This window comes from Pseudomonas sp. YuFO20 (assembly GCF_035064975.1).
GTDB classification, from domain to species: domain Bacteria; phylum Pseudomonadota; class Gammaproteobacteria; order Pseudomonadales; family Pseudomonadaceae; genus Aquipseudomonas; species Aquipseudomonas putida_AE.
In genome coordinates this window covers 1-56,161 of the sequence record NZ_JAXDEO010000045.1, presented here as the reverse complement: position 1 = coordinate 56,161, position 56,161 = coordinate 1, and the positions used below count along the sequence as shown (strand labels likewise).

Here is a 56,161-nt window from a genome sequence, read left to right as displayed (position 1 = left end):
GAGCCGTCGAACACGCGATAGCTCGACGGTTGCACCAGGACGATGTTGTGATGCTGGCACAGTTCGGCCAGGCGCTCGATCGCCCGCTCCTGCCCGGCCAGGCGCTGTTCGCTGACCGTCTCCGCCTGGAACCAGTCGAAGTAGTAGGCGAGGTTGATCAACGCGTCCGGGCGGGTGTCGTCGAGCAGTTGCGTCAGGCTCGCGGCATCCCAGCCGTCCTGTGGTGGGCGGGGGGCGAGGAAACCGATGTCTTCCTCCGCACCGAGGCGAATCAGCGCCTGCCCAAGGGCATTTCCGCCGCCCAGTAACATAAGGCGCATTCGCATAGAGTCAGCAGGCCCAGTCTGATTGGAACGATGGCTGTATCGACACCGCCCGCGGGTGATGTCATCGATAGTTGCCGGAATCGTTGCATTTTGCGGGTTTAGTGCGCAACCGTCATCCGTAAAGTGTAGATGTGCGGGATTTGTGATGCTGCTGGCCCTGAAGGTTGGCGAAGATTTTGAGTGGTACTTGCATCTTCGCGCCCTCACCCGCATAAATCAGAATATGAACCTGCCCATCCCCGCCGACAGTGCCCTGGCCGGCTTCCACCCCGCCGTCAGCGCCTGGTTCAGCAACAAATTCGCGACGGTCACCGCCGCCCAGGCCCGGGCGTGGCCGCTGATCCGCCAGCGCCGCTCGACTCTGATCGCCGCCCCCACCGGTTCCGGCAAGACCCTCACCGCCTTCCTCGCCGTGATCGACGACCTGGTTCACCGTGGCCTGGAAAACTCCCAAGGCCTGCCAAACGAAACCCTGGTGGTCTACGTCTCGCCGCTCAAGGCGCTGTCCAACGACATCCAGATCAACCTGCAAGACCCATTGGCCGGCATCACCGAACAGTTGCGGCGGATGGGCCTGCCCGAGCTGCGGATCAGCACCGCCGTGCGCACCGGCGATACACCGCAAAAAGATCGCTCGGCGATGCGCAAGACCGCACCGCACATTCTGGTCACCACCCCGGAATCGCTTTACGTGCTGCTCGGTTCCGACTCCGGGCGGCAGATGCTCAGCACCACCGGCACGGTGATCGTTGATGAAATCCACGCCATCGCCGCCAGCAAGCGCGGCAGCCACCTGGCGCTGAGCCTCGAGCGTTTGCAGGCACTGTGCGCCGAACCGCTGGTGCGCATCGGCCTGTCGGCCACGCAAAAACCCATTGAGGCGGTGTCGCGCTTTCTGGTCGGTCGTGATCGACCCTGCGAGATCGTCGATATCGGCCACGCCCGCCCACGTGACCTGGACATCGAAGTGCCGCCCGTGCCGCTATCGGCAGTGATGGCCAACGATGTCTGGGAACTGGTCTATGACCGACTTGCCGCCCTCGCCCGCGCACACCGCACCACGCTGGTGTTCGTCAACACCCGACGTCTCGCCGAGCGCCTGAGCCGCCACCTGAGCGAACGCCTGGGCAAGGACGCGGTGGCCGCCCACCACGGCAGCCTGGCCAAGGAGTTTCGCCTGGACGCCGAACAGCGGCTCAAGCGTGGCGAATTGCAAGTGTTGATTGCCACCGCGTCGCTTGAGCTGGGCATCGACATTGGCGATGTCGACCTGGTGTGCCAGATCGCCTCGCCGCGTTCGATTGCCGGCTTTTTGCAAAGGGTTGGTCGCTCCGGGCACCAGGTCGGCGGCACCCCCAAGGGCCGCCTGTTTGCCACCACCCGCGACGACCTGATCGAATGCGTCGCGCTGCTCGACTGCGTGCGCCGGGGCGAGCTCGACACCCTGCTGATCCCCGAAGCGCCGCTGGACGTCCTGGCGCAACAGATCATCGCCGAAGTCAGTTGCCAGGAATGGCCGGAGCAGGCGCTGCTGGAATTGTTCCGCAACGCCTCGCCCTACAGCAGGCTCGACGAAAAACACTATCAGGCGCTACTGCAGATGCTCGCCGAGGGCTTCGACGGGCGCCAGGGCATCCGCAGTGCCTACCTGCATCGCGACGCCGTGAGCCGCACCCTGCGCGGTCGCAGGGGCGCCAAGCTGACGGCGGTGACCAGCGGCGGGACCATCCCCGACAATGCCGACTACAGCGTTCTGCTCGAGCCCCAAGGGCTGAACATCGGTAGCGTCAATGAAGACTTCGCGGTGGAGAGCATCGCCGGGGATGTGTTCCAGCTGGGCAATACGTCGTACCGGATACTGCGGGTCGACACCGGCAAGGTCCGGGTGGAGGATGCCCAGGGTCAGCCGCCGACCATCCCGTTCTGGCTCGGCGAGGCCCCGGGGCGTAGCGCCGAACTGTCGTTTGCCGTGGCGCGCTTGCAGGCCCAGCTCGATACTCTGCTGGGCGCGACGCCGGGCAACTTGCAGCCCGCCCTCGACTGGCTGACCCAAACCCTGGGCCTGAACCTGGCCAGCGCCGAACAACTGGTGGAATACCTGGCCCGCGCACGGCAGACACTGGGCGCGTTGCCGTCGCAGGACACCTTGCTGATGGAGCGCTTCTTCGACGAGTCCGGTGGCACCCAGCTGGTTATCCACAGCCCGTTCGGCAGTCGCATCAACCGCGCCTGGGGCCTGGCCTTGCGCAAACGCTTCTGTCGCACCTTCAACTTCGAGTTGCAGGCCGCCGCCAGCGAGGACGCCATCGTGTTGTCGCTGTCCTCCAGCCACAGCTTTGAGCTGGCTGATGTGTGGCGCTACCTGCACAGCAACACCGCTGAGCACATCCTGATCCAGGCCGTGCTCGATGCCCCGTTGTTTGGCGTGCGCTGGCGCTGGAATGCCGGCGTGGCGCTGGCGCTGCCGCGCTTTCGCGGTGGTCGCAAAGTGCCGCCGCAGATCCAGCGGATGAAAAGCGAAGACCTCACCGCCAGCGTGTTCCCCGACCAGATCGCCTGCGTGGAAAACCTCGTGGGCGAGCGCGACATTCCCGACCATCCGCTGGTGGAGCAGACCCTCGACGATTGCCTGCACGACGCCATGGACAGCAACGGCTGGTTGGCCCTGCTGCGGCGCATGGAACGCGGCGAGGTCCGCCTGATCAGCCGCGACCTGCCCGCGCCCTCGCCCCTGGCCGCGGAAATCCTCAGCGCCAGGCCCTACACCTTTCTCGACGATGCGCCCCTGGAGGAACGCCGCACGCAGGCGGTGCTCAATCGCCGCTGGAGCGAGCCGCAGTCCACTGACGACCTGGGCGCGCTGGACGCCGACGCCATTGACGCCGTGCGGGAAGAGGCCTGGCCCACGCCCGGCAATGTCGATGAGATGCACGAAACCTTGATGAGCCTGGCCTGCATCACCGACGCCGAGGCCAGCGCCAACCCGCATTGGCTGGAATGGTTGAATGCCCTGGCTGGCAGCGGCCGAGCCTGCCGCATCAACCATTCACTGTGGCTGGCGCTGGAACGGCTGACGTGCCTGCAGGCGATTTATCCACAAGCGGATCTGTCTCCACCCTTGCAGGCTCTGCCGGGTTTCGATCTGGCCTGGACGCCGGACGACGCCGTCGTAGAAGTGATTCGAGCGCGGCTCAGCGCCTTTGGTCCGCTGCCACTGCAGGCGATTGCCAACCCCCTCGAATTGCCCTCCTTGGAAGTCAGCCAGGCATTGGCGCACCTGGAACGCGAAGGCTATGTGCTGCGCGGGCGCTTCACCCCAGGCAATACCGAAGAAGAGTGGTGCGAGCGACATTTGCTGGCGCGGATTCATCGCTACACCGTCAAGCGCCTGCGCCGGGAAATCGAGCCCGTGGCCTTGCAGGATTTCATGCGCTTCCTGTTCGACTGGCAGCACCTGTCCAACGCCACCCGTGGCCAGGGCAGCACGGTGCTGCCGGCGATCGTCGCCCAGTTCGAAGGCTACCCCGCCGCCGCGTCGGCCTGGGACAGCGACCTTTTGCCCGCGCGGATCAAGGACTATTCGCCCACCTGGCTCGATGATGCGTGCCGTAGCGGCAAACTGGTCTGGAGCCGACTGACTGCGCGCAACCGCAGCACCGGCACCGCCCTGCGCAGTACACCGATCGTGCTGTTGCCGCGTAATCGGGTCGGACTCTGGAGCGACTTGACCGAGCAAACGCCAGTCAGCGAACTGTCGCCCAAGACACAGAAGGTTCACGCCGCCCTCAGCCAGCACGGCGCGCTGTTTTTCGATGAGCTGATTCACGAAGCCCACCTGTTGCGCACGGAACTGGAAATCTCCCTGCAGGAGCTGGTGGGTGCGGGGCTGGTGAACGCCGACAGTTTTGCCGGCCTGCGGGCGCTGATCACACCGGCCAGCAAGCGCCAGCAGCGTAGCAGCCGACGCGCACGCGGGGCCTTTGTCGGCGGCATGGACGATGCCGGGCGCTGGGCGCTGTTGCGACGCGCAGTGGCCGCGCCGGTTGTGGATAACCCGCGACCGACGCCAACGCCCGCCGACACCCTGGAACACATCGCCATGACCTTGTTGCGCCGCTACGGCGTGGTGTTCTGGCGCTTGCTGGAGCGTGAGGCCGATTGGCTGCCGAGCTGGCGGGAATTGCTGCGCACCTTCCATCGGCTGGAAGCGCGGGGTGAGATTCGGGGCGGACGTTTTGTCAGTGGCCTGGCGGGCGAGCAATTCGCGCTGCCGGAGGCGATTCCATTGCTGCGCGAAGTCCGCCGTCGACCCCATGACGGCAGCTTGGTCGCGGTGTGCGGGGTCGATCCGCTGAACCTTGCCGGCACCCTGTTGCCCGGTGCGAAAGTGCCGGCGCTGGCGAGCAATCGGCTGGTGTATCGCGATGGTTTACCGGCAGCGGCGGAGATTGCGGGCAAGAAGCATGTGTGGCTGGAGCTGGAGCAGCAGGCCATGGCTGAAGTGCAGAGCAAGCTGATCCGGCATTAGGGTTGCCTGCGCCGGCCCCATCGCCAGCAGGCTAGCTCCCACAATGAACCGGTGTTCACAGATCCATTGTGGGAGCCAGCCTGCTGGCGATGGGGCCATCAAAACCGGCAAATTTATTGAGGCCGGGGCCGATCCGGCATCAACACCGCCGCATGTTCCGGCTCAGCCGCTCCATCACGCACAGGCTCCGCCGCCGGCCTCTGCACTAAAACCTGCTGTGGATAAGTCTGCGCGAAATGCACCCACGGACTGTTATCCACAAGCTTTTTCAACCGCTGGTTGAACGCCCGGCTCACCGCATATTGCCCGCCCGACACGGTGCGAAATTGTGCCGTCAGCACCACGCCATTGAGGTCCATCCTGTCGACGCCGAACACATCCAGCGGCCCTTGCAGGTTGTACCGCAGGAACGGGTCTTCACTGATCGAATGCCCCGCCTCGCGAATCAGTTCGATGGCCTTGTCGACATCGGTGTCATAGGTGAACTGCACGGAGAAGAACGCATAGGCAAACTGCCGCGATTGGTTGGTCACGGCCTTGATCTGGCCAAAGGGAACAGAATGCACGAAGCCTTTGCCGTCGCGCAGGCGCAAGGTGCGGATGGTCAAGCCTTCGACCGTGCCGGCATGCCCGGAATCGAGCACCACCCAGTCGCCGATGGACAGGGTGTCTTCGATGATGATGAACAACCCGGTAATCACGTCCTGCACCAGTTGCTGGGAGCCGAAACCGATGGCCAGGCCAATGACCCCGGCACCGGCCAGGAAAGGCGCGACATTGATGCCAAGATTGGCCATGGTGGTGATGGCGCAGATCACCACCAGAATGATTTTGATCGCATTGCGCAGCAACGGCAGGATGGTCTTGATACGCGTACTCGGCTGGCGCGCCCCGCGTTTGCTGGCCGGTGGTTTCAGGGCCTCCTGGATCGCCGTGTCGAGCACCACCCAGACCATCCAGGTCACCAGGAAGATCAGGCCGATATGACTCAAGGAGTCACTGATCGCCCGTCCCACGGCATTGCTGACCGCAAAATCGAACAGTGACACGCCCCAGATTCGTCCGAGGATATCGATGAACACGATGGCCATGGCGATGCGCAACAACGCGTGGGAGAGGCTCAGGAAGCGTTCCTTGTAGGCGCCACTGCGGCGCACGTCGGACTCGCTGCGGGTCTTGAACAGGTGGTGCAGCGTCGTGCTGAGAAACACCGTCGCAATCAGCAACACCGTGGTGAACAGCGCGCTGCGCAGCACTTGCTGGTTGTCATCGCCAATGCCGATCAGGTTGATGACAGAGACCAGCACCATCAACAGGATCGGCCAGTACCAGAGCCCGGAAAAAATCCGCAGGGTTTCGCGCAAGGCTGGCTGCGCCCGCCGCTGGGCCAGCGGCAGGATACGGATCACCTGGGCGACCGGACGGCGCAGGCGGAACACCAGCAAACCAAAGGAAATCGAGGCCGCCAGCCCGGTAAATACAGCGATGCTGCTGGTGAGATTGTTCCCCAGTTGATGGGCGATCTGCGGGCTGGTCAAGGCGTCGCTCAGGGCGACCAGGAAACCAATCGCGAACAGCGGTCGTGGGCTGTCCTGGCGAATGATCTGCACCGCCCGGCGTTTGTGACCGACATTGAACAGCACCACCAGGGACATCACCAACGACGAAGCGAACACGCCACTGCTGGTGGCATAGGCAAAACACAACGCCAGCGCCCTGCCGGCCGACACCGGCAATAACTGGCTGGCATAAATCGTCAACGGCAGGCTGATCACCGCAGGGATGCTGTAGGGCAAGACATAACCCAGCAAGGCCTGCCCACGCTCTCGGCTGAGCAGCACACGATGGCGGCACAGGCGTTCGGTCAAGAACTTGCCGAACATCCAGAGCAGGCCGAAGACACCCGCCCACACCGCCGTCAGCAGCAGGAAATCCCCCGCCACGCTCCAACTCGAACGGGTCGATGGGCGATTGACCAGTTGGTCTACCTCATCGGCCGCACGATCAGCGCGCAAACGCCAGGCGTCGAGCAGGTCCTTGTCGAGGTTGAGCTTGCTCTGGACGTCGTCGATGCTCGAACTGATGGCGCCCAGCAACCCGCCCTGGACCAAGGGTTGCGGGTGTGCCGCCGGTGTGGCGGCGCCCGGCACGCCCGGTATGGCCGCTGCCTGCAGTTCCTCGCTGCCGAAAAACAACAGCGCCCCCAGTAATATCGCTGTCTTGAGCCTGATCAAGGCATCCGCTCCTTTGGATAGGACTGTAAGGAACTGATCGAGAATTGCCGGACTAGTTCGCTGCTGGCCGGCAAATCCCCAGCAATCTTTGCGCTCAAGACAAATATCAAATGCTCATCCCTGTATTTTTACCATCGCCAACCAGTCTAGTGCCCGAGGAAAAAGCCGCCAGCGCGATCATGTTCACCGGCCTGGTTGCAGGCCTCTGATCCCCCGTAGGAGCCGGCTTGCTGGCGATAGCGATATGTCGGTCACATCCATGTCGAATGGGCCGCCGCCATCGCCAGCAAGCCGGCTCCTACGAGTTTTGTGGTGACTTGTAAAACGTGACCGTCCGTAGCTCCATCGAAACTTTCGCCACTGCCCCACAGTCATCAAAAGATCAGGGGCCAGTCACACGGGAGGCGACATGGCGGCGATTCACATCGGTATTTCAGGTTGGCGCTACACGCCCTGGCGGGGGGATTTCTACCCGAAGGGCCTGGCCCAGAGGCGCGAATTGCAATTCGCCTCACGGGCGGTCAACAGCATCGAGATCAATGGATCGTTCTACGCCCTGCAACGGCCCGAACGCTATGCCCAGTGGTATGCCGAAACCCCGGCGCACTTTGTGTTCAGCGTCAAAGCCCCGCGTTTCATCACCCATATCAAGCGTCTGCGTGACATCCACAAACCCCTGGCGAATTTCTTCGCCTCCGGGGTGCTGGAACTCAAGGAAAAACTCGGCCCGATTCTTTGGCAGTTTCCGCCCAACTTCAAATTCGACGCCGAACTGTTCGAAACCTTCCTCGAACAATTGCCCCACGACACCCAACAGGCCGCCGCCCTCGCCCGCCAGCACGATTCCCATGTAAACGGCCACGCCAGCCTGAAGGCGAGCAGGAAACAGCCCTTGCGCCATGCCGTGGAAATCCGCAACGAGAGCTTCATCGACCCGCTATTTGTCCGCCTGCTCAAACGCCACAACACGGCCCTGGTCATCGCCGACACCGCTGGCAAATGGCCGTACCGCGAGGACCTCACCAGCGATTTCGTGTACCTGCGGCTGCACGGTGCAGAAGAGCTCTACGCCAGCGGCTACACCCCTCAGGCACTGAAGCGTTGGGGCGACCGGATCGAGGCCTGGCATCAGGGGCGGCAACCGGCCGATCCGCATTTGATCGCGCCGCGCCTGAAACCCAGGGCGCGCAAGTCTCGGGAAGTGTTCTGCTATTTCGATAACGACATCAAGGTTCGCGCGCCCTTCGATGCGCGTCGTTTGCTGGAGCGCTTCGACCTCGACAAAGAGCTGCTCACTGCCCCCGGCGAACCCGCTGCCGAAGGAGTGTTGCCATGAGCATTTCCGAACCGGTTGGTACCACCGACGAGCAGGCGACCATCGAGAGCACGGTGCACCGTTTCACCGTGCTGACGGTCAACACCCACAAGGGTTTCACGGCGTTGAACCGGCGCTTCATCCTGCCTGAACTGCGCGAAGCGGTGCGCAGCGTGTCTGCCGACGTGGTGTTTCTGCAGGAGGTACACGGCACCCACGAACATCATCCCAAGCGCTACGACAATTGGCCGGCGATACCCCAGTACGAATTCCTCGCCGATACCCTCTGGCCGCAGTTTGCCTACGGCCGCAACGCGGTCTATCCGGCAGGCGATCACGGTAATGCCTTGCTGTCGAAATTCCAGATCGTTCGCCACGACAACCTCGACGTGTCCATCAGCGGCCACGAGAACCGCGGCATTTTGCACTGCGTGCTGCGCCTCCCTGGCGAAGGCCCGGAGGTGCATGCCATATGCGTTCATCTCGGATTGCGCGAAAACCACCGCAATGAACAGCTCAAGTTGCTGGAGCGCCGTCTTGAGTCGTTGCCAGGCGACGCGCCGGTGATCGTGGCCGGTGATTTCAATGACTGGCGCCAACGCGCCGATGCCTTGCTCAAGCCCTGCGGTTTGCGCGAAGTGTTCGCCGAGCACCATGGCAAGCCGGCGCGCAGTTTTCCCGCGCGCTTGCCGACCCTGCGCCTGGACCGCATCTACGTGCGCAACCTCAAGGCCAGCCGTCCGCAGGTACTGGCCACCCGGCCCTGGTCACACCTTTCGGATCACGCACCGTTGTCGGTGGAGATTGAGCTATGAGTAGCCCGTCGATGGAAAAAACCGCGCTGGAAAAAACGATAGCCGCGCCGCCCATGAGCGAGCCGCAAAGGGTCGACGTCGAGTACGGCTGGCAGGGAAACAATCGGGTCGAACTGTTGGAAAATGGCGAAGCCTATTTCCCCAGGGTGTTCGAGGCCATGCGCCAGGCCAAAACCGAGATCCTCCTGGAAACCTTCATTGTGTTCGAGGACAAGGTGGGCGAAGAACTGAAGGACGTGCTCATCGAGGCGGCTCAACGGGGCGTACGCGTGACGGCCAGTTTTGACGGGTTTGGCTGCGGAGAGTTGTCTGCCGGGTATCTCACCGCCCTGAGCGGTGCCGGCGTGCATTTGCAGATGTTCGACCCGGCCCCCAAGCGCCTGGGCATCCGCACCAATTGGTTCCGCCGCCTGCATCGCAAGATCGTGGTGGTGGACGGAACGCTTGCGTTCATCGGCGGGATCAACTTCTCCGCCGATCATCTGGCCGACTTCGGCCCGGAAGCCAAACAGGATTATTCGGTTGAAGTGCAAGGCCCGGCGGTGGCCGACATCCATCACTTTGCCCTGCTGCAATGCGGTCGCCCGGCCCGCGCGAAATACTGGTGGCAACGCCGTCGGCAACGGCGCTCGGAACTGGTCGTGACCGATCACGATGGCCAGGTGCGGCTGGTGTACCGCGACAACGCCGAGCATTCGACCGATATCGAAGAGGTTTACCGCCTGGCGCTGCGCACGGCGCAGCGGCGCGTGGTCATCGCCAACGCCTACTTTTTTCCAGGCTATCGCTTGCTGCGCGAGATCCGTAACGCGGCGCGCCGCGGCGTTGAAGTGCGCCTGATCCTGCAGGGCCAGCCGGATATGCTGGTGGCCAAACTGGCAGCGCGCATGACTTACGATTACCTGCTCAAGTCCGGTGTGAAAATCTTCGAATACTGCGACCGCCCACTGCACGGCAAGGTCGCGTTGGTGGACGAAGACTGGAGCACCGTCGGCTCGAGCAACCTCGACCCGTTGAGCCTGTCGATGAACCTGGAGGCCAACGTGTTGATCCGTGACCGTGCGTTCAACCGTGACCTGTTCGAACGGCTCGAGGAACTCAGCGATAATCATTGCAAGGCCATGTCCGTGGATAAAGCCCCGCGCGGGCGAATCTGGCACATGACCGTGGGCTTCATGGTGTTTCACTTCCTGCGGCATTTTCCGGCATGGGCCGGCTGGTTGCCCGCGCACAAACCACGATTGAAAGCATTCACCCCACCGACCGGGAGCGATCAACATGAGCCGCACTGAAGCGCAGGCGGCGTCCCACGCCGAGCACCCGGCAAAATCGCGCTGGAGCCGTTGGAAAAGACCGTTGACGATGCTGTTTTTCCTGGCGCTGATCGTCCTCTTGACGATGTTCGCCCAGCGCATTGAATGGAACGAAGTGTTCGAGACCCTGACCGATTTCAAGGTACGCACCTTGATCATCGCGGCCGGCCTGACCCTGGTGAGTTTTCTGGTCTACGCCTGTTTCGACCTGATTGGCCGCACCTACATCCGCCAGGACCTGACGTGGAAACAGATCCTGCCGGTGGGCATCATCAGCTACGCCTTCAACCTCAATCTGAGCGCCTGGGTCGGCGGCATTGCCATGCGGTATCGCCTGTATTCACGGCTCGGGGTGAGTAAATCCAACATTGCGAAAATCCTCGGCCTGAGCCTGGCGACCAACTGGTTCGGCTACATGATGATCGCCGGCGCGGTGTTCAGCAGCGGACTGGTGCGCATGCCTCCAGGCTGGAAACTGAGCAGCGGCGCGTTACAGGCGGTGGGCGTGTTGCTGCTATTGGTGAGTGCGGGGTATCTGGCGGCGTGCCAGTTCTCCAAGCGTCGGGAATGGTCGATTCGCGGGGTGGAAATCAACTTGCCGTCGCTGCGCATGGCAATCCTGCAACTGGCCCTGGGGGCGCTGAACTGGTCGTTGATGGCCGCAGTGATTTTCACCCTGTTGCCGAGCAAATTGGACTATCCGCTGGTGCTGGGTGTGTTGCTGATCAGCGCCATCGCCGGGGTCATCACCCACATTCCGGCCGGGCTCGGTGTGCTGGAAGCGGTGTTCGTGGCACTGCTGCAACACGAGGCCTCGCGGGGCAGCCTGGTGGCGGGGTTGCTGGCTTATCGGGCGATCTATTTCCTGTTGCCGCTGTTGATCACGCTGGTGATGTACCTGCTGGTGGAGGCCAAGGCCAAGTCGTTGCGGATCTCGAAGAAGCCCAAGTGATTTGTGCTGTTTTCGAAGCCGCCATCGCGAGCAAGCTCGCTCCCACAATGACCGGTGTAAACAGAACATTTGTAAGCACCAGTGACCCTGTGGGAGCGAGCTTGGTCCGGGCGGCGTTACGACGATGGCGTCCGAAAGAACACCACAAAATCATGTGGACTGAATAATGCTCAACCGCTCACCCACCACCATTTCCGTGATCCAGTCCACCAGGATCGAGGTGTAGGCCTGCTGTGAAACGGGTTCACTCAGCGCATGATCGGCCCCATCGATGATGCGGTGAGTCAGCGAGTGGGTCTGCTGACACGCCGCGCGATAACTCATGATGGTCGCGTGGGGTACGTAGACATCGGTTTCCGACTCTACCAGCAACACATCCCCGGTAAATTGCGAACAGGCATGCAGCGCCCGGTTGCTATCGGCGCGCACCAGGGTGCTGCGGTAGTCGCGCAGGTCGAGCTTGTCCAGGTCGCGCTTGGGCGTGTGCCATTGATCGTCGCGGTACAGCGCCGGCACCCGCAACGCCAGCCAGCGCACCGGCCGCAGCGAAGTGAGGATCGAAGCCAGGTAACCGCCGTAGCTGGTGCCAACCACGGCAATCGCCGAGGTATCCAGCGCCGGGTGCGCGAGCAAACGGTCGTAGGCCGCCAGCAGGTCGCGCAGGTTGTCTTCGCGGGTTACGCGGGTCAGCGGAATACCCGTGCCGCCGGTGTGCCCGCGTAGATCGAAGGTCAAACAGACACAACCCAATCCGGCGATACCCTTCGCCCGTTCCAGGTCTCGCTCCTGACTGCCGCCCCAGCCGTGCACAAACAACACGCCGGGGACTTTCGATTTGGGGCTGAGAAAAGTCCCGCTCATCTGTTCGTCGTCGATGTCGATTTGAATGCTTTCGCTTCTAGCCGTCATAGGATTTGACCGTTACGTACTTGAGGAGGAAATCGCTGTTTTCCGCCGGCCCGCGGTACACCTCGATGGCGTCCGCCGGCAAGGGTTGATCGATGTAGGTCTCCACCGAAGACACGCGAATCGCGCGCATCCCCGGATCGTTGACGAAGCTCTGCAAGGCTGCGATTTCAGCGCTGCTAGCCCCACCCATGCGCCAGGATTGCTCGAGCACGCCGCTGCGTTGCTGGCCATCACTGGCGATACCCTGGGCGATGTCGTAATTGCGCCGTGAGGCGTAGAAACCGGGATAGGCTTCATCTGCGGCACCGTCAAATACCTGAGCCTGCCGGATCGCCAGTTGCACATCGTCGGGCAAATCCAGGGTCAGCAGATCGTCGTAGCCACCCTGCACCACCAGCAGGTTGGAACCACCATAGACCTCTTCGCCGTGGGCGTCTGTGGTCAAGTATTGATCACCGCAGTAACTGAGCACCTTTTCACCAATGAAACTCTGCCCGACGCTGTGGGTAATCACCTGGTCCAGGTCCTGCTCCAGCACCACGCCTTCACTGAACAGCGCTTTCGCATCAGGACGGGCGAGGATTTCGTCGAACTGGTCGAGGCTCTTGATGACTTCCTGACCACGCCCGGCACAGGCATGGATCGGCTTGATGCGGATCGCGCCGCTGTAGAGCAGATGCTCCGCCGCCGGACGCGCATCCTCGAACGAGAACACACTCAGACCATCAAGCACCACAGTGCGCACCCGTTCGGAAAACAACGGCGCCCAGCCTTGCGGAGCATGGGCATGTCGATTCAACAAACCATGGCTGATGGCTTTGGTGCAGATGAAATCATGCTCGACATAACCGCCCCACAAATCCTCCGGTCCCTTGACGCCCAAATGCCGGGCGGCTGCGGCCCCCACCAGGGTCTGGGTCGGTAACAGATAGATGTCTCGACCGCTGTGTACCTGCGGGTCGTAGCTGCCGCCGAATTTGAGCCCGAGGATTTGCGCCAGCCAACGGGCCAGGGCGCGATTGGTTTCGACTTCGTGCACTGGCGCATCGTCGCGCACCGAATGGGCGACGACCAGCTTCTTGCGGTTTGTTGGGGTCATGCGTCCCCCTTCAGTTGTCGCGATATGAATGTAGCTGATGGGGTGCAGGGTTCAGGCCAACCGCCTGCTGAGAAAAATGCTATGTAAATCAGCCTGTAGCAGAAACGATGGTGGCACCGCGCCCGCCTTATTCTGCACGACCGGATTTTTCATACCGGCATTTTGCACGATTCAAACCTGACATCGCCCCCCTGTGGGAGCGGGCTCGCTCGCGAAAGCAATCTTCCAGTCCCACCAGTTTTGACTGACATACCCCATTCGCGAGCAAGCCCGCTCCTACAGGGTCGTGTGATGCAGCCGCTAACGGGTTGCAACACTGGGCATCACCCCAAACCGCGCGCGATAATCACTCGGCGCCAGCCCGGTAATCTTCTTGAACGTCGAACGAAACGCTCCCGGATCCTGATACCCGACGGTCCAGGCAATGTGATCGATGGTGCCGTTGGTAAACTCGAGCATTTCCCGAGCCTTGCCGACCCGCAGATGCTGGCAATATTCCGTAGGCTTGAGCCCCGTCGCCGCGCGGAAACGGCGCAGGAACGTACGCTCTTCCAGCCCTGCCCGCTCAGCCATGGTCGCCAGCGAGACATCGGTGGCGCCCGTGCTTTGCAGCCAGTGTTGAACCTTGAGAATCGAGGCATCGCCATGGTTGAGAATCGGCGCGAAATTGCTGCCGCACTCACTGGCGCTGTCGCTGTGTTCCACCACCAGGAAACGCGCAGTGCCGGTGGCAATGCTCGGCCCCAACAGACGATCCACCAGGCGCAGTCCCAATTCAGACCAGGCCATCAGTCCGGCGGTGGTAATCAGGTCACCGTCATCGACGATGGGAGTATCGGCCTTGAGCTTGATCGCCGGGTAACGCTCGCTGAAGGACTTTGCCGAAGTCCAGTGAGTGGTGGCGCTGCGCCCGTCGAGCAATCCGCTTTCAGCCAACAGCAGCGAACCCACGCAGACGCCCCCGAGGGTCGCGCCGCTGGCGTGTTGTTGGCGCAGCCAGCGCAGCAACGGCTGCGGCGCCTGGCCTTCGGTGAACCCGGCAATCGACGGTGGAATCAATACCGCCACCAATGCGTCGTCTGTCGCGGGATGACTGTCATAGACGCGCGACGGTGCCTGCTGGCCATCGACCTGCCAATGGCTCACGCGCAGCAAGGGCAAGCGCGCCTCTTGATGCTCGGCGGCGATCCGGTTGGCCACCCCGAACAGGTCCGTCAAGCCATGCACCGCCGCCATCTGCGCGCCGGGATAGATCAACACGCCCAGCTCGGCGATCGCCCTTTGTGCATCCATTGTCAGTTTTCCCCCTTCTATTGTCGGTGCGGCCAATCCCCGGACGCTCGGCCAGGGCCAATACTCCATTCCACACCCAAACCGCACTTCGAGGAAACAGTCATGGCCAAGCAAGCACTCATCGTAGTCGATATCCAAAAAGACTACTTCCCAGAAGGCAAGTGGCCGCTGGCCGGCGCCGATGCCGCGGCAGACAACGCCGTCCGTCTGCTCAAGGCCTTTCGTGATGCCGGGGATTCGGTGGTGCACATCCGCCACGAATTCACTTCCGAAGACGCACCGTTTTTCACCCCAGGCTCCGACGGCGCCAAGCTGCACCCTAAAGTGCTCAACCAGGACAATGAGCCAGTGGTGCTCAAACACTTCGTCAACTCGTTCCGCGAAACCGAACTGCAGTCCATTCTCGACGAGCAAGGCATCAAGGAACTGGTGGTGGTCGGCAGCATGAGCCACATGTGTGTCGACGGCATCACCCGCGCCGCCAACGACCTCGGCTACAGCGTCACAGTGATCCACGATGCCTGTGCCTCCCGTGACCTGGAGTTCAACGGTGTGACCGTTCCGGCGGCTCATGTACATGCAGCCTTCATGTCGGCCCTGGGCTTTGCCTACGCCAACGTGGTGTCCACGGACGAATTCCTCGCGAACTGAAACTTCTTTTAAGGAATTTCACCGCAAAAAAAACCCGCACTTCAGATCGAAGTGCGGGTTTTGTTTTTCAGCTCGCCGCTTGTAGCTCGGGGCTTACCGCTGTTTTAGAATGGAATATCGTCATCGAAGCTGTCGAAGTCCGGAGCCGGCTGCGGAGCGGCCTGCTGAGGAGCCGGGCGCGACTGTTGCGGGGCCGACTGCTGTGGACGCGGAGCCTGCTGGCGTGGCGCGGATTGCTGGTAGTTGTTACCACCGCCCTGGCCTTGCTGGTCACCCTGCTGTGGACGACCGCCCAGCAATTGCATGGTGCCTTGCATGTCGACCACGATTTCAGTGGTGTAACGCTTGATACCGTCTTTTTCCCACTCGCGGGTTTGCAGCTTGCCTTCGATGTAGACCTGCGAACCTTTACGCAGGTATTCGCCGGCGATCTCTGCGACCTTGCCGAACATCGACACACGGTGCCATTCGGTTTTTTCGACTTTCTGACCGGTTTGCTTGTCGGTCCACTGTTCGCTGGTTGCCAGACTCAGGTTGGTCACGGCGTTGCCATTCGGCAGGTAACGAACTTCAGGATCCTGGCCGCAAGTGCCGACCAATATGACTTTGTTAACCCCACGGGCCATTACGTTCTCCTAGGCTACGCACGCTGCCCCGGCCGGGTTGTTCACCAGGCGCTCAAGGGTGGTGCGATCCAATAGTTCGGTGTCCAATTTGATGTAAATGGCCGCCTCATCAGCGACTATCACTGCATCTGTTACCCCTACGACGGCCTTCAGGCGCTCAACCAGCCCCGCTTCGCGGATCGCCTCGGGCGACAATGGCAAGCGCAGGCTTGTCACGTAGGGAGGTTCACGCATGGTAACAGCAAAGGCCAGCCAGAGGGCAGCCAGACCGGCGCATCCAAGGAACACAACCGACAGACCGCCATGCTGGAACAGCCAGCCGCCGAGTATGCCGCCCAGTGCCGAGCCGAGGAACTGACTGGTGGAATAGACCCCCATTGCCGTGCCCTTGCCACCCGCCGGTGAAACCTTGCTGATCAACGACGGCAACGAAGCTTCCAGCAGATTGAAGGCCGTGAAAAACACCACGGTTCCAATCACCAGAGCCCGCAAGCTATCGCCGAACTGCCAGAAGAATAGCTCAGTGAGCATCAGCGTCACGACGGCGCCGAGCAAAACTCGTTTCATTTTGCGTCGCTTCTCGCCGTAGATGATGAACGGGATCATGGCGAAGAAGGAAATCAGCAACGCGGTCAGGTACACCCACCAATGCTGTTCCTTGGGGAGCCCGGCTTTTTCGACCAGCGCCAGGGGCAAGGCAACGAAACTCGACATCAGCATCGCGTGCAACACGAAGATACCAAGATCCAGGCGCAGCAGGTCCGGGTGCTTGAGCGTCGGTATCAATGCCTGGCGGGCGACGCCGGATTCACGGTGCTGCAACGGCCCCGTGGAGCGCGGCACCATGAACATCACGATCACGATACCGACCAGTGCCATGCCACCGGTGGCCAGGAACAATCCGGAAAGGCCGAAAGCACGGGTCAGCAACGGCCCCACCACCATGGCAACCGCAAACGACAGGCCGATCGTCATGCCGATCATGGCCATGGCTTTAGTCCTATGCTGCTCGCGGGTCAGGTCGGACAGCAAGGCCATCACCGCCGCGGAAATCGCCCCGGCACCTTGCAGGATGCGCCCGGCGATGACGCCCCAGATCGAGTCGGCGTTGGCCGCCAGGACGCTGCCGAGGGCGAAGACGATCAGCCCCAGGTAAATCACCGGGCGGCGCCCGATGCGGTCGGAAATGAAACCGAAGGGAATCTGGAAAATCGCCTGGGTCAGGCCGTAAGCGCCAATCGCCAGCCCGATGAGGGCCGGGGTCGCTCCCGCCAGGTCCATGCCATAGGTCGCCAATACCGGCAACACCATGAACATGCCAAGCATACGGAAGGCGAACACCAGGGCCAGACCGCTTGCTGCGCGGGTCTCACTGCCACTCATGCGTTCGCTGTGGGGATCGTGCATGGAAAAACCTCATGTGAACCGGCGGCGATTCTACCAGTCCCATCGATTGACAGGGTATATCGCGACGCTTTGCCACGTGTAGATGAAAGAGCTTTCATGTAAGGCGACAAAACCAGTATTCGATAGTGTGCATCCATCCAGTATTTGGCCGTATACTCCTACGTTTTCGACGCCCGCCGAGCGAGGCCACTTTGGACAAGATCCTGATTCGTGGGGCCCGAACCCACAACCTGAAGAACATCGACCTGACCCTGCCAAGGGACAAGCTGATCGTCATCACCGGCCTGTCCGGCTCCGGCAAGTCCTCCCTGGCTTTCGACACGCTGTACGCCGAAGGCCAGCGTCGTTATGTCGAGTCGCTGTCGGCCTACGCCCGGCAGTTCCTGTCGATGATGGAAAAACCTGACGTCGACACCATCGAAGGCCTGTCGCCGGCGATCTCCATCGAACAGAAGTCGACCTCGCACAACCCGCGTTCGACCGTCGGCACCATCACCGAAATCTACGACTACCTGCGCCTGCTGTATGCACGCGTCGGCATTCCGCGCTGCCCGGACCACGACATTCCCCTGGAAGCGCAGACCGTCAGCCAGATGGTCGACCTGGTCCTCGCCGAACCGGAGGGCAGCAAGCTGATGCTGCTGGCCCCGGTCATTCGCGAGCGCAAGGGTGAACACCTTTCAGTCTTCGAAGAGCTGCGCGCCCAGGGTTTCGTCCGGGCCCGGATCAACGGCAAGCTGTATGAGCTGGATGAAGCGCCCAAGCTCGACAAGCAGAAAAAACATACCATCGATGTCGTGGTCGACCGTTTCAAGGTTCGCGCCGATCTGCAACAGCGCCTGGCCGAATCGTTCGAGACCGCGCTGAAACTGGCAGACGGCATCGCCCTGGTGGCGCCGATGGACGACGAGCCGGGCGAAGAGATGATCTTCTCCGCGCGTTTTGCCTGCCCGATCTGTGGCCATGCCATCAGCGAACTCGAGCCCAAGCTGTTTTCCTTCAACAACCCGGCCGGCGCCTGCCCGACCTGTGATGGCCTGGGGGTCAAGCAGTTCTTCGACATCAAGCGCCTGGTCAACGGTGAACTGACCCTGGCAGAAGGCGCGATTCGCGGCTGGGACCGGCGCAACGTCTATTATTTCCAGATGCTCGGCTCGCTGGCCTCCCACTACAAGTTCAGCCTGGAAGTGCCGTTCAACGAACTGCCGGCCGATCAGCAGAAGAGCATCCTGCACGGCAGCGGTTCGCAAAACGTCGATTTCAAATACCTGAATGACCGGGGCGATATCGTCAAGCGCTCGCACCCGTTCGAAGGCATCGTGCCCAACCTGGAGCGTCGTTATCGCGAAACCGAGTCGGCCTCGGTACGCGAAGAACTGGCCAAGTTCCTCAGCACCCAGTCCTGCCCTGATTGCCGCGGCACCCGCCTGCGTCGTGAGGCGCGGCATGTGTGGGTCGGCGAGAAAACCCTGCCGGCGGTGACCAACCTGCCCATCGGCGATGCCTGCGATTATTTCGGTGGGTTGAAGCTGACTGGCCGTCGTGGCGAGATTGCCGACAAGATCCTCAAGGAAATTCGCGAACGCCTGCAGTTCCTGGTCAACGTCGGCCTCGATTATCTGTCGCTGGATCGCAGCGCGGACACCCTGTCCGGTGGCGAGGCCCAGCGTATTCGCCTGGCCAGCCAGATCGGCGCCGGCCTGGTCGGCGTCCTGTACATCCTCGACGAACCTTCGATCGGCCTGCACCAACGCGATAACGACCGGTTGCTCGGCACCCTGAAACACCTGCGAGACATCGGCAACACGGTAATCGTGGTCGAGCACGATGAAGACGCGATTCGCTTGGCCGACTATGTCGTGGATATCGGCCCGGGCGCGGGGGTTCACGGTGGGCACATCGTCGCCGAAGGTACGCCGGCCGAGGTAATGGCGCATCCCGACTCCCTGACCGGCAAGTACCTGTCGGGCCGGGTGAAGATCGCGGTGCCGGCCAAACGTACGCCGCGCAACAAAAAGCTGTCGCTGACACTCAAGGGTGCCCGTGGCAACAACCTGCGCAATGTCGACCTGGAGATCCCGATCGGCCTGCTGACCTGCGTGACCGGCGTGTCCGGCTCAGGCAAGTCGACGCTGATCAACAACACGCTGTTTCCGCTGAGCGCCACGGCACTCAACGGTGCAACCACCCTCGAAGCGGCCGCTCACGACAGCATCAAGGGCCTGGAGCACCTGGACAAGGTCGTCGACATCGACCAGAGCCCCATCGGTCGTACGCCGCGTTCCAACCCGGCCACCTACACCGGCCTGTTCACGCCGATTCGCGAGCTGTTTGCCGGCGTGCCGGAATCTCGCTCCCGCGGTTATGGCCCCGGGCGTTTCTCCTTCAACGTCAAGGGCGGACGCTGCGAGGCCTGCCAGGGTGATGGCCTGATCAAGGTGGAAATGCACTTCCTGCCGGACATCTACGTGCCCTGCGATGTCTGCAAGAGCAAGCGCTACAACCGTGAAACCCTCGAGATCAAGTACAAGGGCAAGAGCATCCATGAAACCCTCGAGATGACCATCGAGGAAGCCCGGGAGTTCTTCGATGCGGTACCGGCCCTGGCGCGCAAGCTGCAAACGTTGATGGACGTCGGTCTGTCGTACATCAAGCTGGGGCAATCGGCGACCACGCTGTCCGGCGGTGAAGCCCAGCGGGTGAAACTGTCCCGCGAGCTGTCCAAGCGTGATACCGGCAAGACCCTGTACATCCTCGACGAACCCACCACCGGGCTGCACTTCGCGGACATCCAGCAACTGCTGGACGTGTTGCATCGCCTGCGTGACCACGGCAACACCGTGGTGGTGATCGAGCACAACCTGGACGTCATCAAGACCGCCGACTGGCTGGTGGACCTGGGGCCGGAAGGAGGTTCGAAGGGCGGGCAGATCATTGCCGTCGGCACGCCTGAGGAAGTATCCGAGATGAAGCAGTCCCATACCGGTTACTACCTCAAGCCTTTGCTGGAGCGCGACCGGGCCTGATCGACCCCCATGAAAAAGCCCCTGTCACTTCATCAGTGACAGGGGCTTTTTTGTATCCGCCGCAATCAGGTGTGGGATTGCAGGTAATTCTCGAGACCGATCAACTTGATCAGGCCCAACTGCTTCTCGAGCCAGTAGGTGTGATCTTCTTCGGTGTCATGCAACTGGACCCGCAGCATTTCGCGGCTGACATAGTCCTTGTGCTGCTCGCAGAGCTTGATGCCCTTGCACAGCGCAGCCCGTACCTTGTATTCCAGGCGCAGATCCGCTTCGAGCATCTCCGTCACTGTGGTGCCGACATCCAGATCGTCCGGACGCATGCGCGGCGTGCCTTCGAGCATCAGGATCCGGCGCATCAGTGCATCAGCGTGTCCTGCTTCCTCTTCCATCTCGTGGTTGATTCGTTCGTAGAGCTTGGTGAAACCCCAGTCCTCATACATCCGCGAGTGGACGAAATATTGATCACGCGCGGCCAGTTCGCCGGTCAGCAACGTGTTGAGGTAATCGATAACGTCTGGGTGGCCTTGCATCGCCCTACATCTCCCTGCTTGAAAGTCTGTAGTTTGAACCAACCTGGCGCTAACGTCACTCGGAAGACGCAATAAAAGCGAAGATATTCTGAGAAAAGCAGCTTAAATAACGCAAAAACCGCCCAATTAAGGGCGGTTCTGCTTCTCATTTAGACTTCGTTAAGCTGTACGTTGAGCAGCGTTGCGATTGCTTCTCCATACGCCGGATCGGCCTTGAAGAAGTGCTGTAACTGGCGATCGACGACGTCGCTCGAGACACCCGCCATGGCGCTGGCAATGTTATTGACCAGCAGCGCTTTCTGCTCGTCACTCATCAGGCGGAACAGCGCGCCGGCATGGCTGTAGTAATCGGTGTCTTCGCGATGATCATAGCGATCAGCCGCACCGCTCAAGGCCATCGCCGGTTCAGCATAACGAGGTGCCTGTTTTGGCGACTCGATGTAGCTGTTTGGCTCGTAGTTCGGCGCTGCACCGCCATTGCTGCCAAAAGCCATGGAGCCATCACGCTGGTAGGTGTTCACCGGACTGCGTGGCGCGTTCACTGGCAACTGCTGGTGATTGGTGCCGACACGGTAGCGGTGTGCATCAGCGTAAGCGAACACACGACCTTGCAGCATGCGGTCTGGCGAAAGACCGACGCCTGGCACCATGTTGCTGGGGCCGAACGCGGCTTGCTCGACTTCGGCGAAGTAGTTCAGCGGGTTTCGATTGAGCTCCAACTCACCGACTTCGATCAACGGGAACTCCTTCTGCGACCAGGTCTTGGTCACGTCGAACGGGTTCTCGTAGTGCACCGCGGCCTGAGCCTCGGTCATGATCTGGATGCACACACGCCATTTCGGGAATTCACCGCGTTCGATGGCTTGGAACAAGTCGCGCTGGGCGTAATCCGGATCGGTACCCGCCAGGCGCGCCGCCTCTGCGGGCGCGAGATTCTTGATCCCTTGTTGGGTCTTGTAGTGCCACTTGACCCAATGACGCTCGCCATTGGCGCTGATCAGGCTGTAAGTGTGGCTGCCGAAGCCGTGCATATGACGGTAGCCATCAGGAATGCCCCGGTCGGAGAACAGAATGGTGACCTGGTGCAGCGCTTCCGGAGAGTGCGACCAGAAGTCCCACATGGCCTGTGCGCTTTTCAGATTGCTTTGCGGCAGGCGTTTTTGGGTGTGGATAAAGTCCGGGAATTTCAGCGGATCACGGATGAAGAACACCGGCGTATTGTTGCCGACAATGTCCCAGTTGCCTTCCTCGGTGTAGAACTTCAGCGCGAAACCACGAGGATCGCGCTCGGTATCCGCTGAACCGCGTTCACCACCGACAGTGGAAAATCGCAGGAAGGTTGGCGTTTGCTTACCGACGGTCTCGAAGAGCTTGGCGCTGGTGTATTGGGTGATATCCCGCGTAACAGTAAAGGTACCGTAGGCGCCTGAGCCTTTGGCGTGCACACGGCGTTCCGGGATGTTTTCGCGGTTGAAGTGTGCCAGCTTTTCGATCAGGTGGAAGTCGTCGAGCAGCAGTGGGCCGCGAGGGCCGGCGGAACGGGAATTCTGGTTATCGGCAACAGGAGCGCCACTGGCGGTGGTAAGCGTTTTGTTTTGGCTCATGCGATCTTCCTTCATCTATCGGTCTTGAACTGCCGGCTATCGGCTGAGAAGGAGTATTGATCATCGCTATGACGGCTACAAATTCATTAACCTGTAGACATCGATAGAGAAATACTAATGATCATCCCCATCACATAATGACGACGTGACGAAGGAGAGACTTGTACAAAGGGCGCGTTTATTACAGGCACAAAAAACCGGGCACTAGGCCCGGTTTTTTGTTTCAGACTGACGTCTTACTCGGCAGATACAGCTTCGCCAGCAGTAGCACGATCAACCAACTCGACGTACGCCATAGGCGCGTTGTCGCCAGCGCGGAAACCGCACTTGAGGATGCGCAGGTAGCCACCCTCACGGGTAGCGTAACGCTTGCCCAGGTCGTTGAAGAGCTTACCAACGATAGCTTTCGAACGAGTACGGTCGAAAGCCAGACGACGGTTAGCAACGCTATCTGTCTTGGCCAAAGTGATCAGCGGCTCGGCAACGCGGCGCAGTTCTTTAGCTTTTGGCAGAGTCGTTTTGATCAGCTCGTGCTCGAACAGCGACACCGCCATGTTTTGGAACATGGCCTTGCGGTGCGAGCTGGTGCGGCTCAGGTGACGACCACTTTTACGATGACGCATGGTTCATTCCTTACCAAACACTACGTTCGGTGATTACGACGATCAGGCAGTCGCCTTGTCGTCCTTCTTAAGACTTGCAGGCGGCCAGTTGTCGAGGCGCATGCCGAGGGACAGACCGCGGGAGGCCAGAACGTCCTTGATTTCAGTCAAGGATTTCTTGCCCAGGTTCGGAGTCTTCAACAGCTCTACTTCGGTACGCTGAATCAGGTCGCCGATGTAGTAGATGTTTTCCGCCTTAAGGCAGTTAGCCGAACGTACAGTCAGTTCCAGATCGTCAACCGGGCGAAGCAGGATCGGATCGATCTCGTCTTCCTGCTCGACAACCACTGGCTCACTGTCACCTTTGAGGTCGACGAACGCAGCCAACTGCTGTTGCAGAATGGTTGCAGCACGGCGGATAGCCTCTTCAGGATCCAGAGTACCGTTGGTTTCCAGATCAATAACCAGCTTGTCCAGGTTAGTACGCTGTTCGACACGGGCGTTTTCCACCACGTATGCGATACGGCGAACCGGGCTGAACGAAGAGTCAAGCTGCAAGCGACCGATGCTGCGGCTTTCGTCTTCATCGCTCTGACGCGAGTCTGCCGGTTCATAACCACGACCACGAGCTACTACGAGCTTCATGTTCAGGGCGCCGTTAGACGCCAGGTTAGCGATTACGTGATCGGGATTAACGATCTCGACATCATGATCCAGCTGAATATCGGCAGCGGTAACCACCCCCGAACCCTTCTTCGACAAGGTCAGCGTAACTTCGTCACGGCCGTGCAGCTTGATAGCCAGACCTTTAAGGTTCAACAGGATTTCAATTACGTCTTCCTGTACACCTTCGATGGCGCTGTACTCGTGGAGCACACCGTCAATCTCGGCCTCGACTACTGCACAGCCGGGCATTGAGGACAACAGGATGCGGCGCAGCGCGTTGCCCAGGGTGTGGCCAAAGCCACGCTCGAGAGGCTCGAGCGTGATCTTGGCGCGGGTTGGACTGACAACTTGCACATCAATGTGGCGAGGTGTCAGGAACTCATTTACCGAAATCTGCATGGATGCACCTATTTTCTAGCCCTTACTTGGAGTAGAGCTCGACAATCAGGCTTTCGTTGATGTCGGCGGACAGATCACTGCGAGCTGGAACGTTCTTGAAAACGCCCGACTTCTTCTCAGTGTCTACTTCTACCCATTCTACGCGGCCACGTTGGGCACACAGATCGAGAGCTTGGACAATGCGAAGTTGGTTTTTTGCTTTCTCGCGAACAGCGACCACGTCACCAGCACGAACCTGGTAGGACGGAACGTTAACGGTCTGACCGTTTACGCTGATCGACTTGTGCGATACCAGCTGACGGGATTCGGCACGAGTAGAACCAAAGCCCATACGGTATACAACGTTGTCCAGACGGCATTCGAGCAGTTGCAGCAGGTTTTCACCGGTTGCACCTTTCTTGCCAGCAGCTTCTTTGTAGTAGCCGCTGAATTGACGCTCGAGAACGCCGTAGATACGACGGACCTTCTGCTTTTCACGCAGTTGGGTGCCGTAGTCGGACTGGCGACCGCGGCGTTGGCCGTGGATACCAGGTGCTGCTTCAATGTTGCACTTCGATTCGATCGCGCGCACGCCGCTCTTCAGAAAGAGATCGGTGCCTTCGCGACGAGCGAGTTTGCATTTTGGACCAATGTAACGAGCCATTCTTTACAATCTCCTGGATTACACGCGGCGCTTCTTCGGCGGACGGCACCCGTTGTGCGGGATTGGCGTCACGTCGGTGATGCTGGCGATCTTGTAGCCACAGCCGTTCAAAGCGCGGACTGCGGATTCACGACCTGGACCTGGACCTTTGACGTTTACGTCGAGGTTTTTCAGGCCGTATTCCAGCGCAGCTTGACCAGCACGTTCAGCAGCTACTTGAGCAGCAAACGGGGTGGACTTGCGGGAACCGCGGAAACCCGAACCACCGGAGGTAGCCCAGGAAAGAGCGTTACCTTGACGGTCGGTAATGGTCACGATGGTGTTGTTAAAAGATGCATGGATGTGGGCGATGCCATCAACCACTGTCTTTTTAACTTTTTTACGAGGACGAGCAGCAGGTTTTGCCATGATAATTTTCCTGTCGATTCGCTGGGGCGATTACTTGCGGATCGGCTTACGCGGACCTTTACGGGTACGCGCGTTGGTCTTGGTACGCTGACCGCGTACTGGCAGACCACGACGATGACGCAGACCGCGATAGCAACCGAGGTCCATCAAGCGCTTGATTTTCATGTTGATTTCGCGACGCAGGTCACCTTCAGTGGTGAACTTCGCCACTTCGCCACGCAGCTGTTCAATCTGCTCGTCGCTCAGATCTTTGATCTTTGCTGCTGGGTTTACCCCAGTCTCTGCACAAATTTTCTGTGCAGTAGTGCGACCAACACCATAGATGTAGGTCAGCGAGATAACAGTATGCTTGTTATCTGGAATGTTAACGCCTGCAATACGGGCCATTCAGTGGGACTCCAATTGACAGCTACCTACGCCCCGGAAGCCAAGAAATAGGGCGCGAGATAATATCGCTGTAATAACAAATAATCAACCCGGCAGCGCACTAGCTGCCGGGCTTGAAGCACAATCACACTCAGCCTTGGCGCTGTTTGTGACGCGGTTCCGCGCTGCAAATTACTCGAACAACACCTTCGCGGCGAATAATCTTGCAGTTACGGCACAGCTTTTTCACCGATGCACGAACTTTCATCACCAACTCCTCGAACCTTATGGGTCAGCGCAGCATGCCGCTGCCGTAACCCTTCAGGTTGGCTTTCTTCATCAGGGATTCGTACTGGTGCGAAACGAGGTGCGATTGTACTTGGGACATGAAGTCCATCACAACCACGACGACGATCAGCAACGAGGTCCCGCCAAGGTAGAACGGAACGTTGGCTGCAACCACCAGGAACTGGGGCAACAGGCACACGGCCGTCATGTAAAGAGCACCGAACAGGGTCAAACGAGTCAGAACGCCATCAATGTAGCGCGCAGACTGCTCACCTGGACGGATGCCCGGAATAAAGGCACCGGACTTCTTCAGGTTTTCCGCTACGTCTTTCGGATTGAACATCAACGCCGTATAGAAGAAGCAGAAGAAAATAATCCCTGCACTAAACAGCAGAATATTCAACGGCTGACCAGGAGCGATCGACTGCGAGATGTCCTGCAACCAGCCCATACCTTCAGACTGACCGAACCAGGCACCCAGCGAAGCCGGGAACAGCAAAATGCTGCTCGCGAAAATGGCCGGAATAACACCGGCCATGTTCACTTTCAACGGCAAGTGGCTAGTCTGCGCAGCGAAGACCTTGCGGCCCTGCTGACGCTTGGCGTAGTGAACAGCGATACGACGCTGACCACGCTCAATGAACACCACGAAACCGATGATCGCTACTGCCAGCAAACCGATGGCAACCAGGGCGAAGATGTTGATATCACCCTGACGTGCAGACTCGAAAGACTGCCCGATCGCTCTCGGAAGACCGGCGACGATACCCGAAAAAATCAACATCGAGATACCGTTGCCAACACCACGCTCAGTAATCTGCTCACCCAGCCACATCATGAACATCGCACCAGCCACAAAAGTGGTTACCGCGACGAAATGGAAGCTAAAGTCACCAGTGAACGAAACGCCCTGCCCCGCCAGACCAATGGACATGCCAATAGCCTGGACAAGAGCGAGGACGACAGTGAGGTAGCGGGTGTACTGGCTGATCTTGCGACGGCCAGCTTCACCTTCCTTCTTCAACTGCTCCAGCTGCGGGCTGACGGCTGACATCAGTTGCATGATGATCGATGCCGAAATGTACGGCATGATCCCCAGTGCAAAGATGCTCATCCGCTCCAGCGCGCCGCCGGAAAACATGTTGAACAAGCTAAGAATGGTCCCCTCATTCTGTCGAAACAGGTCCGCGAGTCGGTCCGGGTTGATACCTGGAACCGGGATGTGTGCGCCTATTCGGTAGACGATAATCGCCAGGAACAGAAAACGCAGACGAGCCCAGAGTTCAGACATACCGCCTTTGCCGAGCGCAGAGAGAGCACCTTGCTTAGCCATTTATTCCTCGAACTTGCCGCCAGCTGCTTCGATAGCCGCACGCGCACCTTTGGTGGCGCCGATTCCCTTGCCGATAGTGACAGCGCGAGTCACTTCACCGGACAGCATGATTTTCACACGCTGTACGTTGACGTTGATCACGTTGGCATCTTTCAGGGACTGCACGGTGACGATGTCGCCTTCCACTTTGGCCAGCTCGGACAGACGCACTTCTGCGCGGTCCATGGCTTTCAGGGAAACGAAACCGAACTTCGGCAGGCGACGATGCAGCGGCTGTTGACCGCCTTCAAAGCCTGGAGCAATGGTGCCACCGGAGCGGGAAGTCTGACCTTTGTGACCACGGCCACCAGTCTTACCCAAACCACTACCGATACCACGGCCCGGACGATGCTTTTCGCGACGGGAACCCGGCGCTGGACTCAGATCATTGAGTTTCATCGATTAACCCTCGACACGCAGCATGTAGTAAGCCTTGTTGATCATCCCGCGATTCTCGGGAGTATCCTGGACTTCTACAGTGTGACCGATGCGACGCAGACCCAGACCCTTAACGCACAGTTTGTGGTTAGGGATGCGGCCGGTCATGCTTTTGATCAGCGTAACTTTAACGGTAGCCATGATCAGAAGATCTCCTTGACGCTTTTGCCACGCTTGGCGGCAATGGATTCAGGAGACTGCATAGCCTTCAGACCCTTGAAAGTGGCGTGAACCACGTTTACAGGGTTAGTCGAGCCGTAGCACTTGGCCAGAACGTTCTGAACGCCAGCAACTTCGAGAACGGCACGCATAGCGCCGCCAGCGATGATACCGGTACCTTCAGAAGCAGGCTGCATGTACACCTTCGAAGCGCCATGGGCGGACTTCATTGCGTACTGCAGGGTGGTGCCGTTCAGATCAACCTGGATCATGTTGCGGCGAGCAGCTTCCATTGCCTTCTGGATCGCAGCAGGCACTTCACGCGACTTGCCACGGCCGAAGCCAACACGCCCTTTACCATCACCAACCACGGTCAACGCGGTGAAAGTGAAGATACGGCCGCCTTTAACGGTTTTGGCTACGCGGTTAACTTGAACCAGCTTCTCGATGTAGCCTTCGTCGCGCTTTTGGTCGTTATTTGACATAACTTAGAACTCCAGCCCAGCTTCACGAGCAGCATCAGCCAGCGCTTTAACGCGGCCGTGGTACTTGAAGCCAGAGCGGTCGAAAGCCACCTGCGAGACGCCAGCGGCCTTAGCACGCGTAGCGACCAGCTGGCCAACCTTAGTGGCCGCGTCGATGTTGCCAGTGGCGCCATCACGCAGTTCTTTATCCAAAGTCGAGGCGCTTGCCAGGACTTTGTTGCCGTCGGCCGAAATGACCTGGGCGTAGATGTGCTGCGAAGAGCGGAACACGCAGAGACGCACGACTTCGAGTTCGTGCATTTTCAGGCGTGCTTTGCGAGCGCGACGCAGTCGAGTAACTTTTTTGTCGGTCATTTGCTATGCCCTACTTCTTCTTGGCTTCTTTACGACGGACGACTTCGTCCGCGTAGCGCACACCTTTGCCTTTGTACGGCTCTGGTGGACGGAAGTCGCGGATCTCGGCGGCCACTTGACCTACCAGCTGCTTGTCGATGCCCTTGATCAGGATATCGGTCTGGCTAGGAGTCTCAGCGGTGATGCCTTCCGGCAGTTCGTAATCCACTGGATGCGAGAAGCCAAGAGCCAGGTTCAGCACTGTGCCTTTTGCTTGCGCTTTGTAACCAACACCGACCAGCTGGAGCTTGCGCTCGAAGCCTTGGCTTACGCCTTGGACCATGTTGTTTACCAACGCACGAGTGGTACCAGCCATTGCGCGAGTTTGTTGATCGCCATTGCGAGCAGCGAAACGCAGCTCACCAGCTTCTTCAACGATCTCAACGGACGAATGGATGTTCAGTTCGAGAGTGCCCTTGGCACCCTTCACCGAAAGCTGTTGGCCTGCGAATTTTACTTCGACGCCGGCTGGCAGCTTAACGGGGTTCTTAGCGACGCGAGACATGCTTATCCCCCCTTAGAACACAGTGCAAAGAACTTCGCCGCCGACACCGGCAGCGCGCGCAGCACGATCAGTCATCACACCCTTGTTGGTGGAGACGATAGACACACCGAGACCGCCACGAACTTTTGGCAGATCATCGACGGACTTGTACTGACGCAGGCCTGGACGGCTAACGCGCTTCACTTCTTCGATAACCGGACGGCCTTCGAAATATTTCAGCTCGATAGACAGCAGTGGTTTGGTTTCGCTGCTGATCTGATAACCCGCGATGTAACCTTCGTCCTTCAGGACTTTGGCAACAGCTACCTTCAACGTGGAAGATGGCATGCTTACGACGGACTTTTCAGCCATCTGGGCATTACGGATTCGAGTTAGCATGTCCGCTAACGGGTCCTGCATACTCATGGGCTAGACGCTCCTAATACAGAAAAATTAGCCTTGCGGCTACTACGTGTCGCCGAGAATCTCCGGGTAAAAAAACACGGGCTCAGGCGAGCCGGGTATTCTAGACACACTCCGGAAATGAAACAAGCCCCAAAAGGGGCTTGTTCCAGATTCAAGGCCACCGGTGGTCAGGTTCTTGCGAACCATCGCACCGAGACTTTGACAGTACTTACCAGCTGGCTTTAACCAGACCTGGTACGTCACCACGCATTGCCGCTTCACGCAGTTTGTTACGGCCGAGGCCGAACTTGCGGTAAACGCCGTGTGGACGACCGGTCAGGCGGCAGCGGTTACGCATGCGCGAAGCGCTTGCGTCACGTGGCTGCTTCTGCAGGGCTACTGTAGCTTCCCAACGTGCTTCTGGACTTGCGTTCAGATCAACGATGATAGCTTTCAGTGCTGCACGCTTCTTGGCGTACTTGGCAACCGTGAGCTGACGCTTCAGCTCGCGGTTTTTCATGCTCATCTTGGCCATGGTCCTACTCCAATCAGTTGCGGAACGGGAATTTGAACGCACGCAGCAGAGCGCGGCCTTCATCATCGTTCTTGGCAGTGGTGGTCAGGGTGATGTCCAGACCGCGGAGAGCATCGATCTTGTCGTAGTCGATTTCCGGGAAGATGATCTGCTCTTTCACGCCCATGCTGTAGTTACCACGACCATCGAAGGACTTGGCATTCAGGCCGCGGAAGTCGCGAACCCGAGGCAGGGAGATCGACAGCAGACGATCCAGGAACTCGTACATACGCTCACGGCGCAGGGTCACTTTGACGCCGATCGGCCAACCTTCACGGACTTTAAAGCCAGCGATGGATTTGCGAGCGTAGGTCACAACGACTTTCTGGCCGGTGATCTTTTCCAGGTCAGCAACAGCGTGCTCGATGACTTTTTTGTCGCCGATCGCTTCGCCCAGACCCATGTTCAGGGTGATTTTGGTAACGCGCGGAACTTCCATCACGTTCGAAAGCTTAAGTTCTTCCTTAAGTTTCGGAGCGATTTCCTTCCGGTAAATCTCTTTTAGTCGTGCCATGGTCTTCTACCTAGCAGTGTTCAAGCATCAACCGCTTTTTGGGTCGACTTGAAGACACGAATTTTCTTACCGTCTTCTACTTTGAAACCAACGCGGTCAGCCTTGTTGGTTTCGCCGTTGAAGATGGCTACGTTAGAAGCGTGCAGTGGCGCTTCTTTCTCGACGATACCGCCTTGTACGCCCGACATCGGGTTAGGCTTGGTATGACGCTTGACCAGGTTCAGACCACCAACAACCAGACGGTTGTCAGCAAGAACCTTCAGCACCTTACCGCGCTTACCTTTGTCTTTGCCGGCGATCACGATGATCTCGTCGTCACGACGAATCTTTTGCATGTCGGATCTCCTTACAGCACTTCTGGGGCGAGCGAGACGATCTTCATGAACTTCTCAGTACGAAGTTCACGGGTCACTGGCCCAAAGATACGGGTGCCGATCGGCTCTTGCTTGTTGTTCAGAAGAACAGCAGCGTTGCCATCAAAGCGGATAATGGAGCCATCAGCACGACGTACGCCGTGACGAGTGCGGACTACAACAGCAGTCATCACTTGGCCTTTTTTCACTTTACCGCGAGGAATTGCTTCCTTAACGGTAACCTTGATGATGTCACCGATACCAGCGTAACGACGATGGGAGCCACCCAGCACCTTGATGCACATAACGCGGCGAGCGCCGCTGTTATCGGCCACATCGAGCATGGATTGAGTCTGAATCATATAATTTCTCCGACCCCTAGTCCTTAGACTTCCACAGCGCGTTCGAGAACATCAACCAGCGCCCAAGACTTGGTCTTGGCCAAAGGACGAGTTTCACGAATAGTGACTTTGTCGCCGATGTGGCACTGATTGGTTTCGTCGTGCGCGTGCAGCTTAGTCGAACGCTTAACGTATTTACCGTAGATCGGGTGCTTAACGCGACGCTCGATCAGAACGGTGATGGTTTTGTCCATCTTGTCGCTGACAACACGGCCAGTCAGCGTACGGACAGTTTTTTCGGCTTCAGCCATGATTACTTACCTGCCTGCTGGTTGAGCACAGTCTTCACGCGAGCGATGTCACGCTTAACTTGCGAGAGCAGATGAGACTGCCCCAACTGGCCAGTTGCTTTCTGCATACGCAGATTGAACTGGTCGCGCAGCAGGCCGAGCAGTTGCTCGTTCAGCTGCTGTGCGGATTTTTCACGAAGTTCATTCGCTTTCATCACATCACCGTCCGTTTAACAAAGGAGGTGGCGAGCGGCAGCTTTGCAGCAGCCAGGGCGAAAGCCTCACGCGCCAGCTCTTCAGAAACACCCTCGATTTCATACAGGACTTTGCCTGGCTGAATCTGGGCAACCCAGTATTCCACGTTACCCTTACCTTTACCCATCCGAACCTCGAGAGGCTTTTTGGAGATCGGCTTGTCCGGGAATACACGGATCCAGATCTTGCCGCCACGTTTTACGTGACGGGTCAGAGCACGACGTGCTGACTCGATCTGACGAGCGGTGAGACGACCACGAGCTACAGACTTCAGCGCGAACTCGCCGAAGCTGACTTTGCTACCGCGCAATGCCAGGCCACGGTTGTGACCAGTCATTTGCTTGCGGAACTTCGTACGCTTTGGTTGCAACATTTGGCGTACCCCTTACTTAGCAGCTTTTTTACGAGGCGCTGGTGCTTGTGGTTTCAGTTCTTCTTGGCGACCACCAATTACTTCGCCTTTGAAGATCCAAACCTTTACACCGATCACACCGTAGGTGGTGTGAGCTTCGTAGTTGGCATAGTCGATGTCGGCACGCAGGGTGTGCAATGGCACACGACCTTCGCGATACCATTCAGTACGTGCGATTTCAGCACCGCCGAGACGACCGCTCACTTGGATTTTGATGCCTTTGGCACCAATGCGCATTGCGTTCTGTACAGCGCGCTTCATAGCGCGACGGAACATTACGCGACGCTCCAGCTGCTGAGCTACGCTCTGCGCAACCAGCATACCGTCGAGTTCCGGCTTGCGGATCTCTTCGATATTGATGTGCACAGGCACACCCATTTGCTTGGTCAGGTCCTGGCGCAGTTTCTCAACATCTTCACCTTTCTTCCCGATAACGATACCTGGACGAGCGGTGTGGATGGTGATACGTGCAGTTTGGGCCGGACGATGGATATCGATACGGCTTACGGACGCGCTTTTTAGTTTGTCTTGGAGATACTCACGCACCTTCAGATCTGCGAGCAAATAGTCCGCATAAGTCCGACCGTCTGCGTACCAGACGGAGGTGTGCTCCTTGACGATTCCCAGGCGAATGCCAATGGGATGTACTTTCTGACCCATCTCTTCGACTCCGTTACTTGTCAGCAACCTTGACAGTGATATGGCAAGACCGCTTGACGATGCGATCAGCACGGCCTTTGGCACGTGGCATGATGCGCTTCAGCGAACGCCCTTCGTTGACGAAAACGGTGCTGACCTTCAGGTCATCAACGTCTGCGCCTTCGTTATGCTCGGCGTTGGCTACGGCCGACTCCAGCACTTTCTTCATGATCTCGGCGGCTTTCTTACTGCTGAAAGCCAACAGGTTGAGCGCTTCGCCCACCTTCTTCCCGCGGATCTGGTCGGCGACCAAGCGGGCTTTCTGGGCGGAGATTCGAGCGCCCGACAACTTAGCGGCTACTTCCATTTCCTAACCCCTTAACGCTTGGCTTTCTTGTCTGCCACGTGCCCACGATAAGTGCGGGTACCGGCGAACTCGCCCAGTTTGTGGCCGACCATGTCTTCGTTAACGAGAACTGGGACGTGTTGACGACCGTTGTGTACTGCGATGGTCAGACCGACCATTTGTGGCAGGATCATCGAACGACGCGACCAGGTTTTCACCGGTTTGCGATCGTTCTTTTCCGCCGCCACTTCGATCTTCTTCAGTAGGTGAAGATCGATAAAAGGACCTTTTTTCAGAGAACGTGGCACTGTCGTATCCCTCTATTTACTTGCGACGACGGACGATCATTTTGTCGGTACGCTTATTACCACGAGTCTTCGCGCCCTTAGTCGGGAAGCCCCATGGCGATACCGGATGACGACCACCAGAGGTACGACCTTCACCACCACCATGTGGGTGGTCAACCGGGTTCATGGCAACACCACGAACGGTTGGGCGAACGCCACGCCAGCGTTTGGCACCAGCTTTACCCAGCGAACGCAGGCTGTGCTCGGAGTTCGAGACTTCGCCCAGGGTCGCGCGGCATTCAGCCAGCACTTTACGCATCTCACCAGAACGCAGACGCAGGGTCACGTAAACGCCTTCACGAGCGATCAGCTGAGCCGAAGCACCAGCGGAACGAGCGATCTGAGCGCCTTTACCTGGCTTCAATTCGATGCCGTGTACGGTGCTACCAACTGGAATGTTACGAAGTTGCAGAGCGTTACCTGGCTTGATTGGAGCCAGTGCGCCTGCGATCAGCTGGTCGCCAGCACTCACGCCTTTAGGGGCGATGATGTAGCGACGCTCGCCATCTGCGTACAGCAGCAGAGCGATGTGAGCAGTACGGTTTGGATCGTATTCGATACGCTCGACAGTGGCAGCGATGCCATCTTTGTCGTTGCGACGGAAGTCGACCAGACGATAATGCTGCTTATGACCACCACCGATGTGACGAGTGGTAATACGGCCATTGTTGTTACGACCACCAGACTTCGACTTCTTCTCGAGCAGCGGTGCGTGAGGAGCGCCTTTATGCAGCTCCTGGTTGACCACCTTGACCACAAAACGGCGGCCAGGGGAAGTCGGTTTGCATTTAACGATTGCCATGATGCACCCCTTCCTTACTCAGCACTGCTGCTGAAATCGAGATCTTGGCCTGGCTGAAGGGAGATAACTGCCTTCTTCCAGTCATTACGCTTGCCCAGACCGCGAGCAGTGCGCTTGCTCTTACCCAGAACATTCAGGGTAGTAACACGCTCTACTTTCACGCTGAACAGGCTTTCGACGGCCTTCTTGATTTCCAGCTTGGTTGCGTCAGTAGCAACCTTGAAAACGAACTGGCCTTTCTTGTCTGCCAGAACCGTAGCCTTCTCGGAAACGTGCGGGCCAAGCAGAACTTTAAATACGCGTTCCTGGTTCATCCCAGCAGCTCCTCGAATTTCTTCACGGCCGACACGGTGATCAACACCTTGTCGTATGCGATCAGACTAACTGGATCGGAACCTTGCACGTCACGTACATCTACGTGTGGCAGGTTACGAGCAGCCAGGTACAGGTTCTGATCAACAGCGTCCGACACGATCAGAACGTCGGTCAGGCTCATGTTGTTCAGTTTGCCCAGCAGGTCTTTGGTTTTCGGCGTTTCAACGGCGAAATCCTGAACCACGACCAGACGATCAGTACGCACCAGCTCAGCAAGGATGGAACGCATTGCTGCGCGATACATCTTCTTGTTCAGCTTCTGGGAGTGATCCTGAGGACGAGCTGCGAAAGTGGTACCGCCGCCACGCCAGATTGGGCTACGGATAGTACCGGCACGAGCACGGCCAGTACCTTTCTGACGCCATGGGCGCTTACCGCCACCACGAACGTCGGAACGGGTCTTTTGCTGCTTGGAACCCTGACGACCGCCAGCCATGTAGGCTACGACTGCTTGGTGAACCAGCGTCTCGTTGAATTCGCCGCCAAATGTCAGTTCGGAAACTTCGATCGCTTGAGCGTCATTTACATTTAATTGCATGTCAGCTTCCCCTTAACCGCGAGCCTTGGCTGCTGGACGTACAACCAAGTTGCCGCCAGTAGCGCCAGGAACAGCGCCCTTGACCAACAACAGATTGCGTTCAGCGTCCACGCGCACTACTTCGAGGGACTGCACGGTCACGCGCTCAGCGCCCATATGACCGGACATTTTTTTGCCCTTGAATACACGACCAGGAGTCTGGCACTGGCCGATAGAGCCTGGAACGCGGTGGGATACGGAGTTACCGTGGGTGTTATCTTGCCCGCGGAAATTCCAACGCTTGATCGTACCCTGGAAGCCTTTACCCTTGGACTGACCGGTTACATCAACCAGTTGACCAGCGGCGAAGATTTCAGCGTTGATCAGATCGCCGGCCTGGTACTCGCCTTCTTCAAGGCGGAATTCCATTACGGTACGACCAGCGGCAACGTTCGCTTTAGCGAAGTGGCCAGCCTGAGCTGCTGTTACACGCGAAGCACGACGCTCGCCGACAGTGACTTGCACTGCACGATAGCCATCGGTCTCTTCAGTTTTGAACTGGGTGACGCGATTCGGTTCGATCTCAATGACCGTGACCGGAATGGAGACACCTTCTTCGGTGAAAATACGGGTCATACCGCATTTACGACCGACTACACCAATAGTCATGTTGTAAACCTCATGAGTGTACGGGGCTTTCACCCGCTATGGCCGCCCATTTCAGAGCGTTACACGACTAAGACCGAGTCTTAGCCGAGGCTGATCTGCACTTCCACACCGGCCGCAAGATCAAGCTTCATAAGTGCATCAACGGTTTTATCCGTTGGCTGGACGATGTCCAGAACGCGCTTATGAGTACGGATCTCGTACTGGTCACGCGCGTCTTTGTTGACGTGCGGGGAGACCAGAACGGTGAACCGCTCTTTACGGGTAGGCAGTGGAATTGGACCACGCACTTGAGCACCAGTACGTTTCGCGGTTTCCACGATTTCCTGGGTGGATTGGTCGATCAGGCGATGGTCAAAAGCCTTCAACCTGATACGGATTTGCTGATTTTGCATTGGATTTCAGACTCCGGCTGCTATTCCCACCGGGCGCAATACGCCCGTTAAAAGGAGGCGCAATTCTATAGACGCCCCAGATAGGTGTCAACCCAATAAAAAAGGCCCCCGCTGAGCGGGGGCCTTTTCAAAACATCAAAGCTGTCTCGGTGAGGAGATTACTCGATGATTTTAGCTACAACGCCAGCACCAACGGTACGGCCGCCTTCACGGATAGCGAAGCGCAGACCGTCTTCCATTGCGATGGTTTTGATCAGGGTAACAGTCATCTGAATGTTGTCACCTGGCATTACCATTTCAACGCCTTCTGGCAGCTCGCAGTTACCGGTCACGTCAGTAGTACGGAAGTAGAACTGTGGACGGTAGCCTTTGAAGAACGGAGTGTGACGGCCGCCTTCTTCCTTGCTCAGAACGTAAACTTCTGCGGTGAACTTGGTGTGCGGCTTAACCGAACCTGGCTTAACCAGAACCTGACCACGCTCAACGTCGTCACGCTTGGTGCCACGCAGCAGAACGCCGCAGTTCTCGCCAGCACGACCTTCGTCGAGCAGCTTGCGGAACATCTCAACACCGGTGCAGGTGGTGGTGGTGGTGTCACGCAGACCAACGATTTCCAGTGCATCTTGAACGCGAACGATACCGCGCTCGATACGACCAGTCACAACAGTACCACGACCCGAGATCGAGAATACGTCTTCGATTGGCATCAGGAATGGCTTGTCGATAGCACGCTCTGGCTCTGGGATGTAGGTGTCCAGAGTTTCAACCAGCTTACGAACGGCAGTGGTGCCCATTTCGTTGTCGTCTTTGCCTTCCAGCGCCATACGTGCAGAACCGATGATGATCGGAGTGTCGTCGCCTGGGAAGTCATAGGTGGACAGCAGGTCGCGAACTTCCATCTCAACCAGTTCCAGCAGCTCAGCGTCGTCTACCAGGTCAGCCTTGTTCAGGAAAACCACGATGTACGGAACGCCTACCTGACGGGACAGCAGGATGTGCTCACGGGTTTGTGGCATCGGACCATCAGCGGCCGAGCAAACCAGGATCGCGCCGTCCATCTGGGCAGCACCGGTGATCATGTTCTTCACGTAGTCAGCGTGACCTGGGCAGTCAACGTGAGCGTAGTGACGAATGTTCGAGTTGTACTCGACGTGCGCGGTGTTGATGGTGATACCACGAGCTTTTTCTTCTGGAGCGCTGTCGATCTTGTCGAATTCAACTACGGCCGAACCGAAAACTTCGGAGCAGACGCGAGTCAGAGCAGCGGTCAGAGTGGTTTTACCGTGGTCAACGTGGCCGATGGTGCCAACGTTTACGTGCGGTAGGGAACGATCAAATTTTTCTTTAGCCACGACAATTAACTCCTTGCCTAAAGGACTGAATCAGCCTTGTTTTTTGGTAACGGTTTCGACGATGTGCGACGGAGCCGTATTGTATTTTTTGAATTCCATAGAGTAGCTTGCGCGACCCTGGGACATCGAACGAACGTCGGTCGCATAACCGAACATCTCGCCCAACGGAACTTCAGCACGGATAACCTTACCGGAAACCGTATCTTCCATACCCAGAATCATGCCGCGACGACGGTTCAGGTCGCCCATCACGTCACCCATATAGTCTTCAGGCGTAACAACCTCTACCGCCATGATCGGCTCGAGCAACTCACCACCGCCCTTCTGGGCCAGTTGCTTGGTCGCCATGGAAGCAGCCACCTTAAACGCCATCTCGTTCGAGTCGACGTCGTGGTAAGAACCATCAAACACGGTAGCCTTCAGGCCGATCAGCGGATAGCCGGCAACTACGCCGTTCTTCATCTGCTCTTCGATACCCTTCTGGATAGCCGGGATGTATTCCTTAGGAACCACACCACCCACTACTTCGTTCACGAATTGCAGACCTTCCTGACCTTCGTCAGCAGGAGCAAAACGGATCCAGCAGTGACCGAACTGGCCACGACCGCCGGACTGACGAACGAACTTGCCTTCGATTTCGCAATTCTTCGTGATGCGCTCACGATACGAAACTTGAGGCTTACCGATGTTGGCTTCGACGTTGAACTCACGGCGCATCCGGTCAACCAGGATGTCCAGGTGCAACTCGCCCATGCCGGAGATGATCGTTTGACCAGTCTCTTCATCAGTTTTGACGCGGAAAGACGGGTCTTCCTGAGCAAGTTTGCCCAGAGCGATACCCATTTTTTCCTGGTCATCCTTGGTCTTAGGCTCTACGGCAACCGAAATAACCGGCTCCGGGAAGTCCATGCGAACCAGGATGATTGGCTTGTCAGCGTTGCAGAGGGTTTCACCAGTGGTGACGTCCTTCATGCCGATCAGGGCCGCGATGTCGCCAGCGCGTACTTCCTTGATCTCTTCACGGGCGTTTGCGTGCATTTGCACCATACGACCCACGCGCTCTTTCTTGCCTTTAACCGAGTTGATCACGCCGTCGCCGGAGGCCAACACGCCCGAGTAAACGCGGACGAAGGTCAAGGTACCCACGAATGGGTCGGTAGCGATCTTGAACGCCAGAGCCGAGAACGGCTCGTTGTCGTCTGCATGACGCTCCATCATTTCTTCCTCGTTATCAGGGTTGGAACCCTTGATAGCAGGAATGTCGACTGGAGCCGGCAGGTAGTCGATAACGGCGTCGAGAACCAGGGGAACACCCTTGTTCTTGAACGAAGAACCGCAAACAGCCAGGACGATTTCGCCAGCGATAGTACGCTGACGCAGAGCGGCCTTGATTTCCTCGATGGTGAGCTCTTCACCTTCCAGGTACTTGTTCATCAGCTCTTCGCTGGCTTCGGCCGCGGCCTCTACCATGTTGCTGCGCCACTCTTCAGCCAGTTCCTGCAGTTCAGCAGGGATGGCTTCGCGACGTGGAGTCATGCCCTTGTCAGCATCGTTCCAGTAAACCGCTTCCATGGTCATCAGATCGATCTGACCCTGGAAGTTGTCTTCGGAACCGATAGCCAACTGGATCGGCACCGGAGTGTGACCCAGACGCTGCTTGATCTGAGCGATCACGCGCAGGAAGTTCGCGCCGGCACGGTCCATCTTGTTCACGTAAACGATACGTGGAACACCGTACTTGTTGGCTTGACGCCATACGGTTTCGGACTGCGGCTCAACGCCGGAAGTACCACAGAACACAACGACAGCGCCGTCGAGTACACGCAGGGAACGCTCAACTTCAATGGTGAAGTCTACGTGGCCCGGGGTATCGATGACGTTGAAGCGGTATTGGTCTTTGTGCTGCTTCGCAGAACCCTGCCAGAAGGCGGTAATAGCAGCAGAAGTAATGGTAATACCACGCTCCTGCTCCTGAACCATCCAGTCAGTGGTCGCAGCGCCGTCATGCACTTCGCCCATCTTGTGGCTTTTGCCAGTGTAAAAAAGGACGCGCTCGGTGGTGGTGGTTTTACCAGCATCCACGTGAGCAACGATACCAATGTTACGGTAGCGGTTAATCGGTGTAGTACGAGCCATAAAGCCCTCGCAAAATGAGTGACGCTAAAATTAGAAGCGGTAGTGCGAGAAAGCTTTGTTAGCTTCAGCCATACGGTGCACGTCTTCACGCTTCTTAACTGCAGCACCTTTACCTTCGGCAGCGTCCAACAGTTCGCCAGCCAAACGCAGAGCCATAGACTTCTCGCCGCGCTTACGGGCGAAGTCTACCAACCAGCGCATTGCCAGAGCGTTACGACGGGACGGACGAACTTCAACCGGAACCTGGTAAGTAGCACCGCCTACACGGCGCGACTTTACTTCGACCAGCGGAGCGATGGCGTCGAGAGCTTTCTCGAAGATTTCCAGGGGGTCGCTGTTCTTGCGTTCTTTAACCTTTTCCAGCGCGCCATAAACGATACGCTCGGCAACGGCTTTCTTGCCGCTTTCCATCACGTGGTTCATGAACTTGGCCAGGATTTGGCTTCCGTATTTTGGATCGTCAAGCACTTCGCGCTTGGCTGCTACGCGTCTTCTTGGCATGGATAAGCCCTCAAACGGTCTTCAGGTTCGCTCGGAATCGGTGCCCGTTACGGGACGCCTCCGACCTTACTCTTATCGACTCAGAAAAATAGAAATCAGTTTTTTGCAGCAAGCGACCATTACTTCGGACGCTTGGTACCGTACTTCGAACGACCCTGGTTACGACCTTTAACGCCGGAAGTATCCAACGAACCGCGAACGGTGTGGTAACGAACACCTGGCAAGTCTTTTACACGACCGCCGCGGATCAGTACCACGCTGTGCTCTTGCAGGTTGTGGCCTTCACCGCCGATGTACGAGGAAACCTCGAAACCGTTGGTCAGGCGCACACGGCATACTTTACGCAGTGCCGAGTTAGGTTTTTTCGGCGTGGTGGTGTACACACGGGTGCACACGCCACGGCGTTGCGGGCAGTTCTGCAGCGCAGGCACGTCGGATTTCTCGACGATACGCTTACGCGGCTGACGTACCAGCTGGTTGATAGTTGCCATCTACTAGCTCCACTGTTGTCTTGCGACGCTATTGTCTTGCAAGAAAAGCAAAATGGCAGGAACGAATTCCCGCCAAATTTAGGGGTACAAGAGTCTAAAGAGGATCTTGTCCCCAGTCAAGGCAAGGCCCCGACCTCCCCGCCTATCAAACCTCGACAAATTGTCTCGATTCGATGAACGGAGTGGCCAGGGCCTCAGCTCATTTACCGCAGAACTCAGTTACCGCTCGAGTTCAGCGCTTCGGTCAGTGCAGCTTCCACTTCACTGGCGCTCACGCGCAACGGCTTGTCTGCATCACGGCGACGCTTACGCTCGCTGTGATAAGCCAGACCGGTACCAGCCGGGATCAGACGACCCACGACCACGTTTTCTTTCAGGCCGCGCAGGTAATCGCGCTTGCCGGTTACCGCCGCTTCGGTCAGTACGCGGGTGGTTTCCTGGAAGGAAGCCGCCGAGATGAACGATTCGGTGGACAACGACGCCTTGGTGATACCCAGCAGAACGCGAGTGAACTTGGAGACAAACTTGTCTTCGCCGCTCAAACGCTCGTTCTCTACCAGAACGTGAGTCAATTCCATCTGGTCGCCCTTGATGAAACTGGAATCGCCGGATTCAGCGATTTCAACTTTACGCAGCATCTGACGCAGGATGGTCTCGATGTGCTTGTCGTTGATCTTCACGCCTTGCAGACGGTAAACGTCCTGGATCTCGTTGACGATGTACTTGGCCAGCGCACTCACACCCAGCAGACGCAGGATGTCGTGTGGATCGCTCGGGCCGTCGGAGATAACTTCGCCGCGGTTTACCTGTTCGCCTTCGAACACGTTCAGGTGACGCCACTTCGGAATCAGCTCTTCATACGGATCGCTACCGTCGTTCGGGGTGATAACCAGACGGCGCTTGCCCTTGGTCTCTTTACCGAACGCGATGGTGCCGCTGACTTCAGCCAGGATCGACGCTTCTTTCGGACGACGAGCTTCGAACAAGTCGGCAACACGCGGCAGACCACCGGTGATGTCACGGGTCTTCGAAGTTTCTTGCGGGATACGCGCGATAACATCACCGATCGCGATCTTCGCACCGTCCGCCACACCGACCAGGGCGTTGGCTGGCAGGAAGTACTGAGCGATAACGTCAGTGCCTGGCAGCAACAGATCCTTGCCGTTGTCATCGACCATCTTCACAGCAGGACGGATATCCTTGCCGGCAGCTGGACGGTCTTTGGCGTCGAGTACTTCAATGTTGGTCATACCGGTCAATTCGTCAGTCTGACGCTTGATCGTGATGCCTTCTTCCATGCCCACGTAGGTCACGGTACCTTTCATTTCGGTAACGATCGGGTGAGTGTGCGGATCCCACTTGGCCACGATTGCGCCAGCGTCGACCTTGTCACCTTCTTTAACCGAAATCACGGCGCCGTACGGCAGCTTGTAGCGCTCGCGCTCACGACCGAAGTCATCAGCGATAGCCAGCTCACCGGAACGGGACACAGCAACCAGGTGACCATCCACTCGCTCAACGTGTTTCAGGTTGTGCAGACGGACGGTACCGCCATTCTTCACCTGAACGCTGTCGGCTGCGGAGGTCCGGCTTGCCGCACCACCGATGTGGAACGTACGCATCGTCAGCTGGGTACCCGGCTCACCGATGGACTGGGCAGCGATAACGCCGACCGCTTCACCGATGTTCACCTGGTGACCACGAGCCAGGTCGCGACCGTAGCACTTGGCGCAGATACCGAAACGGGTTTCGCAGCTGATCGGCGAACGTACGATCACTTCGTCGATGCTGTTGAGTTCGATGAACTCGACCCACTTCTCGTCCACCAGGGTGCCGGCAGGAACGATAACGTCCTCGGTACCTGGCTTGAATACGTCACGGGCGATAACACGACCCAATACGCGCTCACCCAACGGCTCTACTACGTCACCGCCTTCAATGTGCGGAGTCATCAGCAGACCGTGTTCGGTGCCGCAATCGATCTCGGTTACAACCAGGTCTTGCGCCACGTCTACCAGACGACGGGTCAGGTAACCCGAGTTCGCCGTTTTCAACGCGGTATCCGCCAGACCTTTACGAGCACCGTGAGTGGAGATGAAGTACTGGAGTACGCTCAAACCTTCACGGAAGTTCGCAGTAATCGGCGTTTCGATGATGGAACCGTCCGGCTTGGCCATCAGGCCACGCATACCGGCCAGCTGACGAATCTGTGCTGCGGAACCCCGCGCACCCGAGTCGGCCATCATGTACATCGAGTTGAAGGACTCCTGGTCGACTTCGACGCCATGACGGTCGATGACTTTCTCTTTCGAGAGGTTGGCCATCATCGCCTTGGAAACTTCGTCGTTCGCCTTGGACCAAAGGTCGATCACTTTGTTGTACTTCTCGCCCTGGGTTACCAGGCCGGAGGCGTACTGACTTTCGATCTCTTTCACTTCGTCGGTGGCAGCACCGATGATGCGGGCTTTTTCATCCGGGATAACGAAGTCGTTAACGCCGATGGAAACGCCGGAAATGGTCGAATAGGCAAAACCGGTGTACATCAACTGGTCAGCGAAGATCACGGTCTCTTTCAGACCAACCACGCGGTAGCACTGGTTGATGAGCTTGGAGATCGCCTTTTTCTTCATCGGCAGGTTGACGACGTCGTACGACAGACCTTTTGGCACAACCTGGAACAACAGCGCACGGCCGACAGTGGTGTCGACGATACGGGTGTTGGTCACGCTGCCGCCATCACGGTCGTTGACGGTTTCGTTGATCCGCACTTTGACCTTGGCGTGCAGTGCGGCTTCGCCGGCACGGAACACACGGTCAACTTCCTGCAGATCCGCGAACACACGACCTTCGCCCTTGGCGTTGATCGCTTCACGCGTCATGTAGTACAGACCCAATACAACGTCCTGCGACGGAACGATGATTGGCTCACCGTTGGCTGGCGACAGGATGTTGTTGGTCGACATCATCAACGCACGCGCTTCGAGCTGGGCTTCCAGCGTCAGCGGTACGTGCACGGCCATTTGGTCGCCGTCGAAGTCGGCGTTGTACGCGGCGCAGACCAGCGGGTGCAGCTGGATAGCCTTACCTTCGATCAGTACCGGTTCAAACGCCTGGATACCCAGACGGTGAAGGGTCGGTGCACGGTTGAGAAGAACCGGGTGTTCGCGAATCACTTCAGCGAGAACGTCCCAAACCTCTGGCAGTTCGCGCTCGACCATCTTCTTGGCAGCCTTGATGGTGGTCGCCAGACCACGCATTTCCAGCTTGCCGAAAATGAACGGCTTGAACAGCTCGAGAGCCATCTTCTTCGGCAGACCGCACTGGTGCAGACGCAGGGTCGGGCCTACGGTAATTACCGAACGACCGGAGTAGTCAACACGCTTACCGAGCAAGTTCTGACGGAAACGACCCTGCTTACCCTTGATCATGTCAGCCAGGGATTTCAGAGGACGCTTGTTGGAACCGGTGATAGCGCGGCCACGACGACCGTTGTCGAGCAGTGCATCGACAGCTTCCTGCAACATACGCTTTTCGTTGCGCACGATGATGTCCGGAGCGGACAGATCCAGCAGGCGCTTCAAACGGTTGTTACGGTTGATCACTCGACGATACAGATCGTTGAGGTCGGAAGTCGCGAAGCGACCGCCATCCAGCGGGACCAGTGGACGCAGGTCTGGCGGCAGAACCGGCAGAACGGTCAGCACCATCCACTCTGGCAGGTTGCCGGAACCCTGGAAGGCTTCCATCAACTTCAGACGCTTGGACAGCTTCTTGATCTTGGTTTCGGAGTTGGTTTGCGGAATTTCTTCACGCAGACGGCCAATCTCGTGTTCCAGGTCGATAGCGTGCAGCAGTTCGCGGACAGCTTCGGCACCCATGCGGGCATCGAAATCGTCGCCGAACTCTTCCAGCGCTTCGAAGTACTGCTCGTCGTTGAGCAGCTGACCTTTTTCAAGGGTGGTCATGCCTGGATCGATAACGACGTAGCTCTCGAAGTAGAGAACGCGTTCGATATCGCGCAGGGTCATGTCCATCAGCAAGCCGATACGCGACGGCAGCGATTTCAGGAACCAGATGTGGGCAACTGGCGAGGCCAGTTCGATGTGCGCCATGCGCTCACGACGAACTTTTGCCAGCGCGACTTCAACGCCGCACTTCTCGCAGATCACACCACGGTGCTTCAAGCGCTTGTACTTACCGCACAGGCACTCGTAATCCTTTACCGGGCCAAAGATCTTGGCGCAGAACAGGCCGTCACGCTCGGGTTTGAACGTACGGTAGTTGATGGTTTCCGGCTTTTTAACTTCACCGAACGACCACGAACGGATCATCTCAGGCGATGCCAATCCGATACGGATGGCGTCGAACTCTTCGACTTGACCCTGGTTTTTCAGCAAATTCAGTAGGTCTTTCAAGGCCTTTCCTCCTGGCGGAGCAGAGAGCGGGCAGTGCTGCCCCGCTCTCGATTCGCGTCACGTGTTATTCGGTTTCCAGATCGATATCGATGCCGAGGGAACGAATTTCCTTGATCAACACGTTGAAGGACTCGGGCATGCCCGGCTCCATACGGTGATCGCCATCCACGATGTTCTTGTACATCTTGGTACGGCCGTTCACATCGTCCGACTTCACTGTGAGCATTTCTTGCAGAGTGTAAGCGGCACCGTATGCTTCCAGTGCCCAGACCTCCATCTCCCCGAAACGCTGACCACCGAACTGCGCCTTACCACCCAGCGGCTGCTGGGTAACCAGGCTGTACGAACCGGTAGAACGCGCGTGCATCTTGTCGTCTACCAAGTGGTTCAGCTTCAGCATGTACATGTAGCCAACGGTAACCGGGCGCTCGAACTTGTTGCCGGTACGGCCGTCGGTCAGCTGCATCTGGCCGCTTTCTGGCAGGTCTGCCAGTTTCAGCATGGCCTTGATTTCGCTTTCCTTGGCGCCGTCGAACACTGGAGTGGCCATTGGAACGCCGCCACGCAGGTTTTGAGCCAGGTCCAGGATTTCCTGGTCCGAGAAGTCATCGAGGCTTTCCTGACGACCGCCGATCTCGTTGTAGATCTCGTGCAGGAACTTGCGCAGCTCGGCAACTTTACGCTGCTCTTCAACCATGCGGTTGATCTTCTCGCCCAGACCTTTGGCCGCGAGGCCCAGGTGGGTTTCAAGGATCTGACCGACGTTCATACGCGAAGGTACGCCCAACGGGTTGAGGACGACGTCGACCGGGGTGCCATTGGCATCGTGCGGCATGTCTTCAACCGGCATGATCACGGAGACCACACCCTTGTTACCGTGACGACCGGCCATCTTGTCGCCCGGCTGGATGCGACGACGGATTGCCAGGTAGACCTTGACGATTTTCAGCACGCCTGGAGCCAGGTCATCGCCCTGCTGCAGTTTGCGCTTCTTGTCTTCAAACTTGTCGTCCAGCAGACGGCGACGATCAACGATGTAGGCCTGGGCCTTCTCGAGCTGCTCGTTCAGAGCATCTTCAGCCATGCGCAGTTTGAACCACTGGCCGTGCTCAAGACCGTCGAGAACTTCGTCGGTGATGTCCTGGCCTTTCTTCAAGCCGGCGCCGCCTTCGGCTTTGTGGCCGACCAGTGCGGAACGCAGACGTTCGAAAGTAGCGCCTTCGACGATACGGAACTCTTCGTTGAGGTCCTTGCGGATCTCGTCCAGCTGGGACTTCTCGATCGACAGGGCACGAGCATCACGCTCAACGCCGTCGCGGGTGAAGACCTGTACGTCGATGACAGTACCTTTGGTACCGGTAGGTACGCGCAGGGAGGTGTCTTTAACGTCGCTGGCTTTTTCACCGAAGATCGCACGCAGCAGTTTTTCTTCCGGAGTCAGTTGGGTCTCGCCTTTCGGAGTGACCTTACCGACCAGGATGTCGCCTGCGCCAACTTCAGCACCTACGTAAACGATACCGGCTTCGTCCAGCTTGTTCAGTGCAGCTTCACCCACGTTCGGGATGTCCGCAGTGATTTCCTCTGGGCCAAGCTTGGTGTCACGGGCCACACAGGTCAGTTCCTGGATGTGGATCGTGGTGAAACGGTCTTCCTGAACAACACGCTCGGACAGGCAGATGGAGTCTTCGAAGTTGAAGCCGTTCCATGCCATGAAGGCGATGCGCATGTTCTGACCCAGAGCCAGTTCACCCATGTCGGTGGACGGACCGTCGGCCATGATGTCGCTACGCTGAACCCGATCACCTTTACGCACCAGCGGACGCTGGTTGATGCAGGTGTTCTGGTTGGAGCGGGTGTACTTGGTCAGGTTGTAGATGTCGACACCGGCTTCACCGGTTTCAACTTCGTCATCGGCAACACGAACCACGATACGGCTGGCGTCGACGGAGTCGATCACGCCGCCACGACGAGCCACGACGCAAACGCCGGAGTCACGGGCTACGTTACGCTCCATGCCAGTACCTACCAGCGGCTTGTCAGCGCGCAGGGTCGGTACAGCTTGACGCTGCATGTTCGAACCCATCAACGCACGGTTGGCGTCGTCGTGCTCGAGGAACGGGATCAGCGACGCTGCAACCGAAACTACCTGCTTCGGCGATACGTCCATCAAGGTGACGTCTTCCGGCGCCTTGACGGTGAACTCGTTCAGGTGACGAACAGCTACCAGCTCGTCGATCAGGACTTTCTTGTCGTTCATCGTGGCCGAAGCCTGGGCGATCACGTGATCGGCTTCTTCGATGGCGGACAGGAACACGATCTCGTCGGTGACCAGAGCGTCTTTCACCACACGGTACGGGCTCTCGAGGAAGCCGTACTGGTTGGTGCGCGCATAGGCGGCCAGGGAGTTGATCAGACCGATGTTCGGACCTTCCGGCGTTTCGATCGGGCAAACACGACCGTAGTGCGTCGGGTGTACGTCACGAACTTCAAAGCCGGCACGCTCACGCGTCAGACCGCCAGGGCCGAGTGCAGAAACACGACGCTTGTGGGTGATCTCGGACAGCGGGTTGTTCTGGTCCATGAACTGCGACAGCTGGCTGGAACCGAAGAACTCTTTCACCGCCGCAGCCACTGGCTTGGCGTTGATCAGGTCTTGCGGCATCAGGCCTTCGCTTTCTGCCATCGACAGACGCTCTTTGACCGCACGCTCAACACGTACCAGGCCAACGCGGAACTGGTTCTCGGCCATTTCGCCTACGCAGCGAACACGACGGTTACCCAGGTGGTCGATGTCATCGACGATGCCTTTACCGTTACGGATGTCGACCAGGGTCTTCAGTACCGCGACGATGTCTTCCTTGCACAGCACGCCCGAACCTTCGATCTCGGTACGACCGATACGACGGTTGAACTTCATCCGGCCGACCGCAGACAGGTCGTAGCGCTCAGGGCTGAAGAACAGGTTGTTGAACAGAGTCTCGGCAGCGTCTTTGGTTGGCGGCTCGCCAGGACGCATCATGCGATAGATCTCGACCAGCGCTTCCAGTTGGTTGCTGGTGGAGTCGATCTTCAGCGTGTCGGAGACGAACGGACCGCAGTCGATATCGTTGGTGTACAGAGTTTCGATGCGAACAACGCCGGCCTTGGCGATTTTCGCCAGGATCTCGGTGTTCAGCTCGGTGTTGCACTCTGCCAGGATTTCGCCGGTTGCCGGATGCACGATGACCTTGGCGGTTGTGCGACCCAGGACGTAGTCCAGAGGCACATCCAGCTCTTTGATCCCGGCTTTTTCCAGCTGGTTGATGTGGCGAGCGGTGATACGACGACCTTGCTCGACAATAACCTTGCCTTTGTCGTCCTGGATATCGAGGACAGCGATTTCACCGCGCAGGCGCTGAGGCACCAGCTCCAGGCTCAGGGTCTCGCCCTTAACGTGGAATACGTTGGTGGTGTAGAACGCGTCCAGCACTTCTTCAGTGGTATAGCCGAGCGCGCGCAGCAGTACCGATGCAGGCAGCTTGCGACGACGGTCGATACGCACGAACACGCAGTCTTTCGGGTCGAACTCGAAGTCCAGCCACGAACCGCGGTAAGGAATGATGCGCGCGGAGTACAGCAGTTTACCGGAGCTGTGCGTCTTGCCACGGTCGTGGTCGAAGAACACGCCAGGGGAACGGTGCAGCTGGGAAACGATTACACGCTCGGTACCGTTGATTACGAAGGTACCGTTCTCAGTCATCAGGGGGATTTCACCCATGTAGACTTCTTGCTCTTTGATGTCCTTGATCGCTTTGTTCGACGATTCTTTGTCGAAAATGATCAGGCGCACTTTTACCCGCAAAGGTACGGCGTAAGTTACACCGCGCAATACGCATTCTTTGACATCAAATGCCGGTTCGCCCAGGCGATAACCGACGTACTCCAGCGCAGCATTGCCGGAGTAGCTGATGATCGGGAAAACGGATTTGAAGGCCGCATGCAGGCCCACGTCGCGGAACTGATCTTTAGTCGCTCCCGCTTGCAAGAATTCACGATACGAATCCAGCTGGATGGCCAGGAGGTACGGCACATCCATGACGTCCGGCAACTTGCTAAAGTCCTTGCGGATACGTTTTTTCTCAGTATATGAGTAAGCCATCAGCGTTCCCCAGCTTGGTCACCTGCTTGTTTGGCCCCTCCCGACGGGAGCAGCCAGAAAATCGTGCAAACCCCATGGTTTGCGCCACCGCATCGGGTGGTTACAGCTCGTTACCGGCACCGACCCAGTCGGCTGCCAATAACGGAAAAAGGCCGGTGGCAAGAGCCACCAGCCATCAGCCTGTCGCTTAACGCTCGGGCTGGAGACGCAAAGTCGATGCTTACTTCAGCTCGACTTTAGCGCCTGCTTCTTCCAGAGTTGCTTTGGCTTTGTCAGCTGCGTCTTTGGCAACAGCTTCCAGAACCATGGCAGGAGCGCCGTCAACTACAGCCTTGGCTTCTTTCAGGCCCAGACCGGTCAGTTCACGTACTGCCTTGATCACGTTAACTTTCTTCTCGCCAGCTTCGGTCAGCATGACGTTGAATTCAGTTTGCTCTTCAACAACGGCAGCAGCAGCGGCAGGACCTGCCGATGCAGCAGCAGCGGTAACACCGAATTTTTCTTCGAAAGCTTTGATCAGCTCAACAACTTCCATTACGGACATGTTGCCAACTGCTTCAAGGATATCGTTCTGAGAGATAGACATGAATCTAATTCCTGATATTGGGGACGGCCTACGCGACCATCGAAAAAAACAAAAAACGCGAGAAGTTGACGAGCCTTAGGCTGCAGCAGCTTCTTTCTGGTCGCGAATTGCCGCCAGAGTACGAGCCAATTTGCTGGTAGCGCCTTGAATCACGCTCATCAGCTGAGAAATTGCTTCGTCACGGGTCGGCAGAGTTGCCAGTACGTCGATTTGGTTAGCTGCGAGGAACTTGCCCTCGAACGCAGCTGCCTTGATCTCGAACTTGTCCTGACCCTTTGCGAACTCTTTGAAGATCCGGGCAGCAGCGCCTGGATGTTCCTTGGAGAAGGCAATCAGGGTAGGGCCAGTGAACACGTCGTTGAGGACATTGAATTCAGTGTCAGCAACAGCGCGCTTGAGCAGGGTGTTACGTACAACACGTACGTAAACGCCAGCTTCACGAGCCTCTTTACGGAGTCCGGTCATCGCGCCTACTGTTACGCCACGGGCATCAGCCACGACAGCGGACAGAGCGACTTTGGCAGCCTCGTTGACTTCAGCGACGATGGCCTTCTTGTCTTCGAGTTTAATTGCCACGGGTTTAACTCCTGCTTGTTACCGTTTCATCTGGTCGAAACCGGATGTCGTTTTGGTGTCTGATTCGGTAAGGAACCGGGAGCACCATCTGCGTAGGCTTGTGGTTTAAGACTTGCGTCGCCTACGGTCTTGGATAGCCCCCGCCAGGCAGGGACCCCAATTTTTCAATTGGCGCGATCACTCGCGCCAATCTGTGTCTTACGCGTCCAGCGAGCTCTGGTCGATAACCAGACCTGGGCCCATAGTGGTGCTCAGGGTAACGCGCTTGACGTAGATGCCTTTCGAGGAAGCTGGCTTGATACGCTTCAGATCAGCGATCAGGGCTTCAACGTTTTCCTTCAGCTTGACGGCGTCGAAGCCGATCTTGCCAACGGAAGTGTGGATGATGCCGTTTTTGTCGGTGCGATAACGAACCTGACCAGCCTTGGCGTTTTTAACCGCGGTAGCTACGTCTGGAGTTACGGTGCCGACTTTCGGGTTAGGCATCAGACCACGTGGACCGAGGATCTGACCCAGTTGACCTACAACGCGCATGGCATCCGGGGATGCGATCACTACGTCATAGTTCAGGTCGCCGCCTTTCATTTCGGCAGCCAGGTCGTCCATGCCTACACGGTCAGCGCCGGCAGCCAGAGCAGCTTCAGCAGCTGGACCCTGGGTGAACACAGCAACGCGAACGGTCTTGCCAGTGCCGTGTGGCAGCACAGTAGCGCTACGAACGACCTGGTCGGATTTACGCGGGTCAACACCCAGGTTTACAGCAACGTCGAACGACTCGCTGAACTTGACAGTCGACAGCTCAGCCAGCAGAGCAGCGGCGTCTACAAAGTTGTAGGCCTTGCCTGCTTCGATTTTGCCGGCGATAGCCTTTTGACGCTTGGTCAGCTTAGCCATTACACACCCTCCACGTTAAGGCCCATGCTACGAGCAGAACCGGCGATAGTACGCACGGCTGCTTCCATATCAGCTGCAGTCAGATCCGCGTTTTTGGTTTTCGCGATTTCTTCCAGCTGAGCACGGGTTACAGTGCCAACCTTAACGGTGTTCGGACGAGCGGAACCGCTGGTCAGACCGGCCGCCTTCTTCAGCAGAACCGAAGCAGGGGTGGATTTGGTTTCGAACGTGAAGCTACGGTCGCTGTAGACAGTGATGATCACTGGAGTCGGCAGACCTGGCTCAAGACCCTGAGTACGGGCGTTGAAAGCCTTGCAGAATTCCATGATGTTCACGCCGTGCTGACCCAGAGCAGGACCAACAGGTGGGCTTGGGTTAGCCTGAGCGGCCTTCACTTGCAGCTTGATGTAAGCGGTAATCTTCTTGGCCATGAGGCACTCCAATTACGGGTTCAAACGCCTCGAAAGGCTCCCCGGTTACTTGCGCGTTTATCCCAGTGACGACAAAACCCCACAGCCTAAGGCTGCGGGGTTGGGATGCTTGTTCAGTTAGACCTTTTCGACCTGACTGAACTCCAACTCTACCGGGGTAGAGCGTCCGAAAATGAGCACTGCGACCTGGATCCGGCTCTTTTCGTAGTTGACTTCTTCGACCGTGCCGGTGAAATCGGCAAACGGACCGTCATTGACGCGCACCGACTCGCCCGGCTCGAACAACGTCTTCGGCTTAGGCTTGTCGCTACCATCGGCGACGCGACGCAGAATCGCTTCTGCCTCTTTATCCGTGATCGGTGCCGGCTTATCGGCAGTACCGCCGATGAAGCCCATCACACGAGGAGTATCCTTGACCAAGTGCCAAGTACCCTCGTTCATATCCATCTGGACCAGCACATAGCCAGGGAAGAACTTACGTTCGCTCTTGCGCTTCTGGCCATTACGCATTTCAACCACTTCTTCAGTGGGAACCAGAATTTCGCCGAAGCCATCTTCCATGCCAGCCAGCTTCACGCGCTCGATCAGCGAGCGCATAACATGCTTCTCGTAACCGGAGTAAGCATGCACAACGTACCAACGCTTAGCCACGGGACACCCTTAGCCGACAATCAAGGAAACAAGCCAGCCGAGCAGGGAATCAAGACCCCACAACAGCAACGCCATAACCAGGACAACAGCCACAACGATCAACGTGGTCTGCGTGGTTTCTTGGCGAGTTGGCCATACGACTTTACGAATCTCGGTGCGCGCTTCCTTAACCAGTACAAAGAAAGACTTGCCCTTGACCGTCTGCAGGCCTACAAAGGCAGCTACAGCAGCGATCACAAGCAAAGCGAGCACGCGGTACAGGATTGGCGAAGCAGAGTAATACTGATTGCCAACAACGCCAACAGCCACCAAAGCGACTACTACTAGCCACTTGAGCAGATCTAAGCGCGAGCCTTGAGCTTCAGCTTTAGGAGTCATCTATGAAGATCCTGTGAAAAGAAAGCCAGACACACCGAGTGAATCTGGCAGGTCAGGAGGGAATCGAACCCCCAACCTACGGTTTTGGAGACCGTCGCTCTGCCAATTGAGCTACTGACCTAAAACAAAATCAGGCCGACCATTATGCAGGCCCGAAAAAGACTTTACAACACTTACTCAATGACCCTTGCACCCCACCAGCACCTGGGACTCAAACCGCCCTCAAGCACAACGAAACACAACCAGGCCATTAAAACAAAGGCAGATATTTTCATATCTGCCTTGTTATATGGAGCTCTTGAGCGGATTTGAACCGCTGACCTCACCCTTACCAAGGGTGTGCTCTACCAACTGAGCTACAAGAGCGTAACACTGTGCAAAACCTGCAAACGTGGAGCGGGTAGCGGGAATCGAACCCGCATCATCAGCTTGGAAGGCTGAGGTTCTACCACTAAACTATACCCGCGAGGCTTGCAGCTCTCGCTAAAAATGGTGGAGGGGGAAGGATTCGAACCTTCGAAGTCGTAGACGTCAGATTTACAGTCTGATCCCTTTGGCCGCTCGGGAACCCCTCCTAAGCGAGCCGGCATTCTACATCATGCCAGCCTTCTGTCAAGCATTTTTCTCATTAAAATCCTGAGCTTATCTGCGTTGACCTCGCCTCACCTCGTTGACCGCTTTAGGTCTTCGCTGTGGAGCGGGCGCCATTCTATGCAAACTATTCGGTGGGTGCAACCCCCCCACACAGCATTATTTTATGTTTTAACTCATTGAATTCTCTAGAAAGGTTTATCAGCTGCAGGTCATCCAGCCAGCGCTTGCTTTCAGGGGCCACTCGGACCCAGTACGCAGGGGGTTCAGCGGCACTGGGCGGCAGCGACTGATACTTCACGCCCATGCCGGTCAACCTGCGTTCAAGCGCTTGCTCGACCTCCTGGCGAGTAAAACCACCCAGATATAGGCACTCCGCCTCTGCCTGCGCCACCTGCCCTTTATCCTTGGCCTTGTCCGTCGCCTCGCTCAAGAGACGAATGTCCTGCTGGGAGCCGCGATACAAGCTCAGGGGCGTCACATCCTTGGCTCGCAGGGGGGCCTCCTGTTGATGCCAGACGTAATAGAACACATTGAGAACGAGCAGCAGCAGAAACAACCAACGCATAAAGACCTCAGGACAAAGGGCATGCCATCGCCAAGCCGACGAACACCAGGTCGGGAACCACCCGGGCCTCAGGCACGATCTCGCTGACCAGCGCCGCATCGCCACCAGTGAGGAATACCGTAAAACTCTCCCCCCAATAACCACGCGCCATCTCCAGCTGCGTCAGAACGAACCCCCGAAGCATCAGCAGGCAGCCGCGCTCAACCGCCTCGACCGTTGTACGACCTGGAACAAGCCGCTCCAAGGCGCGCTCAGCCGCCAGATCTCCATAACGAATCTTGCGGGTGTGGGTGCGCAGCTGGTTTCGCATCAATGGCATCCCAGGGCATATGAACCCTCCGAGATGCTCTCCATTCCCGGCAACAAAGTCCGCAGTCACCGCCGTACCAAAATCAAGTACAAGGCAGGCGCCAGACGCCAGATGAAAACCTCCCAGCAGCGCCAGCCAGCGATCAAGGCCCAGTCGTTCGAATTCCTTATAGCCGTTGCGAACACCGGCCATTGCCTCTGTGGGGGCTGCACAGACCACTGAAATATCGAAGGTCGCCTTCAGCCGGGCAATCAAGTCACCGGTTTCTTCGGCCGTCCTGACACTCACCAGGCGACAGAACTTCAGTGCAAGGCCTTGAATCTCTTTTACACCCTCAAGCAATGCCAGGTCGGAATCGACGACACCCTCTCCCACGACCTGACGGGCATTCGCCTCGAGGACGCGCCACTTGATGAAACTGTTTCCGCAGTCGAGCTCAAGAATCATGACGCAACCTCAGACTTAGCTCACCGCCACTGAAGACTTTTTCCACATCACCCACCTTCAAGCGCAGCGCACCCTGACCATCGATGCCCAGCACTTCGCCATCTATTTGGTTTGCACCCGCAATCAACGACACCGCACGCCCCTGCCACAGGTGATGCTGCTCCCACTCAGCCTGGATTGCCGAAAAGCCATCCGCCTGATGGCGAGCCAGGTACTTCTGCAGCATTTCCCCCAGCTGCGCGACCAGGCGATTGCGATCAAACGCCCTGCCCGACTCCAGGCGCATGGACGTCCATTGCTGGTCGACTTCATCGGTCATCTGCATGTTTACATTAATCCCGACACCCAGCACCACGTGACAGACGTCGGCAGGGTCCCCCACCAACTCAAGCAGGATGCCGGCGATCTTCTTCTGCCCTACCAGCACATCGTTGGGCCATTTCAAGCCCACACCGGGAATACCAAGCTCGCGCAAGGCCTGCATGACGGCGAGCCCCACGACAAGGCTCAAGCCCTCCAGCTGGCGCATGCCCCCCTCGATCCGCAAGACCAGGCTGTAATAGATATTCTCTGCGAATGGACTGACCCATTTTCGCCCTCGCCGCCCGCGGCCCGCAGTCTGCCGCTCGGCAAGCACAACAAAAGGCGCAACCTGGTGCCGCTCGATGGCGCGCAAGGCTTCGGCATTGGTGGAATCAAGAGAGTCGAAGACCAGAACTGGCCATTTGCAAGAGGGAGCCAGTCGCTCTACCTCCACGGGATCAAGCAGAGTCAACGGCGCAGCCAGTTGATAGCCGCGTCCTCGAACCTTATGAATAGACAACCCCAGCTCAGCCTCAAGATGCTGAAGCTGCTTCCACACAGCACTGCGACTGATACCCAGGGCAGCGCCCAGCGCCTCGCCCGAATGGAATCGGCCATCTTTAAGAAGCTCTAACAACGTCAGCATGCAGGTCTCGCCTCACAATGAGGCCCGCATGATAGCCACGCCCTGAGCCCTTGCATAGAAACCCGGGGTGACAGATTTTCCTGCGGACAAAAACAAAACCCCTACCTGCATGCGCAGATAGGGGTTTCGGAATTTAATCTTGACGATGACCTACTCTCACATGGGGAAACCCCACACTACCATCG

Annotated in this window: 59 protein-coding genes and 4 tRNA genes (1 of these 63 cut by a window edge); 7 read left to right on the top strand and 56 right to left on the bottom strand. The window is 57.9% G+C overall.

Annotated features, from left to right (window positions below):
* Positions 1-326: the beginning of a sugar nucleotide-binding protein gene (locus tag SOP85_RS22980; protein ID WP_046815894.1), read on the bottom strand. It extends 559 nt beyond the left edge of the window; 326 of the gene's 885 nt are visible here — the first part of the coding sequence; it begins with the start codon at positions 324-326; the stop codon falls past the left edge of the window.
* Between the two features lie 223 nt (positions 327-549).
* On the opposite strand from SOP85_RS22980, the gene SOP85_RS22975 reads away from it, so the two are divergent.
* Complete coding sequence (locus tag SOP85_RS22975) at positions 550-4,854, top strand: DEAD/DEAH box helicase (RefSeq protein WP_323628308.1); 4,305 nt, start codon at positions 550-552, stop codon at positions 4,852-4,854.
* A gap of 113 nt (positions 4,855-4,967) precedes the next feature.
* On the opposite strand, the gene SOP85_RS22970 is transcribed toward SOP85_RS22975, so the two are convergent.
* Positions 4,968-7,088 (bottom strand): mechanosensitive ion channel family protein, encoded by a 2,121-nt coding sequence (locus tag SOP85_RS22970; protein ID WP_323628307.1) that lies wholly within the window; start codon positions 7,086-7,088, stop codon positions 4,968-4,970.
* Between the two features lie 409 nt (positions 7,089-7,497).
* Here SOP85_RS22970 and SOP85_RS22965 point away from each other — a divergent pair, with 409 nt between their 5' ends.
* Genes SOP85_RS22965 through SOP85_RS22950 form a run of 4 tightly spaced genes read left to right on the top strand, consistent with a single transcriptional unit; the run spans position 7,498 to position 11,483 of the window.
* Positions 7,498-8,424 carry a DUF72 domain-containing protein gene (locus SOP85_RS22965; protein WP_323607763.1) on the top strand — a complete coding sequence of 309 codons (927 nt, stop codon included), beginning with the start codon at positions 7,498-7,500 and terminating at the stop codon, positions 8,422-8,424.
* On the top strand, positions 8,421-9,218 hold the full coding sequence (locus SOP85_RS22960; RefSeq protein ID WP_274074399.1) for an endonuclease/exonuclease/phosphatase family protein: 798 nt from the start codon (positions 8,421-8,423) through the stop codon (positions 9,216-9,218). The genes SOP85_RS22965 and SOP85_RS22960 overlap by 4 nt, the downstream gene beginning before the upstream one ends.
* A complete protein-coding gene (gene clsB / locus SOP85_RS22955; RefSeq protein ID WP_323607762.1) occupies positions 9,215-10,510 on the top strand; it encodes a cardiolipin synthase ClsB in 1,296 nt (431 codons plus the stop codon). The genes SOP85_RS22960 and clsB overlap by 4 nt, the downstream gene beginning before the upstream one ends.
* Complete coding sequence (locus SOP85_RS22950) at positions 10,497-11,483, top strand: lysylphosphatidylglycerol synthase domain-containing protein (protein ID WP_323628305.1); 987 nt, start codon at positions 10,497-10,499, stop codon at positions 11,481-11,483. The genes clsB and SOP85_RS22950 overlap by 14 nt, the downstream gene beginning before the upstream one ends.
* Positions 11,484-11,633: 150 nt before the next feature.
* Here the strand turns inward: SOP85_RS22950 and SOP85_RS22945 are convergent, their stop codons facing one another.
* From SOP85_RS22945 to SOP85_RS22935, 3 genes are all read right to left on the bottom strand, one after another.
* Complete coding sequence (locus SOP85_RS22945; protein WP_323628304.1) at positions 11,634-12,392, bottom strand: alpha/beta hydrolase family protein; 759 nt, start codon at positions 12,390-12,392, stop codon at positions 11,634-11,636.
* A complete protein-coding gene (locus tag SOP85_RS22940) occupies positions 12,382-13,491 on the bottom strand; it encodes a DUF3182 family protein (RefSeq protein ID WP_274074395.1) in 1,110 nt (369 codons plus the stop codon). Before SOP85_RS22940 ends, SOP85_RS22945 begins: the two co-directional genes overlap by 11 nt.
* Before the next feature lie 300 nt (positions 13,492-13,791).
* Positions 13,792-14,784, bottom strand: a complete 993-nt coding sequence (locus SOP85_RS22935; RefSeq protein WP_274074394.1) for a GlxA family transcriptional regulator — start codon at positions 14,782-14,784, stop codon at positions 13,792-13,794.
* A gap of 102 nt (positions 14,785-14,886) precedes the next feature.
* Between SOP85_RS22935 and SOP85_RS22930 the strand changes: the two genes are divergently transcribed.
* The gene (locus tag SOP85_RS22930; RefSeq protein ID WP_274074393.1) at positions 14,887-15,435 is read left to right on the top strand and encodes a cysteine hydrolase family protein; all 549 of its coding nucleotides are present in this window, start codon (positions 14,887-14,889) and stop codon (positions 15,433-15,435) included.
* Between the two features lie 104 nt (positions 15,436-15,539).
* Here SOP85_RS22930 and SOP85_RS22925 read toward each other — a convergent pair whose 3' ends face one another.
* Positions 15,540-16,061, bottom strand: coding sequence for a single-stranded DNA-binding protein (locus SOP85_RS22925; protein WP_020799826.1), 522 nt, complete (start codon positions 16,059-16,061; stop codon positions 15,540-15,542).
* 9 nt (positions 16,062-16,070) lie between these two features.
* Positions 16,071-17,468: an MFS transporter gene (locus SOP85_RS22920; protein WP_274074392.1), complete on the bottom strand. Its 1,398-nt coding sequence runs from the start codon at positions 17,466-17,468 to the stop codon at positions 16,071-16,073.
* 191 nt (positions 17,469-17,659) lie between these two features.
* On the opposite strand from SOP85_RS22920, the gene uvrA reads away from it, so the two are divergent.
* Positions 17,660-20,494, top strand: a complete 2,835-nt coding sequence (gene uvrA, locus SOP85_RS22915) for an excinuclease ABC subunit UvrA (protein ID WP_323607757.1) — start codon at positions 17,660-17,662, stop codon at positions 20,492-20,494.
* Between the two features lie 65 nt (positions 20,495-20,559).
* Here uvrA and bfr read toward each other — a convergent pair whose 3' ends face one another.
* The 49 genes from bfr to birA form a co-directional block, all read right to left on the bottom strand.
* Complete coding sequence (gene bfr, locus SOP85_RS22910; RefSeq protein ID WP_008053867.1) at positions 20,560-21,024, bottom strand: bacterioferritin; 465 nt, start codon at positions 21,022-21,024, stop codon at positions 20,560-20,562.
* Positions 21,025-21,173: 149 nt separating this feature from the next.
* Complete coding sequence (locus SOP85_RS22905; RefSeq protein WP_323628302.1) at positions 21,174-22,628, bottom strand: catalase; 1,455 nt, start codon at positions 22,626-22,628, stop codon at positions 21,174-21,176.
* Positions 22,629-22,864: 236 nt separating this feature from the next.
* Entirely contained in the window at positions 22,865-23,251 is a 387-nt protein-coding gene (gene rplQ, locus SOP85_RS22900; protein ID WP_007970429.1) for a 50S ribosomal protein L17, read from the bottom strand.
* Positions 23,252-23,293: 42 nt separating this feature from the next.
* Positions 23,294-24,295 (bottom strand): DNA-directed RNA polymerase subunit alpha, encoded by a 1,002-nt coding sequence (locus SOP85_RS22895; protein ID WP_007970428.1) that lies wholly within the window; start codon positions 24,293-24,295, stop codon positions 23,294-23,296.
* A gap of 22 nt (positions 24,296-24,317) precedes the next feature.
* Positions 24,318-24,938, bottom strand: a complete 621-nt coding sequence (gene rpsD, locus SOP85_RS22890; protein ID WP_003176404.1) for a 30S ribosomal protein S4 — start codon at positions 24,936-24,938, stop codon at positions 24,318-24,320.
* Between the two features lie 18 nt (positions 24,939-24,956).
* Positions 24,957-25,346 carry a 30S ribosomal protein S11 gene (gene rpsK / locus SOP85_RS22885; RefSeq protein ID WP_002555466.1) on the bottom strand — a complete coding sequence of 130 codons (390 nt, stop codon included), beginning with the start codon at positions 25,344-25,346 and terminating at the stop codon, positions 24,957-24,959.
* 30 nt (positions 25,347-25,376) lie between these two features.
* Positions 25,377-25,733, bottom strand: a complete 357-nt coding sequence (gene rpsM / locus SOP85_RS22880; RefSeq protein WP_009045849.1) for a 30S ribosomal protein S13 — start codon at positions 25,731-25,733, stop codon at positions 25,377-25,379.
* Positions 25,734-25,863: 130 nt separating this feature from the next.
* Positions 25,864-25,980: a 50S ribosomal protein L36 gene (gene rpmJ / locus SOP85_RS22875; protein ID WP_002555468.1), complete on the bottom strand. Its 117-nt coding sequence runs from the start codon at positions 25,978-25,980 to the stop codon at positions 25,864-25,866.
* A 24-nt stretch (positions 25,981-26,004) separates the two neighbouring features.
* Entirely contained in the window at positions 26,005-27,333 is a 1,329-nt protein-coding gene (secY, locus tag SOP85_RS22870) for a preprotein translocase subunit SecY (protein WP_274074389.1), read from the bottom strand.
* The gene (gene rplO, locus SOP85_RS22865; RefSeq protein ID WP_003228720.1) at positions 27,334-27,771 is read right to left on the bottom strand and encodes a 50S ribosomal protein L15; all 438 of its coding nucleotides are present in this window, start codon (positions 27,769-27,771) and stop codon (positions 27,334-27,336) included. It abuts the gene before it with no gap.
* A gap of 3 nt (positions 27,772-27,774) precedes the next feature.
* Positions 27,775-27,951: a 50S ribosomal protein L30 gene (gene rpmD / locus SOP85_RS22860; RefSeq protein WP_003176408.1), complete on the bottom strand. Its 177-nt coding sequence runs from the start codon at positions 27,949-27,951 to the stop codon at positions 27,775-27,777.
* A gap of 2 nt (positions 27,952-27,953) precedes the next feature.
* Positions 27,954-28,454, bottom strand: a complete 501-nt coding sequence (gene rpsE, locus SOP85_RS22855; protein WP_003186035.1) for a 30S ribosomal protein S5 — start codon at positions 28,452-28,454, stop codon at positions 27,954-27,956.
* 3 nt (positions 28,455-28,457) lie between these two features.
* A complete protein-coding gene (gene rplR, locus SOP85_RS22850) occupies positions 28,458-28,808 on the bottom strand; it encodes a 50S ribosomal protein L18 (protein WP_003186037.1) in 351 nt (116 codons plus the stop codon).
* 10 nt (positions 28,809-28,818) lie between these two features.
* Positions 28,819-29,352 carry a 50S ribosomal protein L6 gene (gene rplF, locus SOP85_RS22845; protein ID WP_003176412.1) on the bottom strand — a complete coding sequence of 178 codons (534 nt, stop codon included), beginning with the start codon at positions 29,350-29,352 and terminating at the stop codon, positions 28,819-28,821.
* Between the two features lie 12 nt (positions 29,353-29,364).
* Positions 29,365-29,757, bottom strand: a complete 393-nt coding sequence (gene rpsH / locus SOP85_RS22840; protein WP_008065722.1) for a 30S ribosomal protein S8 — start codon at positions 29,755-29,757, stop codon at positions 29,365-29,367.
* A 208-nt stretch (positions 29,758-29,965) separates the two neighbouring features.
* The gene (gene rpsN / locus SOP85_RS22835) at positions 29,966-30,271 is read right to left on the bottom strand and encodes a 30S ribosomal protein S14 (protein ID WP_003176414.1); all 306 of its coding nucleotides are present in this window, start codon (positions 30,269-30,271) and stop codon (positions 29,966-29,968) included.
* 13 nt (positions 30,272-30,284) lie between these two features.
* Entirely contained in the window at positions 30,285-30,824 is a 540-nt protein-coding gene (rplE, locus tag SOP85_RS22830) for a 50S ribosomal protein L5 (RefSeq protein ID WP_003210069.1), read from the bottom strand.
* 20 nt (positions 30,825-30,844) lie between these two features.
* Positions 30,845-31,159, bottom strand: a complete 315-nt coding sequence (gene rplX / locus SOP85_RS22825) for a 50S ribosomal protein L24 (RefSeq protein ID WP_003186046.1) — start codon at positions 31,157-31,159, stop codon at positions 30,845-30,847.
* Between the two features lie 11 nt (positions 31,160-31,170).
* Entirely contained in the window at positions 31,171-31,539 is a 369-nt protein-coding gene (gene rplN, locus SOP85_RS22820) for a 50S ribosomal protein L14 (protein WP_002555479.1), read from the bottom strand.
* A 23-nt stretch (positions 31,540-31,562) separates the two neighbouring features.
* Positions 31,563-31,829, bottom strand: coding sequence for a 30S ribosomal protein S17 (rpsQ, locus tag SOP85_RS22815; protein ID WP_003176419.1), 267 nt, complete (start codon positions 31,827-31,829; stop codon positions 31,563-31,565).
* Between the two features lie 2 nt (positions 31,830-31,831).
* Positions 31,832-32,023, bottom strand: coding sequence for a 50S ribosomal protein L29 (gene rpmC / locus SOP85_RS22810; RefSeq protein ID WP_002555481.1), 192 nt, complete (start codon positions 32,021-32,023; stop codon positions 31,832-31,834).
* Complete coding sequence (gene rplP / locus SOP85_RS22805; protein WP_003228729.1) at positions 32,023-32,436, bottom strand: 50S ribosomal protein L16; 414 nt, start codon at positions 32,434-32,436, stop codon at positions 32,023-32,025. Before rplP ends, rpmC begins: the two co-directional genes overlap by 1 nt.
* 12 nt (positions 32,437-32,448) lie before the next feature.
* Positions 32,449-33,135 (bottom strand): 30S ribosomal protein S3, encoded by a 687-nt coding sequence (rpsC, locus tag SOP85_RS22800; RefSeq protein ID WP_008065719.1) that lies wholly within the window; start codon positions 33,133-33,135, stop codon positions 32,449-32,451.
* 13 nt (positions 33,136-33,148) lie between these two features.
* Positions 33,149-33,481, bottom strand: coding sequence for a 50S ribosomal protein L22 (gene rplV, locus SOP85_RS22795; protein WP_003103908.1), 333 nt, complete (start codon positions 33,479-33,481; stop codon positions 33,149-33,151).
* 11 nt (positions 33,482-33,492) lie between these two features.
* Positions 33,493-33,768, bottom strand: a complete 276-nt coding sequence (gene rpsS, locus SOP85_RS22790) for a 30S ribosomal protein S19 (protein WP_002555486.1) — start codon at positions 33,766-33,768, stop codon at positions 33,493-33,495.
* A gap of 16 nt (positions 33,769-33,784) precedes the next feature.
* On the bottom strand, positions 33,785-34,609 hold the full coding sequence (gene rplB / locus SOP85_RS22785) for a 50S ribosomal protein L2 (RefSeq protein WP_003186055.1): 825 nt from the start codon (positions 34,607-34,609) through the stop codon (positions 33,785-33,787).
* A gap of 14 nt (positions 34,610-34,623) precedes the next feature.
* Positions 34,624-34,923 (bottom strand): 50S ribosomal protein L23, encoded by a 300-nt coding sequence (gene rplW / locus SOP85_RS22780; protein ID WP_002555488.1) that lies wholly within the window; start codon positions 34,921-34,923, stop codon positions 34,624-34,626.
* Entirely contained in the window at positions 34,920-35,522 is a 603-nt protein-coding gene (rplD, locus tag SOP85_RS22775) for a 50S ribosomal protein L4 (RefSeq protein ID WP_003228735.1), read from the bottom strand. Before rplD ends, rplW begins: the two co-directional genes overlap by 4 nt.
* 12 nt (positions 35,523-35,534) lie before the next feature.
* Complete coding sequence (rplC, locus tag SOP85_RS22770) at positions 35,535-36,170, bottom strand: 50S ribosomal protein L3 (RefSeq protein ID WP_003186059.1); 636 nt, start codon at positions 36,168-36,170, stop codon at positions 35,535-35,537.
* An 80-nt stretch (positions 36,171-36,250) separates the two neighbouring features.
* Positions 36,251-36,562: a 30S ribosomal protein S10 gene (gene rpsJ, locus SOP85_RS22765; protein WP_003186070.1), complete on the bottom strand. Its 312-nt coding sequence runs from the start codon at positions 36,560-36,562 to the stop codon at positions 36,251-36,253.
* A gap of 158 nt (positions 36,563-36,720) precedes the next feature.
* Positions 36,721-37,914, bottom strand: a complete 1,194-nt coding sequence (tuf, locus tag SOP85_RS22760) for an elongation factor Tu (RefSeq protein ID WP_008065716.1) — start codon at positions 37,912-37,914, stop codon at positions 36,721-36,723.
* Between the two features lie 30 nt (positions 37,915-37,944).
* Positions 37,945-40,050 carry an elongation factor G gene (fusA, locus tag SOP85_RS22755; protein WP_034148075.1) on the bottom strand — a complete coding sequence of 702 codons (2,106 nt, stop codon included), beginning with the start codon at positions 40,048-40,050 and terminating at the stop codon, positions 37,945-37,947.
* Between the two features lie 30 nt (positions 40,051-40,080).
* On the bottom strand, positions 40,081-40,551 hold the full coding sequence (rpsG, locus tag SOP85_RS22750; RefSeq protein WP_002555493.1) for a 30S ribosomal protein S7: 471 nt from the start codon (positions 40,549-40,551) through the stop codon (positions 40,081-40,083).
* A 119-nt stretch (positions 40,552-40,670) separates the two neighbouring features.
* Positions 40,671-41,042 (bottom strand): 30S ribosomal protein S12, encoded by a 372-nt coding sequence (rpsL, locus tag SOP85_RS22745; protein WP_003186084.1) that lies wholly within the window; start codon positions 41,040-41,042, stop codon positions 40,671-40,673.
* 215 nt (positions 41,043-41,257) lie between these two features.
* A complete protein-coding gene (gene rpoC, locus SOP85_RS22740; RefSeq protein ID WP_008065703.1) occupies positions 41,258-45,457 on the bottom strand; it encodes a DNA-directed RNA polymerase subunit beta' in 4,200 nt (1,399 codons plus the stop codon).
* A 64-nt stretch (positions 45,458-45,521) separates the two neighbouring features.
* Positions 45,522-49,595 carry a DNA-directed RNA polymerase subunit beta gene (rpoB, locus tag SOP85_RS22735; protein ID WP_008018199.1) on the bottom strand — a complete coding sequence of 1,358 codons (4,074 nt, stop codon included), beginning with the start codon at positions 49,593-49,595 and terminating at the stop codon, positions 45,522-45,524.
* Positions 49,596-49,815: 220 nt separating this feature from the next.
* On the bottom strand, positions 49,816-50,181 hold the full coding sequence (gene rplL / locus SOP85_RS22730) for a 50S ribosomal protein L7/L12 (protein ID WP_034148078.1): 366 nt from the start codon (positions 50,179-50,181) through the stop codon (positions 49,816-49,818).
* A gap of 75 nt (positions 50,182-50,256) precedes the next feature.
* Positions 50,257-50,757 carry a 50S ribosomal protein L10 gene (gene rplJ / locus SOP85_RS22725; RefSeq protein WP_077186327.1) on the bottom strand — a complete coding sequence of 167 codons (501 nt, stop codon included), beginning with the start codon at positions 50,755-50,757 and terminating at the stop codon, positions 50,257-50,259.
* A 198-nt stretch (positions 50,758-50,955) separates the two neighbouring features.
* The gene (gene rplA / locus SOP85_RS22720) at positions 50,956-51,651 is read right to left on the bottom strand and encodes a 50S ribosomal protein L1 (protein WP_003186095.1); all 696 of its coding nucleotides are present in this window, start codon (positions 51,649-51,651) and stop codon (positions 50,956-50,958) included.
* On the bottom strand, positions 51,651-52,082 hold the full coding sequence (gene rplK / locus SOP85_RS22715; protein WP_007933726.1) for a 50S ribosomal protein L11: 432 nt from the start codon (positions 52,080-52,082) through the stop codon (positions 51,651-51,653). The genes rplA and rplK overlap by 1 nt, the downstream gene beginning before the upstream one ends.
* Positions 52,083-52,199: 117 nt before the next feature.
* Positions 52,200-52,733: a transcription termination/antitermination protein NusG gene (nusG, locus tag SOP85_RS22710; RefSeq protein WP_007933727.1), complete on the bottom strand. Its 534-nt coding sequence runs from the start codon at positions 52,731-52,733 to the stop codon at positions 52,200-52,202.
* A 9-nt stretch (positions 52,734-52,742) separates the two neighbouring features.
* Entirely contained in the window at positions 52,743-53,111 is a 369-nt protein-coding gene (gene secE, locus SOP85_RS22705) for a preprotein translocase subunit SecE (protein ID WP_274074388.1), read from the bottom strand.
* Between the two features lie 45 nt (positions 53,112-53,156).
* Positions 53,157-53,232, bottom strand: a tRNA-Trp gene (locus SOP85_RS22700).
* A 169-nt stretch (positions 53,233-53,401) separates the two neighbouring features.
* Positions 53,402-53,477, bottom strand: a tRNA-Thr gene (locus SOP85_RS22695).
* Between the two features lie 26 nt (positions 53,478-53,503).
* Positions 53,504-53,577, bottom strand: a tRNA-Gly gene (locus SOP85_RS22690).
* 24 nt (positions 53,578-53,601) lie between these two features.
* Positions 53,602-53,686 (bottom strand) — tRNA-Tyr (locus SOP85_RS22685).
* Between the two features lie 143 nt (positions 53,687-53,829).
* A complete protein-coding gene (locus tag SOP85_RS22680) occupies positions 53,830-54,270 on the bottom strand; it encodes a hypothetical protein (RefSeq protein WP_274074387.1) in 441 nt (146 codons plus the stop codon).
* A gap of 7 nt (positions 54,271-54,277) precedes the next feature.
* Positions 54,278-55,027: a pantothenate kinase gene (locus SOP85_RS22675; protein WP_323628301.1), complete on the bottom strand. Its 750-nt coding sequence runs from the start codon at positions 55,025-55,027 to the stop codon at positions 54,278-54,280.
* On the bottom strand, positions 55,017-55,976 hold the full coding sequence (gene birA, locus SOP85_RS22670) for a bifunctional biotin--[acetyl-CoA-carboxylase] ligase/biotin operon repressor BirA (protein WP_274074385.1): 960 nt from the start codon (positions 55,974-55,976) through the stop codon (positions 55,017-55,019). The genes SOP85_RS22675 and birA overlap by 11 nt, the downstream gene beginning before the upstream one ends.
* Positions 55,977-56,161: the final 185 nt, after the last annotated feature.

Excerpts from the sequence above, each read along its gene's own strand:
- SOP85_RS22975 (WP_323628308.1), top strand. The coding sequence starts at position 550 with ATGAACCTGCCCATCCCCGCCGACAGTGCCCTGGCCGGCTTCCACCCC.
- SOP85_RS22965 (WP_323607763.1), top strand. The coding sequence starts at position 7,498 with ATGGCGGCGATTCACATCGGTATTTCAGGTTGGCGCTACACGCCCTGG.
- SOP85_RS22960 (WP_274074399.1), top strand. The coding sequence starts at position 8,421 with ATGAGCATTTCCGAACCGGTTGGTACCACCGACGAGCAGGCGACCATC.
- clsB (WP_323607762.1), top strand. The coding sequence starts at position 9,215 with ATGAGTAGCCCGTCGATGGAAAAAACCGCGCTGGAAAAAACGATAGCC.
- SOP85_RS22950 (WP_323628305.1), top strand. The coding sequence starts at position 10,497 with ATGAGCCGCACTGAAGCGCAGGCGGCGTCCCACGCCGAGCACCCGGCA.
- SOP85_RS22945 (WP_323628304.1), bottom strand. The coding sequence starts at position 12,392 with ATGACGGCTAGAAGCGAAAGCATTCAAATCGACATCGACGACGAACAG.
- SOP85_RS22940 (WP_274074395.1), bottom strand. The coding sequence starts at position 13,491 with ATGACCCCAACAAACCGCAAGAAGCTGGTCGTCGCCCATTCGGTGCGC.
- SOP85_RS22935 (WP_274074394.1), bottom strand. The coding sequence starts at position 14,784 with ATGGATGCACAAAGGGCGATCGCCGAGCTGGGCGTGTTGATCTATCCC.
- SOP85_RS22930 (WP_274074393.1), top strand. The coding sequence starts at position 14,887 with ATGGCCAAGCAAGCACTCATCGTAGTCGATATCCAAAAAGACTACTTC.
- SOP85_RS22925 (WP_020799826.1), bottom strand. The coding sequence starts at position 16,061 with ATGGCCCGTGGGGTTAACAAAGTCATATTGGTCGGCACTTGCGGCCAG.
- SOP85_RS22920 (WP_274074392.1), bottom strand. The coding sequence starts at position 17,468 with ATGCACGATCCCCACAGCGAACGCATGAGTGGCAGTGAGACCCGCGCA.
- bfr (WP_008053867.1), bottom strand. The coding sequence starts at position 21,024 with ATGCAAGGCCACCCAGACGTTATCGATTACCTCAACACGTTGCTGACC.
- SOP85_RS22905 (WP_323628302.1), bottom strand. The coding sequence starts at position 22,628 with ATGAGCCAAAACAAAACGCTTACCACCGCCAGTGGCGCTCCTGTTGCC.
- rplQ (WP_007970429.1), bottom strand. The coding sequence starts at position 23,251 with ATGCGTCATCGTAAAAGTGGTCGTCACCTGAGCCGCACCAGCTCGCAC.
- SOP85_RS22895 (WP_007970428.1), bottom strand. The coding sequence starts at position 24,295 with ATGCAGATTTCGGTAAATGAGTTCCTGACACCTCGCCACATTGATGTG.
- rpsD (WP_003176404.1), bottom strand. The coding sequence starts at position 24,938 with ATGGCTCGTTACATTGGTCCAAAATGCAAACTCGCTCGTCGCGAAGGC.
- rpsK (WP_002555466.1), bottom strand. The coding sequence starts at position 25,346 with ATGGCAAAACCTGCTGCTCGTCCTCGTAAAAAAGTTAAAAAGACAGTG.
- rpsM (WP_009045849.1), bottom strand. The coding sequence starts at position 25,733 with ATGGCCCGTATTGCAGGCGTTAACATTCCAGATAACAAGCATACTGTT.
- rpmJ (WP_002555468.1), bottom strand. The coding sequence starts at position 25,980 with ATGAAAGTTCGTGCATCGGTGAAAAAGCTGTGCCGTAACTGCAAGATT.
- secY (WP_274074389.1), bottom strand. The coding sequence starts at position 27,333 with ATGGCTAAGCAAGGTGCTCTCTCTGCGCTCGGCAAAGGCGGTATGTCT.
- rplO (WP_003228720.1), bottom strand. The coding sequence starts at position 27,771 with ATGAAACTCAATGATCTGAGTCCAGCGCCGGGTTCCCGTCGCGAAAAG.
- rpmD (WP_003176408.1), bottom strand. The coding sequence starts at position 27,951 with ATGGCTACCGTTAAAGTTACGCTGATCAAAAGCATGACCGGCCGCATC.
- rpsE (WP_003186035.1), bottom strand. The coding sequence starts at position 28,454 with ATGTCAAATAACGACCAAAAGCGCGACGAAGGCTACATCGAGAAGCTG.
- rplR (WP_003186037.1), bottom strand. The coding sequence starts at position 28,808 with ATGACCGACAAAAAAGTTACTCGACTGCGTCGCGCTCGCAAAGCACGC.
- rplF (WP_003176412.1), bottom strand. The coding sequence starts at position 29,352 with ATGTCTCGCGTCGCTAAGAACCCCGTTAAGCTGCCAGCCGGCGTCGAA.
- rpsH (WP_008065722.1), bottom strand. The coding sequence starts at position 29,757 with ATGAGTATGCAGGACCCGTTAGCGGACATGCTAACTCGAATCCGTAAT.
- rpsN (WP_003176414.1), bottom strand. The coding sequence starts at position 30,271 with ATGGCCAAGATGAGCATGAAAAACCGCGAGCTGAAGCGTCAGCTCACG.
- rplE (WP_003210069.1), bottom strand. The coding sequence starts at position 30,824 with ATGGCACGACTAAAAGAGATTTACCGGAAGGAAATCGCTCCGAAACTT.
- rplX (WP_003186046.1), bottom strand. The coding sequence starts at position 31,159 with ATGCAAAAGATTCGTCGTGACGACGAGATCATCGTGATCGCCGGCAAA.
- rplN (WP_002555479.1), bottom strand. The coding sequence starts at position 31,539 with ATGATTCAGACTCAATCCATGCTCGATGTGGCCGATAACAGCGGCGCT.
- rpsQ (WP_003176419.1), bottom strand. The coding sequence starts at position 31,829 with ATGGCTGAAGCCGAAAAAACTGTCCGTACGCTGACTGGCCGTGTTGTC.
- rpmC (WP_002555481.1), bottom strand. The coding sequence starts at position 32,023 with ATGAAAGCGAATGAACTTCGTGAAAAATCCGCACAGCAGCTGAACGAG.
- rplP (WP_003228729.1), bottom strand. The coding sequence starts at position 32,436 with ATGTTGCAACCAAAGCGTACGAAGTTCCGCAAGCAAATGACTGGTCAC.
- rpsC (WP_008065719.1), bottom strand. The coding sequence starts at position 33,135 with ATGGGTCAGAAAGTACATCCCATTGGCATTCGCCTGGGAATCGTCAAG.
- rplV (WP_003103908.1), bottom strand. The coding sequence starts at position 33,481 with ATGGAAGTAGCCGCTAAGTTGTCGGGCGCTCGAATCTCCGCCCAGAAA.
- rplB (WP_003186055.1), bottom strand. The coding sequence starts at position 34,609 with ATGGCAATCGTTAAATGCAAACCGACTTCCCCTGGCCGCCGTTTTGTG.
- rplW (WP_002555488.1), bottom strand. The coding sequence starts at position 34,923 with ATGAACCAGGAACGCGTATTTAAAGTTCTGCTTGGCCCGCACGTTTCC.
- rplD (WP_003228735.1), bottom strand. The coding sequence starts at position 35,522 with ATGCAATTAAATGTAAATGACGCTCAAGCGATCGAAGTTTCCGAACTG.
- rplC (WP_003186059.1), bottom strand. The coding sequence starts at position 36,170 with ATGACTATTGGTGTAGTCGGTCGTAAATGCGGTATGACCCGTATTTTC.
- rpsJ (WP_003186070.1), bottom strand. The coding sequence starts at position 36,562 with ATGCAAAATCAGCAAATCCGTATCAGGTTGAAGGCTTTTGACCATCGC.
- fusA (WP_034148075.1), bottom strand. The coding sequence starts at position 40,050 with ATGGCTCGTACTACACCGATTAACCGCTACCGTAACATTGGTATCGTT.
- rpsG (WP_002555493.1), bottom strand. The coding sequence starts at position 40,551 with ATGCCAAGAAGACGCGTAGCAGCCAAGCGCGAAGTGCTTGACGATCCA.
- rpsL (WP_003186084.1), bottom strand. The coding sequence starts at position 41,042 with ATGGCAACTATCAACCAGCTGGTACGTCAGCCGCGTAAGCGTATCGTC.
- rpoB (WP_008018199.1), bottom strand. The coding sequence starts at position 49,595 with ATGGCTTACTCATATACTGAGAAAAAACGTATCCGCAAGGACTTTAGC.
- rplL (WP_034148078.1), bottom strand. The coding sequence starts at position 50,181 with ATGTCTATCTCTCAGAACGATATCCTTGAAGCAGTTGGCAACATGTCC.
- rplA (WP_003186095.1), bottom strand. The coding sequence starts at position 51,651 with ATGGCTAAGCTGACCAAGCGTCAAAAGGCTATCGCCGGCAAAATCGAA.
- rplK (WP_007933726.1), bottom strand. The coding sequence starts at position 52,082 with ATGGCCAAGAAGATTACCGCTTACATCAAGCTGCAAGTGAAGGCCGCT.
- secE (WP_274074388.1), bottom strand. The coding sequence starts at position 53,111 with ATGACTCCTAAAGCTGAAGCTCAAGGCTCGCGCTTAGATCTGCTCAAG.
- SOP85_RS22680 (WP_274074387.1), bottom strand. The coding sequence starts at position 54,270 with ATGCGTTGGTTGTTTCTGCTGCTGCTCGTTCTCAATGTGTTCTATTAC.
- SOP85_RS22675 (WP_323628301.1), bottom strand. The coding sequence starts at position 55,027 with ATGATTCTTGAGCTCGACTGCGGAAACAGTTTCATCAAGTGGCGCGTC.
- birA (WP_274074385.1), bottom strand. The coding sequence starts at position 55,976 with ATGCTGACGTTGTTAGAGCTTCTTAAAGATGGCCGATTCCATTCGGGC.